Annotated in this window: 40 protein-coding genes and 1 pseudogene (1 of these 41 cut by a window edge); 15 read left to right on the top strand and 26 right to left on the bottom strand. The window is 72.2% G+C overall.

What is annotated here, in order from left to right:
* Window positions 1–193, top strand: the 3' portion of a protein-coding gene (locus ACF1CT_RS13335) for a carboxymuconolactone decarboxylase family protein (protein ID WP_391783918.1). 320 nt of this gene lie to the left of the window's left edge; the window shows 193 of its 513 coding nt (coding positions 321–513); its start codon lies off the left edge, out of view; its stop codon occupies window positions 191–193.
* 73 nt (window positions 194–266) lie between these two features.
* Window positions 267–1,007 carry an isocitrate lyase/phosphoenolpyruvate mutase family protein gene (locus tag ACF1CT_RS13330; protein WP_391783917.1) on the top strand — a complete coding sequence of 247 codons (741 nt, stop codon included), beginning with the start codon at window positions 267–269 and terminating at the stop codon, window positions 1,005–1,007.
* Window positions 1,008–1,357: 350 nt separating this feature from the next.
* Here ACF1CT_RS13330 and ACF1CT_RS13325 read toward each other — a convergent pair whose 3' ends face one another.
* The 3 genes from ACF1CT_RS13325 to ACF1CT_RS13315 form a co-directional block, all read right to left on the bottom strand.
* Window positions 1,358–2,347, bottom strand: coding sequence for a malate dehydrogenase (locus tag ACF1CT_RS13325; RefSeq protein ID WP_391783916.1), 990 nt, complete (start codon window positions 2,345–2,347; stop codon window positions 1,358–1,360).
* A 535-nt stretch (window positions 2,348–2,882) separates the two neighbouring features.
* Window positions 2,883–3,662 carry a DUF3017 domain-containing protein gene (locus tag ACF1CT_RS13320; RefSeq protein WP_391783974.1) on the bottom strand — a complete coding sequence of 260 codons (780 nt, stop codon included), beginning with the start codon at window positions 3,660–3,662 and terminating at the stop codon, window positions 2,883–2,885.
* A 188-nt stretch (window positions 3,663–3,850) separates the two neighbouring features.
* Window positions 3,851–4,711: a bifunctional methylenetetrahydrofolate dehydrogenase/methenyltetrahydrofolate cyclohydrolase gene (locus ACF1CT_RS13315; protein ID WP_391783915.1), complete on the bottom strand. Its 861-nt coding sequence runs from the start codon at window positions 4,709–4,711 to the stop codon at window positions 3,851–3,853.
* A gap of 228 nt (window positions 4,712–4,939) precedes the next feature.
* On the opposite strand from ACF1CT_RS13315, the gene ACF1CT_RS13310 reads away from it, so the two are divergent.
* Window positions 4,940–5,530: a hypothetical protein gene (locus ACF1CT_RS13310; protein WP_391783914.1), complete on the top strand. Its 591-nt coding sequence runs from the start codon at window positions 4,940–4,942 to the stop codon at window positions 5,528–5,530.
* Window positions 5,531–5,754: 224 nt separating this feature from the next.
* Here ACF1CT_RS13310 and purH read toward each other — a convergent pair whose 3' ends face one another.
* A complete protein-coding gene (gene purH, locus ACF1CT_RS13305; protein WP_391783913.1) occupies window positions 5,755–7,308 on the bottom strand; it encodes a bifunctional phosphoribosylaminoimidazolecarboxamide formyltransferase/IMP cyclohydrolase in 1,554 nt (517 codons plus the stop codon).
* A complete protein-coding gene (purN, locus tag ACF1CT_RS13300) occupies window positions 7,295–7,951 on the bottom strand; it encodes a phosphoribosylglycinamide formyltransferase (protein ID WP_391783912.1) in 657 nt (218 codons plus the stop codon). Before purN ends, purH begins: the two co-directional genes overlap by 14 nt.
* A 519-nt stretch (window positions 7,952–8,470) precedes the next feature.
* Between purN and ACF1CT_RS13295 the strand changes: the two genes are divergently transcribed.
* A complete protein-coding gene (locus tag ACF1CT_RS13295; protein WP_391783911.1) occupies window positions 8,471–9,571 on the top strand; it encodes a hypothetical protein in 1,101 nt (366 codons plus the stop codon).
* 173 nt (window positions 9,572–9,744) lie between these two features.
* On the opposite strand, the gene ACF1CT_RS13290 is transcribed toward ACF1CT_RS13295, so the two are convergent.
* Window positions 9,745–11,394: a DUF6350 family protein gene (locus ACF1CT_RS13290; protein WP_391783910.1), complete on the bottom strand. Its 1,650-nt coding sequence runs from the start codon at window positions 11,392–11,394 to the stop codon at window positions 9,745–9,747.
* Between the two features lie 116 nt (window positions 11,395–11,510).
* Here ACF1CT_RS13290 and ACF1CT_RS13285 point away from each other — a divergent pair, with 116 nt between their 5' ends.
* On the top strand, window positions 11,511–12,362 hold the full coding sequence (locus ACF1CT_RS13285) for a hypothetical protein (RefSeq protein WP_391783909.1): 852 nt from the start codon (window positions 11,511–11,513) through the stop codon (window positions 12,360–12,362).
* Between the two features lie 222 nt (window positions 12,363–12,584).
* Here the strand turns inward: ACF1CT_RS13285 and sucD are convergent, their stop codons facing one another.
* The 5 genes from sucD to ACF1CT_RS13260 form a co-directional block, all read right to left on the bottom strand.
* The gene (gene sucD, locus ACF1CT_RS13280; protein WP_391783908.1) at window positions 12,585–13,469 is read right to left on the bottom strand and encodes a succinate--CoA ligase subunit alpha; all 885 of its coding nucleotides are present in this window, start codon (window positions 13,467–13,469) and stop codon (window positions 12,585–12,587) included.
* Between the two features lie 21 nt (window positions 13,470–13,490).
* Complete coding sequence (gene sucC / locus ACF1CT_RS13275; protein ID WP_391783907.1) at window positions 13,491–14,672, bottom strand: ADP-forming succinate--CoA ligase subunit beta; 1,182 nt, start codon at window positions 14,670–14,672, stop codon at window positions 13,491–13,493.
* 327 nt (window positions 14,673–14,999) lie between these two features.
* Window positions 15,000–16,331 (bottom strand): VWA domain-containing protein, encoded by a 1,332-nt coding sequence (locus ACF1CT_RS13270; RefSeq protein ID WP_391783906.1) that lies wholly within the window; start codon window positions 16,329–16,331, stop codon window positions 15,000–15,002.
* Entirely contained in the window at window positions 16,328–18,862 is a 2,535-nt protein-coding gene (locus ACF1CT_RS13265) for a DUF5682 family protein (RefSeq protein ID WP_391783905.1), read from the bottom strand. Before ACF1CT_RS13265 ends, ACF1CT_RS13270 begins: the two co-directional genes overlap by 4 nt.
* Window positions 18,859–19,968 carry an AAA family ATPase gene (locus tag ACF1CT_RS13260; protein ID WP_391783904.1) on the bottom strand — a complete coding sequence of 370 codons (1,110 nt, stop codon included), beginning with the start codon at window positions 19,966–19,968 and terminating at the stop codon, window positions 18,859–18,861. Before ACF1CT_RS13260 ends, ACF1CT_RS13265 begins: the two co-directional genes overlap by 4 nt.
* A gap of 326 nt (window positions 19,969–20,294) precedes the next feature.
* Here ACF1CT_RS13260 and ACF1CT_RS13255 point away from each other — a divergent pair, with 326 nt between their 5' ends.
* Window positions 20,295–21,677: an SWIM zinc finger family protein gene (locus tag ACF1CT_RS13255; RefSeq protein WP_391783903.1), complete on the top strand. Its 1,383-nt coding sequence runs from the start codon at window positions 20,295–20,297 to the stop codon at window positions 21,675–21,677.
* Between the two features lie 29 nt (window positions 21,678–21,706).
* Complete coding sequence (locus tag ACF1CT_RS13250) at window positions 21,707–23,347, top strand: DUF5691 domain-containing protein (protein WP_391783902.1); 1,641 nt, start codon at window positions 21,707–21,709, stop codon at window positions 23,345–23,347.
* A gap of 357 nt (window positions 23,348–23,704) precedes the next feature.
* Here the strand turns inward: ACF1CT_RS13250 and ACF1CT_RS13245 are convergent, their stop codons facing one another.
* Window positions 23,705–24,118, bottom strand: a complete 414-nt coding sequence (locus ACF1CT_RS13245) for a cobalamin B12-binding domain-containing protein (RefSeq protein ID WP_391783901.1) — start codon at window positions 24,116–24,118, stop codon at window positions 23,705–23,707.
* Window positions 24,119–24,560: 442 nt separating this feature from the next.
* Between ACF1CT_RS13245 and ACF1CT_RS13240 the strand changes: the two genes are divergently transcribed.
* The gene (locus ACF1CT_RS13240) at window positions 24,561–25,601 is read left to right on the top strand and encodes an esterase/lipase family protein (protein ID WP_391783900.1); all 1,041 of its coding nucleotides are present in this window, start codon (window positions 24,561–24,563) and stop codon (window positions 25,599–25,601) included.
* A gap of 253 nt (window positions 25,602–25,854) precedes the next feature.
* Window positions 25,855–27,462 (top strand): peptidoglycan DD-metalloendopeptidase family protein, encoded by a 1,608-nt coding sequence (locus ACF1CT_RS13235; RefSeq protein WP_391783899.1) that lies wholly within the window; start codon window positions 25,855–25,857, stop codon window positions 27,460–27,462.
* 129 nt (window positions 27,463–27,591) lie between these two features.
* Here the strand turns inward: ACF1CT_RS13235 and pcrA are convergent, their stop codons facing one another.
* On the bottom strand, window positions 27,592–30,033 hold the full coding sequence (pcrA, locus tag ACF1CT_RS13230; protein WP_391783898.1) for a DNA helicase PcrA: 2,442 nt from the start codon (window positions 30,031–30,033) through the stop codon (window positions 27,592–27,594).
* A gap of 511 nt (window positions 30,034–30,544) precedes the next feature.
* On the opposite strand from pcrA, the gene ACF1CT_RS13225 reads away from it, so the two are divergent.
* Window positions 30,545–31,720 carry an NlpC/P60 family protein gene (locus tag ACF1CT_RS13225; RefSeq protein WP_391783897.1) on the top strand — a complete coding sequence of 392 codons (1,176 nt, stop codon included), beginning with the start codon at window positions 30,545–30,547 and terminating at the stop codon, window positions 31,718–31,720.
* A gap of 274 nt (window positions 31,721–31,994) precedes the next feature.
* Here the strand turns inward: ACF1CT_RS13225 and ACF1CT_RS13220 are convergent, their stop codons facing one another.
* The gene (locus tag ACF1CT_RS13220) at window positions 31,995–32,348 is read right to left on the bottom strand and encodes a hypothetical protein (RefSeq protein WP_391783896.1); all 354 of its coding nucleotides are present in this window, start codon (window positions 32,346–32,348) and stop codon (window positions 31,995–31,997) included.
* Window positions 32,349–32,702: 354 nt separating this feature from the next.
* Here ACF1CT_RS13220 and ACF1CT_RS13215 point away from each other — a divergent pair, with 354 nt between their 5' ends.
* Window positions 32,703–33,749, top strand: a complete 1,047-nt coding sequence (locus ACF1CT_RS13215) for an NlpC/P60 family protein (protein ID WP_391783895.1) — start codon at window positions 32,703–32,705, stop codon at window positions 33,747–33,749.
* 113 nt (window positions 33,750–33,862) lie between these two features.
* Window positions 33,863–34,636, top strand: a complete 774-nt coding sequence (locus ACF1CT_RS13210; protein ID WP_391783894.1) for a GNAT family N-acetyltransferase — start codon at window positions 33,863–33,865, stop codon at window positions 34,634–34,636.
* 174 nt (window positions 34,637–34,810) lie between these two features.
* On the opposite strand, the gene ACF1CT_RS13205 is transcribed toward ACF1CT_RS13210, so the two are convergent.
* Window positions 34,811–35,509 carry a LuxR C-terminal-related transcriptional regulator gene (locus tag ACF1CT_RS13205; protein ID WP_391783893.1) on the bottom strand — a complete coding sequence of 233 codons (699 nt, stop codon included), beginning with the start codon at window positions 35,507–35,509 and terminating at the stop codon, window positions 34,811–34,813.
* Complete coding sequence (locus tag ACF1CT_RS13200; RefSeq protein WP_391783892.1) at window positions 35,493–36,791, bottom strand: PspC domain-containing protein; 1,299 nt, start codon at window positions 36,789–36,791, stop codon at window positions 35,493–35,495. Before ACF1CT_RS13200 ends, ACF1CT_RS13205 begins: the two co-directional genes overlap by 17 nt.
* 186 nt (window positions 36,792–36,977) lie before the next feature.
* Here ACF1CT_RS13200 and ACF1CT_RS13195 point away from each other — a divergent pair, with 186 nt between their 5' ends.
* A complete protein-coding gene (locus tag ACF1CT_RS13195) occupies window positions 36,978–38,312 on the top strand; it encodes a PspC domain-containing protein (protein ID WP_391783891.1) in 1,335 nt (444 codons plus the stop codon).
* A 156-nt stretch (window positions 38,313–38,468) separates the two neighbouring features.
* Here ACF1CT_RS13195 and ACF1CT_RS13190 read toward each other — a convergent pair whose 3' ends face one another.
* The 5 genes and pseudogenes from ACF1CT_RS13190 to guaA form a co-directional block, all read right to left on the bottom strand.
* On the bottom strand, window positions 38,469–38,981 hold the full coding sequence (locus ACF1CT_RS13190) for a DoxX family membrane protein (RefSeq protein WP_391783890.1): 513 nt from the start codon (window positions 38,979–38,981) through the stop codon (window positions 38,469–38,471).
* A gap of 245 nt (window positions 38,982–39,226) precedes the next feature.
* Entirely contained in the window at window positions 39,227–40,495 is a 1,269-nt protein-coding gene (locus ACF1CT_RS13185) for a hypothetical protein (RefSeq protein WP_391783973.1), read from the bottom strand.
* 343 nt (window positions 40,496–40,838) lie between these two features.
* Complete coding sequence (locus ACF1CT_RS13180; RefSeq protein WP_391783889.1) at window positions 40,839–41,639, bottom strand: class II aldolase/adducin family protein; 801 nt, start codon at window positions 41,637–41,639, stop codon at window positions 40,839–40,841.
* A 122-nt stretch (window positions 41,640–41,761) separates the two neighbouring features.
* Window positions 41,762–42,370: pseudogene (locus ACF1CT_RS13175) on the bottom strand (Uma2 family endonuclease).
* 129 nt (window positions 42,371–42,499) lie between these two features.
* Complete coding sequence (gene guaA / locus ACF1CT_RS13170; protein WP_391783888.1) at window positions 42,500–44,095, bottom strand: glutamine-hydrolyzing GMP synthase; 1,596 nt, start codon at window positions 44,093–44,095, stop codon at window positions 42,500–42,502.
* Between the two features lie 397 nt (window positions 44,096–44,492).
* On the opposite strand from guaA, the gene ACF1CT_RS13165 reads away from it, so the two are divergent.
* Window positions 44,493–44,852 carry a chorismate mutase gene (locus tag ACF1CT_RS13165; protein ID WP_391783887.1) on the top strand — a complete coding sequence of 120 codons (360 nt, stop codon included), beginning with the start codon at window positions 44,493–44,495 and terminating at the stop codon, window positions 44,850–44,852.
* 685 nt (window positions 44,853–45,537) lie between these two features.
* Here ACF1CT_RS13165 and ACF1CT_RS13160 read toward each other — a convergent pair.
* The 5 genes from ACF1CT_RS13160 to ACF1CT_RS13140 form a co-directional block, all read right to left on the bottom strand.
* Complete coding sequence (locus ACF1CT_RS13160) at window positions 45,538–47,367, bottom strand: GMC oxidoreductase (RefSeq protein WP_391783886.1); 1,830 nt, start codon at window positions 47,365–47,367, stop codon at window positions 45,538–45,540.
* Window positions 47,368–47,454: 87 nt separating this feature from the next.
* A complete protein-coding gene (locus ACF1CT_RS13155; protein ID WP_391783885.1) occupies window positions 47,455–49,083 on the bottom strand; it encodes a succinic semialdehyde dehydrogenase in 1,629 nt (542 codons plus the stop codon).
* A 238-nt stretch (window positions 49,084–49,321) separates the two neighbouring features.
* Window positions 49,322–51,064, bottom strand: a complete 1,743-nt coding sequence (locus tag ACF1CT_RS13150) for a protein kinase (protein ID WP_391783884.1) — start codon at window positions 51,062–51,064, stop codon at window positions 49,322–49,324.
* Window positions 51,065–51,194: 130 nt separating this feature from the next.
* Complete coding sequence (locus ACF1CT_RS13145) at window positions 51,195–54,245, bottom strand: protein kinase (protein WP_391783883.1); 3,051 nt, start codon at window positions 54,243–54,245, stop codon at window positions 51,195–51,197.
* Between the two features lie 191 nt (window positions 54,246–54,436).
* The gene (locus ACF1CT_RS13140) at window positions 54,437–56,449 is read right to left on the bottom strand and encodes a serine/threonine-protein kinase (RefSeq protein WP_391783882.1); all 2,013 of its coding nucleotides are present in this window, start codon (window positions 56,447–56,449) and stop codon (window positions 54,437–54,439) included.
* A 121-nt stretch (window positions 56,450–56,570) separates the two neighbouring features.
* On the opposite strand from ACF1CT_RS13140, the gene ACF1CT_RS13135 reads away from it, so the two are divergent.
* Window positions 56,571–57,659, top strand: a complete 1,089-nt coding sequence (locus ACF1CT_RS13135; RefSeq protein WP_391783881.1) for a serine hydrolase domain-containing protein — start codon at window positions 56,571–56,573, stop codon at window positions 57,657–57,659.
* Window positions 57,660–57,671: the final 12 nt, after the last annotated feature.

Genomic DNA, 57,671 nt, shown 5'->3' with positions numbered 1-57,671 from the left:
GACCGAGGCGATGACGGTGCTGACCGACGGACCCGTGTCGGACGAGGTGTGGGAGAACGCCGCCAAGCACTTCGACGAGACCGAGCTCGTCCACCTCGTCGCCGCGATCACGACGATCAACTCCTGGAACCGGTTCGCCGTGACCACCCACATGGTCCCGGGGCACTACACGCCGGGCTCCCTCAAGCACTGACCGGCCGACGCCGCACGTCCACACCGCACGTCCACACCGCACGTCCACGCCGGATCACCACGGGAGTTCCACGATGACCGCATCCGTTCTCCGGTCCCTGCACCTCGGCCGCGCGCCCGGCGAGCCGCTCGTTCTCCCGGGACCGTGGGACGCGGCGAGCGCCCGCGTCTTCGTCGAGGCGGGTTTCCCCGCGCTCGCCACACCGAGTGCCGGGATCGCGGCCTCGCTGGGCTACGAGGACGGCGCGACGCCCGCCGACGAGATGTTCGCGGCCGTGGCAAGGATCGTGCGGGCCGTCCCGGCCGAGGTGCCCGTCTCGGCGGATGTCGAGGCCGGGTACGGCCTGCCGGTCTCGGAACTGGTGGAACGCCTCCTGGAGGCCGGCGCCGTCGGCTGCAACCTGGAGGACTCGACCGACGGCGTCCTCGTCGACGCCCAGCGGCAGGCGGACCGGCTGGCAGAGGTACGGGCGGTCGCCGGGGACCGGCTCTTCGTCAACGCCCGCGTCGACACATACGTCCACGGCGCCCCCGGGGAGGCGGAGACGGACCGGGAGGCGGAGACGGTGCGCCGTGCCCTGCTGTACGTGGCGGCGGGCGCGGACTGCGTCTATCCGATCATGACCCCTCCCGAGGCCCTGCCCCGCCTGGCAGCCGCCGTTCCGGGCCCGCTCAACGCCCTGGCCCGGCCCGACGGGCCGTCGTCGCACCGGCTGGGGGAACTGGGCGCCACCCGGATCACGTTCGGCCCCGGGCTGCAGCGCCGGGCCATGGCGGCCGTACGCGGCCTCGCCGACGAGATCCGGAAGGGCTGACGGGTCCGCCCGGTCCGCAGGAACAGGGGACTTGCGGACCGGACGGACCTGGCAGACCCGGCAGACCCGGAAGTCCGGCGGCATCATCTGCGGCCGGACCGGACGGCGCGCGGGTGGGTGGGTACGGCACCGCCCCGGCAGCGATGGTGCGTGCTGCCGGGGCGGTGCCGTTACGGCGTGTGCGCGAGGCCCGCGAGGCCCGTGGACGTGTACAGGCGTGGACGTGTACAGCCGACCCGTACAGGTGTCCCCGCGCCGGCGGACACATACGGTCGGACACATACGGTCGGACACATACGGACGACACGCACGGTCGGACCGTACGGGCGGGAACGGGCCCGGCCCGGTCCTCAGATCAGGCCGAGCTCACGAACCGCGTCGCGCTCCTCGGAGAGCTCCTTCACCGAGGCGTCGATGCGCGAGCGGGAGAACTCGTTGATGTCCAGGCCCTGGACGATCTCGTACGTGCCGTTCTTCGTGGTGACCGGGAAGGACGAGATGAGACCCTCAGGCACACCGTAGGAGCCGTCCGACGGAATACCCATGGAGGTCCAGTCGCCCTCGGCGGTGCCGTTGACCCAGGTGTGGACGTGGTCGATGGCGGCGTTGGCGGCGGAGGCGGCGGAGGACGCGCCACGGGCCTCGATGATCGCGGCGCCGCGCTTGGCGACGGTCGGGATGAAGGTGTCGGCCAGCCACGCCTCGTCGTTGACGGCCTCGGCGGCGTTCTTGCCGGCGATCTCCGCGTGGAAGATGTCCGGGTACTGGGTCGCCGAGTGGTTGCCCCAGATCGTCAGCCTCTTGATGTCGGAGACGGCGGCACCGGTCTTGGCGGCAAGCTGCGAGATCGCACGGTTGTGGTCGAGGCGGGTCATCGCGGTGAAGCGCTCGGCCGGTACGTCCGGGGCGGCGGCCTGCGCGATGAGCGCGTTGGTGTTGGCCGGGTTGCCGACGACGAGGACCTTGATGTCGTCCGCGGCGTTGTCGTTGATGGCCTTGCCCTGCGGCTTGAAGATGCCGCCGTTGGCGGAGAGCAGGTCGCCGCGCTCCATGCCCTTCGTACGCGGGCGGGCGCCCACCAGCAGGGCGACGTTGGCGCCGTCGAACGCCTTGTTGGCGTCGTCGGTGATCTCGATGCCGCGCAGCAGCGGGAAGGCGCAGTCGTCGAGCTCCATCGCGGTACCCTCGGCGGCCTTCAGGCCCTGCGGGATCTCCAGGAGACGCAGGTTGACCGGCACGTCCGGGCCGAGCAGGTGGCCGGAGGCGATGCGGAAGAGCAGCGCGTAGCCGATCTGGCCGGCTGCGCCGGTCACGGTGACATTCACGGGAGTGCGGGTCATGGCGATCTCCGTTAGACAGCTGGCGGTGGGGGTTCCTGGCCCCTGGTGCTGGACATCCCTAAATCTTGATGTGAAGAGATATCCGGCGTTCAGGCTATCCGACCCGGAACCCCCAGGGGCCTCGGCCCCCTGTGGCACCGCACACAAGCCGTCACACTCTGCTCACCCGGCCGTATCCGCTCACTCGGAGGGGGTACCCGACCGGGACCGCGGGCACGGCTCGCGCCCGCGCGCACCCTCGTGCGCGGGCGCGTTCCAGCGATGCTGCTCAGCCACGTTGCTCAGCGATCACACCGTGGCGGAATGGTCACTTCCGTGCCACAGGCCACAGGGTTCTCTTGAACGGCTCCCCACCGTCCATGAGGCTGAGATCAGATCGGAAGCAGGCCACTCAAGTCGCCACGATCCGGAACAACCGAGTTCCGGTGGCCCCTTCCGGCTACCGGTGTCCGTCCCGCTCGGGGGAGGGGACGGACACCACCCCGGGCGACACCACCCCGGGCGGCGCCCTCCGGGCCACGTCCTCCGGGCGGCCTCAGCGGATCGTGAAGTGGACCGCGTCCTCCAAGAACGGAATGTCCAGCCACGGCTTGGGTTGCGCGACCAGCGCGAGCATCACGATGAGGAAGCCGAGCAGCCCGTACGTCACCAGGTCGGTGAAGCGGGACCGGACTGCGAGCATGCCGACCGACGGGACCACGAGTCGCAGCACCGCACCGCCGAGGAGCGCCGCACCGATCAGGACCGTGCCGACCCGGAACGCCTCGGCGAACGGATCGGTGGCCACGATCAGCAGCCCGATCCCGGCCACGCAGAGCACCGTGAGCAACGGCCACTGCCGGGCCGGGGCCGGCGCGTCCCCGGGTGCCGCCCTACCGCCGCCCTCGGGACGCGCGGTGTCCCGGGTGAACAGCGGGAACCGCCGCGACGGACGTGCCACGCCGTGCTCGTCGGCCTCCGGGGCCCCGGCCGACGAAGCATCACCCTCCTGGCCACGGGCCTCCGCGTCACCGGCCCCGGAGCCACCAGTTCCGGAAGCTCCGGCCCCGGAGTCACGGATCTCCGCGTCACCGGCCTCGGAATCACGGGCCCCGGAATCACGGGCCTCGGAACCATCAGTTCCGGAACCACCGGACTCCCGGCAGGTGCTCGCTCCGGCGGCAGGCCCGTCGTTCCCCGCCGCGTCATGCCCTGCCGCTTCGCGCTCGTCGACCTCTTCGCTCCCGGTCGCTTCGCGCTCGTCAGCCTCTTCTTTACCGGCCTCTTCTTCGTTCCCGGCCTCTTCGTGCTCGTCGACCGTGTCGTTCCCGGTCACCGCGGCGGAGCCCGGGCCGGATGCGTCCGCGTCCCGCTTCACGGCCGTGACCGGCTGCTTCCCGGTCGCGTCCGGCTGACTGCCCTCCGCGGCGGACGACACCGGAGACGTCCGGTCCGCCTCGGCGGCCGGATCGGCCGGGCTCCTACCAGCACCCATGGGGTTCCCTCCGGATCGGGTCGGCCGGCTCAGGCGGCGGCTGCGGCGCGCTCGGCCGCCTCGACCACGTTGACGAGCAGCTGGGCACGGGTCATCGGGCCGACACCGCCCGGGTTCGGGGAGATCCAGGCGGCGACCTCGGCCACGCCCGGGTGGACGTCCCCGACGATCTTGCCGTTCTCGTCCCGGCTGACGCCGACGTCGAGCACGGCCGCGCCCGGCTTCACGTCCTCGGGCTTGATGATGTGCGGCACTCCGGCGGCCGCGACGATGATGTCGGCGTGCTTGAGGTGCGCGGAAAGGTCACGCGTACCGGTGTGGCACTGCGTCACGGTGGCGTTCTCCGTCCTGCGGGTCAGCAGCAGCGGCATCGGACGGCCGATGGTGACACCGCGGCCCACGACCACGACATGCGCCCCGTTGATCTCCACACCGTGGTGGCGGAGCAGTTGGACGACGCCCTGCGGAGTGCACGGCAGCGGACCGGCCTCGTTGAGCACGAGCCTGCCGAGGTTCGTCGGGTGGAGGCCGTCGGCGTCCTTGGCCGGATCCATCAGCTCCAGGACCCGGTTGGTGTCGATCCCCTTGGGCAGCGGCAACTGCACGATGTATCCCGTGCACTCCGGGTTGGCGTTGAGCTCCCGTACGACGTCCTCGATCTCCTCCTGGGTGGCGGTGTCGGGGAGTTCGCGCTGGATGGAGCCGATGCCGACCTGCGCGCAGTCGCGGTGCTTGCCGTTCACGTACCAACGGCTGCCCGGGTCGTCCCCGACGAGCAGGGTTCCCAGGCCAGGGTTGATGCCCCGTTCCTTGAGGGCCGCCACGCGGACGGTGAGATCGGACTTGATCGCGGCTGCGGTGGCCTTGCCATCGAGAATCTGGGCAGTCATGTCCCCATACTCGCGGATGACCCCGCCCGCATACCAATTGCCGGTGACCGGGGGCGGTCGAGATGTCTCACTTGAGCAACATCCACCCACCATGACTGGACAAACTTATATTCTCCTTATAACGATGAGCAGGCAGTGCCGCAGTAGTACCGGGGGGCGGACCGCTGACCTTTTCTTTCCTCCGTGCGGCCACTTCGTCCCCGCATGCACGTTGGAGGAACACCCCAGATGAGTTTCGGCGACCCGAACAACCCGTACGGCAAGCAGCCCGGCCAGCAGCCGCAGGGCGGTCAGCCCGGCTACGGCTACCCGCAGCAGGGTGTACCGCCGCAGGGCCAGCCCGGTTACGGCTACCCGCAGGCACCCATGGGCTACGGCTACCCCGGCGGCCCCATGGAGATGCCGGGCGGCGTCAAGGCAGCCCGCATCATGCTCTACATCCTCGGCGGCTTCCAGGTCCTCGGCGCCCTCCTCGTTCTCATAGCGGGCGCCTGGTTCGTCAAGGAGTTCTCGGACAGCTCGACGTCCAGCAACTCCGACGGCGCGGCGAGCATCGGCATGGGCATCATGGTCGTCGTCGCGATCTTCGTCCTCGCCTTCGCCCTCTGGGGGATCCTCACCGCCGCGAAGTTCAGCACCGGTGGCAACGGCATCCGCATCTCCGCCATCGTGTACGGCTCGGTGATCACGCTGTTCAGCGTGATCAGCCTGCTGAGCGCGAACATCTTCTCGCTCGTCAGCATCGCGCTGGGCATCATGGTCATCGTCTTCTGCGCCCGGCAGGACGGCGCCGCCTGGTTCCAGCGCCCGCGCCAGTAGAGACCGTTCGGGCTGCCGCGCCCATCGGCGCCACGCCCACTCACGGACGAACAACACGTAAGGCCGTGGACCCGCGAGACACGGGTCCACGGCCTTACGGCTTTCCGGGGCCGGACCGGGGCCGACCGTCGGCACATCGACACATCGGCACATCGGTCTGTCGGCGCGTCGACGCACCAACACATCAGTCCGTCAGTGCGTCAGTCCGTCAGTCCGTCAGTGCGTCAGTGGAAGAAGTGCCGCGTGCCGGTGAAGTACATCGTCACGCCCGCCTTCTTCGCCGCCTCGACGACCAGCTCGTCACGGACCGAACCACCGGGCTGCGCCACGGCCTTGATTCCGGCCGCGGTAAGGATCTCCAGCCCGTCCGGGAACGGGAAGAACGCGTCGGAGGCGGCATAGGCGCCCCGCGCCCGCTCCTCGCCCGCCCGCTCGACGGCGAGCTTCGCGGAGTCGACACGGTTGACCTGTCCCATGCCGACGCCGACCGAGGCGCCGCCCTTGGCGAGCAGGATCGCGTTGGACTTGACCGCGCGGCATGCCTTCCACGCGAAGGCGAGCTCCTTCAGCTCCTCCTCGGAGAGGGCCTCACCGGTGGCCAGCGTCCAGTTGGCCGGGTCGTCGCCCTCGGCCTGGAGACGGTCGGTGACCTGGAGCAGCGCACCGCCGTCGATCGGCTTGACCTCGACCGGGGCGGTCGGGGCGTCGGGGCAGCGCAGCACGCGGATGTTCTTCTTGCGGGCCAGGACCTCGACCGCACCGTCCTCGTACGCCGGGGCGACGATGACCTCGGTGAAAATCTCCGCGACCTGCTCGGCCATGGCGACGGTCACCGGACGGTTGACGGCGATGACCCCGCCGAAGGCCGACAGCGGGTCGCATGCGTGGGCCCTGCGGTGCGCCTCGGCGACGTCGTCGGCGATCGCGATGCCGCACGGGTTGGCGTGCTTGATGATCGCGACGCACGGCTCGGCGTGGTCGTACGCGGCCCGGCGCGCGGCGTCGGTGTCCGTGTAGTTGTTGTACGACATCTCCTTGCCGTGCAACTGCTCCGCCTCGGCAAGGCCGCCCGTTCCGGAGGTGTACAGCGCGGCGGGCTGGTGCGGGTTCTCGCCGTAGCGCAGGACGTTCTCGCGCTCGTACGTCGCGCCGAAGAAGTCCGGGAAGCCCGAGTCGTCGGCGGCGGCGTAGTCGTCCGCGAACCAGGAAGCGACGGCCACGTCGTAGGCGGCGGTGTGCTGGAACGCCTCGGCGGCCAGCCGCTTGCGGGCGGCCAGGTCGAAGCCGCCGGCCGTCACCGCGGCGAGGACGTCGGCGTACCGCTCGGGGCTGGTCACGACGGCCACGGACGGGTGATTCTTGGCCGCGGCGCGGACCATGGACGGGCCGCCGATGTCGATCTGCTCCACGCACTCGTCGGCGGACGCGCCGGAGGCGACGGTCTCCTTGAACGGGTAGAGGTTCACGACCACCAGGTCGAACGGCTCCACGCCCAGCTCGGCGAGCTGCTCGCGGTGGGCGTCAAGGCGCAGGTCGGCCAGGATGCCCGCGTGGACGCGCGGGTGCAGCGTCTTGACGCGGCCGTCGAGGCACTCGGGGAAGCCGGTGAGCTCCTCGACCTTGGTGACCGGCACCCCGGCGGCGGCGATCCGCCCGGCGGTTGAGCCGGTGGAGACGAGCTCGACACCCGCCTCGTGCAGACCGCGGGCGAGGTCTTCCAGCCCCGTCTTGTCGTAGACACTGACCAGGGCGCGACGGATGGGCTTATTCACCGACATGACCGAGATGAACCTTTCGTCCCTCAATGCGATAGCCGCCGCGGGCGAGCCGCCGCACGGCCTCGACGAGCAGCTTGCGCTCGACTTCCTTGATGCGTTCATGGAGGGCCGCTTCGCCCTCCGGCGTGTCCGCCTCGGTCACCTCGACCACGCCCTGCGCGATGATCGGACCGGTGTCGACCCCATCGTCGACGAAGTGGACGGTGCACCCGGTGACCTTCACGCCGTACGCGAGCGCGTCGCGCACCCCATGGGCACCGGGAAAACTGGGCAGCAGGGCGGGGTGGGTGTTGATGAAACGGCCGCCGAACCGGGCGAGGAACTCCTTGCCCACGATCTTCATGAAGCCCGCCGACACCACGAGGTCCGGGCGGTGCTCGGCCGTCGCGGCGGCCAGCGCCGCATCCCACCCCTCACGAGTGGCGTGGTCCTTGACCCGGCACACAAAGGTCGGCAGCCCGGCACCTTCCGCCCGCTCCAGGCCGACGATGCCGTCGCGGTCGGCGCCGACCGCGACGATCCGCGCACCGAAGCCCTCGGGATCGTCACCGATGGCGTCGAGCAGGGCTTGGAGGTTCGTGCCTGAGCCGGAAACCAGCACGACCAGACGGGCCGGGGCGGCGGAGGAGGGCGGGGAGGCCACGGTTGGGCCCTTTCTCGCGTGATGAAGCAGGCGACGCTGAATTTGTATGGTCGTACGAATGGAGCGAGTCCCCCGATACGGGGAACTCTACGAACGAGCCGACCGCCAGCAACGATACCGGCACCACGGCACGGCCCCTCGGGACGGGGCACGGCCCCTCGGGGACGAGGACGCGGGCCGGAGCGTGAGGGCCGGGCACCGCTGGTGCCGGTTCGGGCCTCATGCGTCGCCCCCGTACCGCCCTGTGACATCCCCCGTGCCGTCTCCGCGCCATCCCCGTGCCGCCCTGTGCCCTACCCCGGTTTCTGCTTCTGCTCCAGCTCGTGTTCCGGCCCGTGTCCCTCCCGTGTTCCGGCCCTTGATCCGGTCGCCGGGAACACGGGTGGGGCCGGGCGACGGGGCTTGGCCGCCCGGCGCAGCCGCTCCCCGCTTTCGGCCCCTCCTGGCCGGGGGGTAGCGTCAGGGGACAGGGAACCGTCCACAGGGCGGAAATGACGAGATGGGGAAGACGTTCACCACATGACGGACCGACGCCGCCGCACCGCCTTCCGCCGTCCGCTGCCGCCGCTGCATCCGTTGCCCGAGCCGGCTTCGCCGTTGCTGCGGGAGCACCGGCCCGCCATGGGCTCCTCGTCCTCCTCTTCCTCGGGCTCCTCCGACGCCCCGGGGCCCTCGGAACCCTCCGGAACCTCCGGGGCCTCGGATTCCGCCGGATCTTCCACGTCCGGTTCGTCGGGGGCTTCCGGTTCGCCGGGGACTTCCGGTTCGTCGGGGGCTTCCGGTTCGCCGGGGACTTCCGGTTCATCGGGGTCTTCCGGCCCCACGCATGACAATCCGTTCGCCGCACCACCCGAGAACCGACCCGACCGGCCGTGGCAGCCCCGCCACCCCTCGACCACCGGCAACGGCCGGGGGAATGGGGACCACGGCAACAAGGACGGTTCCCCCGAAGGCGGTTCCTCGGAGGACCGGCCGACCTGGGGCAGTCAGTGGAGCAGCCGACAGCCCGGCCGTCAGAACGGCGGCTTCGGGGGCCGTCCCGGCGGCCAGGGCGGCTCGAAGGGCCAGGGCGGCCCCGAGGGCAGCCCCGGTGGGCTGCGTTGGGACCCGACCGATCCGGCACAGCGCCGCGCGCGCTACTCGCTGCTCTGCGGCATGTGGGCGTTCTTCTTCGCGCTCTTCGACTTCCCGGAGATCGCTCTGCTGCTCGGCGCACTCGCCGTGTACTGGTCGGTCAGCGCGCTCCGGGCGAAGCCGAAGGACGCGTCAGCGCCGGGCGGTTCCGCCACCGCGGCCGGAGCACCCGGCCCCTCCGCGGCGACCGGCACGCCGACCGCGGGCCCCCTTCAGGGCTCCGGTTCCGGTCACGTCCCGGTTCCCGGATCCGCCCCCGCGCCCGCGCCCGCCCCGAGTTACGGCAGGCAGCAGACCACGGCCGCGGTGAGCGGTCTGGTGACGGCGTTGCTCGCGCTCACGATCGTCGCGACGACATTCACGGTGCAACTGGTCTACCGCGACTACTACACCTGCGTGAACGACGCGCTGACGAAGTCGGGCCAACTCGCCTGCAACGACCTGCTGCCGAAGCCGCTGGAACCCTTCTTCGGCGTCAAGGACTGAGTCGCCCCACCGAGTGGGGGACCTGATTCACGAACCGAGGACCTGCTCACGATCCGAGGACCTGTCCACTGGCCGAGGACCGGATCACGGTTCGAACAGTCTGAAGGCATCCGAACGGTCGGGAAGCATCCGAACGGCCGGACCGCATCGACCGGCCGACGCGGTCCGCGCCTTCAGGACTTCTCCGACGGCCCGGTGTCACTCGTACGCCGGGCCGTCCGTTCGTGCCAGGGGTCGGTTGGCAGGAAATCGTACGGTTCGGAGTCGTCCTCCTCGTCCGCGTCCTCCCCGAGAAGGAGTGCGCGTCCCCTGGGCGCCGACGGCCCTCCCGGCTTCCGTGCGGCGCGCGTCCTCGCGGACGCCGGGGACGGGGCGGCCGGCGCCGTGACGGGGCCCAGCAGTGGCTGATCGGCCGTGGCCGTGGCCGCTGCCTCCGGGTCCGCGCCCTCGACCGTCCGCACCGAAACCCGTAGCCGCCAGAAGCGCAGCAGCAGCGCACCGGGAACACCGAGCACCGCCGTCCACACCCCGGCCGCCGCCCCCGTCAGCCACCACACCGGGCCGAACTCCGCGAGCGCGTGAGTGCCGAGCGGCCCGCCCGCGGCAGCGGCCAGTACCGCCGTGCCGAGCCCGCACCCCAGAGCCCCGAGCCCGGCCGTCAGCGCGGTCTCCCCCGCACTCCAGGTCCGCTCCCGCCCGGCACCGGCGGGGGCCGCCCGCCATACCGTGAACCAGGCCACCGTCAGCCCCGCCGCTACCGGCACCGCCGCGGCCGCCCAGTTCAACGCCGTGCCCGTACCGTGGTCGGGCACGGCGGCGAGCAGGGGAAAGACCGGCCGCGCCGGATGCCCTGTGAACGCGAGCGGGGTGACCACGGACGTCGTACCGAGCGCGAAACCCGGGCCGAGTCCGTACGCGGCACCCCACACCGCCGCGTTCGGCACCAGGACCAACGCGAGCAGCAACACCGGAATCCGGCCCGTCCAGTCGCCGGAGAGCTCCACGAACGAGTGCTGGGCCGACTGCGCGTGCCACACCAGCGACACCGCGACGAGGAACGCGCCGCCGCCCAGCAGGGCCACCACCCCGGCGACGGCCGACCTGCACGCCGTAGCCGCGCGTTCCCGGAACCGGGAACGTGCCAACGCCTCGTGCACCCGCACCGGTGCCCAGGACGGCGGCGGCCCGACCGGACGCCCGCAGGCCGTCCACGCCCCGGCCGCCGCGGCACCCGCCACCACCGCCGAGGGGAGGGCCAGCATCGGCACCCGCACGGATGGCGAACCGCTCAGCGCGTACAGCGCGACGACCACCCCGACCAGCAGATAGCCGCCCGTGACCAGGGTGAACGCGGCCACCGCCGAGGGTGCCGCGCGCTCTTCCTCGGCCTCCAGGGCGTCCCGGGCCGCCCGGTGCACCAGCCACACCGGCATCACGGCGAGCAGCAGTGGGACGAGGCCGATGGGGGCCGGGGCCCCGGAGAGGGTGTCGGTCCTGATCAGCTCGGCGCCGTGGGCCAGCAACCAGATCCCGGCCGCCGTGTGGAGAGCTCCCGCGAGGCCGTCGTCGGGCGTGGAGGAACTGATCCACAGCACCATGACGACCACGATGAGCGCGCCGAGTCCCAGACCGGCCGCGAGCACCCCACGCAGCAGGGTGAGGACCAGGACGGCGAGGCGTCCGTGCGTCGCGGAGCCGTCCGCCGCCCGCCCGCCGTTCCGCCTCCCCGTCTTCCCCTCGTCTCGCCCGGCGGCCGGGGCCGCCGCCTGTTCTGCCGCCTGTCCCGCCGACAACGATGGGCTGTCTCCGGTCACTTGAGTCACGCCCTCATGCTGCCAACGACACGCGCTTATTCCGTGTAACGGGCGAACGGCCGCTGTGTCGCTCAATATACGTTTATGTACTTTTCTGCTCGGCGCGGGTCCACGGGGGTTCATCCATGACGCAGAACCCGACCGCGCGGGCCGCGACGGCGGACGAGGCCTTCGACGCCCTCTACGCATACTGCGCACAGGCGCTCTTCCGTCAGACCTTCCTGCTCACCGGGCGTCAATGCCTCTCCCGGGAATCCGTCGAGCGGGCCTTCGCACTGGCCTGGGAACGCTGGCCCGAGGTCGCGGTCGACGGCGATCCGGTCGGCTGGGTACGGGCAGCCGCGTACGAGTACGCGCTGTCGCCGTGGCATCGGCTGCGCCGCGCGCACCGCGGCTTCGACCCGCCGCCCGCAGAACCCGATGAGCGGGCGCTGCTCGACGCGCTGCTCGCGCTGCCTCCGTCGTACCGCCGCACGCTGCTGCTCCACGACGGCGTCGGCCTGGACCTGCCGGGGACCGCGGCGGAGACGGAGGCCACCACCCCGGCAGCGGCGGCCAGGCTGGCGAACGCGCGGGCGGCGGTCGCCGAGCGGCTGTCCGGACCGGCGGAACCCCGGTCCCCCGCCGAGCGGTCCGCCCTGCTGAGCCGACGGATCGAAGCCCTCGTGCGGGAACGGCCCGAGCCGACCACGGCGCTCCCCGCTCCCGACGCGGTCCGCGGTGGCAGTGAACGCAGGGCACAGCAGTTGACCAGGGCCGTCTTCTGCTTCCTGGCGCTGCTGATCGGCCTGACACTGCTCACCCTGGCGACCGCTGCGACCCGGGACGCTCCCTCGGGGTCGCCCGCCCACCAGGTCGAGGGGGTGCCGCCGCGCAGCGGCCCGCAGGAACTGACCCCGCAGAACCTGAAGCTGCAGAAGAAACTGCGCGACGCACTCGTGCGGGGGCCGGCCCGGCTGGTCCCCCGGGCCGGCTGAACCGGTCTCCCGGCTCGGCAGAACCAGCCCTTCGGCTCGGCTGGACCAGCGCCTCGGGCCGAAACGGCTCTCGCGGGGCGGGCGGCGGAACGGAAACGGCGCGGGCCCGTACCCCTGATCGGGTACGGGCCCGCGCCGTCTGTGCGGTACTGCGGTACTACGGTACTGCGAGCTACGGTGCTGCGAACCGCGGCACCGACTCGCCGCTCCTGGGAGCGGCGATCAGGCGCTGAGGATCTCGCGCGCCAGCTTGGCGGTCTCGGTCGGCGTCTTGCCGACCTTGACGCCGGCGGCCTCAAGGGCCTCCTTCTTCGCCTGCGCGGTGCCGGAGGAGCCGGAGACGATGGCGCCGGCGTGGCCCATGGTCTTGCCCTCGGGGGCGGTGAAGCCCGCGACGTAGCCGACGACCGGCTTGGTGACGTTGGCCTTGATGAAGTCGGCCGCACGCTCCTCGGCGTCGCCGCCGATCTCGCCGATCATCACGATCAGGTCGGTCTCGGGGTCGGCCTCGAACGCCGCGAGGGCGTCGATGTGCGTCGTACCGATGACCGGGTCCCCACCGATGCCGACGGCGGAGGAGAAGCCGATGTCACGGAGCTCGTACATCATCTGGTAGGTCAGGGTGCCGGACTTGGACACCAGACCGATGCGGCCGGGCTTGGTGATGTCGCCCGGGATGATGCCTGCGTTGGACTGACCAGGGGTGATCAGGCCGGGGCAGTTCGGGCCGATGATCCGGGTCTTGTTGCCCTTCGAGCCCGCGTACGCCCAGAAGGCGGCGGAGTCGTGGACGGCGATGCCCTCGGTGATCACGACGGCGAGGGGGATCTCGGCGTCGATCGCCTCGACGACGGCGGCCTTGGCGAAGGCCGGCGGCACGAAGAGAACCGACACGTTGGCGCCGGTCTTCTCCATCGCCTCGGCGACGGTCCCGAACACGGGTACCTCGGTGCCGTCGAAGTCGACGGACGTGCCGGCCTTGCGCGGGTTCACGCCGCCGACGATGTTGGTGCCGTCACCGAGCATGAGCTTGGTGTGCTTCATGCCGGTGGCACCGGTCATCCCCTGGACGATGACCTTGCTGTCCTTGGTGAGGAAGATAGCCATGGTGTTGGAGTCCCTCGTCCCTTACTTCGCAGCCGCGGCGAGCTCGGCGGCCTTGTCGGCCGCGCCGTCCATGGTGTCCACGCGCTGCACGAGCGGGTGGTTGGCGTCGGAGAGGATCTTGCGACCCAGCTCCGCGTTGTTGCCGTCGAGGCGCACGACCAGCGGCTTGTTGACGTCCTCGCCCTTGGACTTGAGCAGTTCGAGCGCCTGGACGATGCCGTTGGCGACCTCGTCACAGGCGGTGATGCCACCGAAGACGTTGACGAAGACGGACTTGACGTCCGGGTCGCCGAGGATGATCTCCAGGCCGTTCGCCATGACCTCGGCGGAGGCGCCGCCACCGATGTCGAGGAAGTTGGCGGGCTTCACGTTGCCGTGGTTCTCACCGGCGTACGCGACGACGTCCAGGGTCGACATGACCAGACCGGCACCGTTGCCGATGATGCCGACCTCGCCCTCAAGCTTGACGTAGTTGAGGTTCTTGGCCTTGGCGGCGGCCTCCAGCGGGTTGGCCGCGGCCTTGTCCTCCAGCGCCTCGTGCTCGGGCTGACGGAAGTCGGCGTTCTCGTCGAGAGACACCTTGCCGTCGAGCGCCAGGATGTCACCGGAGGCGACCTTGGCGAGCGGGTTGACCTCGACGAGGAGCGCGTCCTCGGCGACGAAGGTCTTCCACAGCGTCACCAGGACCTCGGCGACCTTCTCGGCGACCTCGGCCGGGAACTTCGCCTGGGCGACGATCTCGCGGGCCTTCTCGATGGTGACACCGGAGTTGGAGTCGACCGGGACCTTCGCGAGGGCCTCGGGGGTCTTCTCCGCGACCTCCTCGATGTCCATGCCGCCCTGCACCGAGGCCATCGCCAGGAAGGTGCGGTTGGTGCGGTCGAGGAGGTACGAGACGTAGTACTCGTCGACGATCTCCGGCGCGGTCTCGGCGATCATCACCTTGTGGACCGTGTGGCCCTTGATGTCCATGCCGAGGATGTCGGTCGCACGGGCGACCGCCTCGTCGGGGGTGGCGGCAAGCTTGACGCCGCCGGCCTTTCCGCGCCCGCCGACCTTCACCTGCGCCTTGACGACCGACTTGCCGCCCAGCCGCTCGGTCGCCTCGCGGGCCGCCTCAGGCGTGTCGATGACTTCACCGGCCAGCACCGGTACACCGTGCTTGGCGAAGAGGTCCCTCGCCTGGTACTCGAACAGGTCCACGCGCGTCCGTCCCTTAATCAAATGGTCTCGCGGTTCGATTTCTGCGTGGGCGTGCCGCGAGGGGCAATGGCGACTGCTCTGTCACGAGGAAGGCGCACAGGGTGACCCCTTGTACGCGGCATGTCCATCTCGCAGGTTATCCCCGCGCCCGGCATGACCCTAAATCGCAGATCACACCTGAGCGGTGATTACGGTCACAGACCCTGCGGACGGCCGGGACACGGCGGACGCGCGACCGGACACGGCAGACGGAGCAGGAGCAGGCGGGCACGGGGGCGCGCCCGCCGTGGGGACCCGTGGCGATGGACGCCCTCGTCCACGGGGCCGTCATCGGGCGGCCTCCTTGTCGGGCACGGGTATCGGTCTCTTCTCGATCGCCGCCGCCATCACCTCCGGGAAGAAGTCCGGGGTGCATGCGAATGCCGGTGCTCCCAGCGCGCCGAGGGCCGCCGCATTGTCGCGGTCGTAGGCGGGGGCGCCCTCGTCGGACAGTGCGAGCAGCGCCACGAACTGCACGCCGGACGCTTTCATGGCGGCGACGCGTCCGAGCATCTCGTCGCGTATCCCGCCCTCGTAGAGGTCGCTGATGAGCACGACCACGGTGTCGGCGGGCCGGGTGATCCTCGACTGGCAGTGGGCGAGCGCGCGGTTGATGTCCGTACCGCCGCCGAGTTGGGTGCCGAAGAGCACGTCGACCGGGTCGTCGAGCTGGTCGGTGAGGTCGACGACGGCCGTGTCGAACACGACGAGCCTGGTCCGCAGGGTGCGCATGGAGGCGAGCACGGCGCCGAAGACAGAGGCGTGGACCACGGAGGCGGCCATCGATCCCGACTGGTCGATGCAGAGGATGACGTCCTTCTTCACGGACCGCGCCGCCCGCCCGTAGCCGATGAGCCGCTCGGGGACGACGGTGCCGTGCTCGGGGAGGTAGTTCCCGAGGTTGGCCCGGATGGTGCGGTCCCAGTCGATGTCGTGGTGGCGGGGGCGCTCGATCCGTGCCGAGCGGTCCAGCGCGCCGGTGAGCGTCGCCCGGGTGCGGGTGGCCAGACGCTTCTCCAGATCATCGACGACCTTGCGCACGACGGCTCTTGCGGTCTCCTTCGTCGTCTCGGGCATGGCCTTGCTGAGCGAGAGGAGCGTTCCGACCAGGTGGACATCCGCTTCGACGGCCTCCAGCATCTCCGGTTCGAGGAGCAGTGCGGAGAGGCCGAGCCGGTCGATGGCGTCACGCTGCATGATCCGCACGACGGAGCTGGGGAAGTACGTGCGGATGTCGCCGAGCCAGCGGGCCACGGAGGGGGCGGAGGCACCGAGTCCGGCCGAACGGCTGCTCCCTCCCCGGCCGCCCGGTCCGGCTCCGCCGCCGTACAGCGCGGTCAGCGCGCCGTCCATGGCGGCGTCGCGCCCGGTGAGGGTCCGGCCGGTGCCCTCCTCGCCGTCCCCGCCCAGGACCATCCGCCACCGGCGCAGCCGCTCGTGGTCCGCCGTCCCGGACGGCGCTCCGGACCGCGCCTCGCCGTTCGCCGTCCCGGACTGCGGTCCCGACCGCGCCTCGCCGTTCGCCGCGTCGCTCGCCATGCCGTGCCGTGCGGCGTCGGCCGCGCCGGCCCGCGGAGAGCGGACGGGGCGGGGTGCGGTGCCTGCCGTGTTCCTGGTCATCCCGTCGCCCCCAGTGGTTCCCCCGTCGCCTCGACGGCGTCGGGTTTCTCGACTGCCTCTTTCTCGACCGCTTCTTTCTCGACGGCCTCCTTCTCGACCACCCCTTTCCTGATGGCTTCCTTCGCGACTTTCCCGGCGGTGTCGGCGTTCTCGTCGCCTCCGGGTGCCGAACCGAGCAGGAGCCGCAGTACCGGCATCACCGCGTCGGCCCGTGCCGTGTCGAGCCCGGGGCCGAAGCCGGGGACCGCCGCCCCGACGCCGGTGATGTCGGCCGCCGCCCCGCCCGCGGCCGGGCCCCGCCGTACGAGCTCGCCGAGTGTGCGCCGCACGCCCGCGTCATACGCCGAGAACGTGCGGCGCAGCAGGGGCATGACGTCGGCGAAGGTGTCGGCCGGAACGGAGGTGAGCCAGGCGTCGACAAGGCCGAGCAGCCGTTCGTCGTGGACGAGGAGCAATCCGCCGCCCGCCCCGCCGACGAACCCCTCGATCCAGGCCGCGGCGTCCGCGGCGGGTGTGCCGGGCGAGAGGGCCAGGCCCATCAGCCGGGCCGCTCCGTCCTCCGAGATCCGTCCCTCGTCGAGCAGCAGCCGGGCCGCGCGGCCCCTGATGACACCCGCGACGGTGTCCCGGGCGGCGAGCCGGTGCAGTACGGCGGTCCAGCGCTCGCGCAGGCCGCTCCCGTCACCGTCCCCGTCGGCGGCTCCGCGGAGCAGCCCGATCGCGGCGTGGACCCCGTCCACCCTTCGGCGCATCTCGTCGGCGCCGTCGGCGTCGAGTCCGGTGCACGCGGGCGTCAGGCCGACGCACACCCGCTCCACGAGCCCGGCGGCGACCTCGCCGAGTGCCGCCGTGTCCGTGGCCCGCACGTCGCCGTAGCGCAGGGTGCGGGCCAGCGCGGGCAGGGCGTCCGCGAGGTGGCCGACATCGGCGTCGAGCGCGGCCCGGTCGGCGAGGGCCCGCATCACCCCGGGCAGCGCGTCCGGCAGTTCCGCGAGCAGACAGTGCTCGGCCAGGGCCGTGATCTCGGCGAGGGCGGTCGCCGAGGCCGCCTGCGACTCCGCCTTGGCAGTCGCCGCGGAGAGCACGGTGGTCCCCCAGGTCCCGGCCTCGGCGACGCGTACGTACAGCTCGGGCTCCCAGCACAGCCGCCAGCTCTCGCGGAAGGTGCCGGTGCTCGTCCTGCCGACGGTGGGTTCGCCCCAGCCGACGGCGAGGACCCGCAGTCGGTGGAGCAGGCGGCTGCGCGCGGCGTCGGTGTCCTTGCGCAGGTCGAGATCGAGCTCCCGCTCCGCTGCCTCGGGTTTGAGCCGGAGGGTGCGCTGCTGCCGGGCGAGGTCGCGTTGCAGCGGGACGGCGGGGACGGTGTCGGGTACGTCGCCGAGTGTCTCGCCGACGACCAGCCGGTCCCGTACGAGGGCGAGTGGGACGTCGGAGCCGTCGCACATCACGGCCCGGACCGCGTCCGTCGTCTCGCTCAGCCCGGCGAACGGGCGACCGCGCATCGCCGCGAGCGCCCCGGCGAGCCGGACGGCCTCGATGACATGGGCGGACGATACGAACCGGTCCTCGTCGCGGAGAAGTCCGGCGACCTTGGTCATCCATCGCTCGATCGGACGGTCCACCGCGTCGAAGAGGTGTGCGTACCAGCCGGGCGAGTCGATGCCGGCCCCGTATCCGCTGCGCCGGGCGAGCCGACGATGCGACCAGGGCACCCAGGTCAGTTCGGTCCGGACCTTGGGCAGCCCCTTGAGGAGCGCCCGGTCGGCGGCGAGCGTGGTCCTCCTGGCGAGCGCGGGAACGTGCCAGGCGCCGCAGACGACCGCGATGTCGTCGCCGAACTCCTTCCCGGCCTTGCGCAGTTGCAGGCGCATGTACGCCTCGCGAACGATGTCGTGGGGGTGTTCGCCGTCGCCGTACACCTCGCGCAGGGCCGTCATCGCCTCGGCGAGTGCGGCGAAGGGCGTCCGCGGGCCGTCACCCTCACCGTCACCGTCCTGGGCACGGTGCTCGACGACGTCCTCCCACCAGCGCTCGGGGTCGTCGTAGCCCGCCGTCTCGGCAAGGACCGCCACGGGGTCGACCGGGGTGCGCGCGGACGCGGCGTCCGTGCCCCGCCCCTCCGCCTCTCTCCCGTCCGGCCGCATGCCCCCGCCGGCCTCCGGTGCCGTCCCCCGTCGCTCGTCCGCGCGCGCCATGGCCAGGGAGTTCGCCGCGGGCAGGTCGATGAAGCGGGCCGGTACGTCGTGCGCCAGCGCCCAGCGGATCGCGACCCATTCGGGGGAGAACGCAGCCAGGGGCCAGAACGCCGCCCGGCCCGGGGCGTCCACCGCATGGGCGAGCAGCGCGACCGGCGGTCGCATGCGTTCGTCGGCGGCCAGCGGAAGCAGAGCGTCCCCCTCCGGCGGCCCCTCGATGAGCACGGCCGACGGGCGGGCGGCGTCCAGGGCGGCGCGGACGGCACGGGCCGAGCCGGGCCCGTGGTGGCGCACCCCCAGGAGGAGCGGCCCGTCGGGACCGGTGGTCCCGGTCATGCGGACACCTCGCGGCAGGCGCGGTAGAAGTCCTTCCACCCGTCCCGTTCCCGTACCGCGGTCTCCAGGTACTCCTGCCACACCACCCGGTCGGCCGCCGGGTCGCGGACGACCGCGCCGAGGATGCCCGCCGCGATGTCATCGGGACGCAGCACCCCGTCGCCGAAGTGCGCGGCCAGCGCCAGGCCGTTGGTGACGACGGAGATCGCCTCGGCCGTGGACAGCGTCCCGGAGGGGGACTTGAGCCTGGTGCGGCCGTCGGTGGTGACTCCGTCGCGCAGTTCGCGGAAGACGGTGACGACGCGCCGGATCTCGGCCCGTGCGTCGGGCGCGACGGGCAGATCGAGGGAGCGCCCGATCTGGTCGACCCGACGGGACACGATGTCGACCTCCGCCTCGGGTGTGGCCGGCAGCGGCAGCACGACCGTGTTGAACCGGCGGCGCAGGGCGCTGGACAGTTCGTTGACGCCGCGGTCGCGGTCGTTGGCCGTGGCGACGACGTTGAAGCCGTGGACCGCCTGGACCTCCTGGCCCAGTTCGGGGACGGGGAGGGTCTTCTCCGACAGGATCGTGATCAGCGAGTCCTGCACGTCGGCGGGGATGCGGGTGAGCTCCTCGACGCGCGCGGTCATGCCGTCGGACATGGCGCGCATCAGTGGGCTCGGCACCAGCGCCTCCCGGCTGGGGCCGTGTGCGAGCAACCGGGCGTAGTTCCATCCGTAACGGACGGCCTCCTCCGGGGTGCCCGCCGTGCCCTGGACGAGCAGCGTCGAGTCGCCGCTGACGGCCGCCGCGAGGTGTTCGGACACCCATGTCTTGGCGGTACCGGGAACGCCGAGGAGCAGCAGGGCCCGATCGGTGGCGAGGGTGGTCACGGCGACCTCGACGAGACGGCGCGGTCCGACGTACTTGGGTGTGATCACCGTGCCGTCCGGCAGGGTGCCGCCGAGCAGGTAGGTGGCGACGGCCCACGGGGACAGCCGCCAACGAGCGGGCCTCGGACGGTCGTCGGCCGCCGCGAGGGCCTTCAGTTCGTGTGCGAAGGCGTCCTCGGCGTGCGGCCGCAGGGCCTGTGTTGCGACGGCGGTGGTTTCGGGCACGGACATGGATCCCCCTCCAGATCGAACGACCTGATGTGGTTTCCACCGTGCACCACGCCACTGACAATCGGTCCCGACCGCGGGCGGGAGCCGGTCCCGTGCGGTGGCGAGGGGATCGGCCGATCACGGAGGAGACCGCGGCACTGCCGCCTGCCTCGAGGATCCCCCTCCCTCTCGGCTTCCCGGTGGTCCCGCTCTTGATCACGTGATCGACCGGGCGGCCTCGGCCCCGTTCCCGGAATCACGAGGGGGAAGGCGCGGCCAAGTCGTGCGCACGGGGGCGAAGCAGCAGGTCGGACGGATTGTCAGTGGGGCGCTCTACCGTCGTTCCCATGCTGCTATCTCACGGGGGAGAATCCTCGTCCACGGCCGCCCCGGCGGCCCGTTGGACGACGGAGCAGGTATGGGAAAAGGCTCCTGACGAAGCGTCGCGCGAGGCGGGAAACACACTCGCCGCGTCGGGTTCGTGGTCGGGGGGCGGGAAGACAAAGGTCGGCGGAACGGAGGGCGGGGGAACGAGGGACGGGGGAACGGGGGACGGGGGAACGGAAACGCGGCGGGAGGGGAGCGGGGCGGGCGGCGTCCGCGCCTCGGGCCCGGCCGATCCGGAGGCCGCCCGACGGCGTGCCGGGCGACGGGCCGAGCGGATCACCGGGGGAGCTCAGGAACTGGAGCAGCGGCTGGCGGACCTGTTGCGCGGCGGTTTGGCGACGGCCGATCAGCCGGGCTACGGGATGTGGGAGGAGACGGCGGCCCGCATGGTCGATGCCCAGGCTCCCGGGCTGGCCGGCCGAGTGAGGGATTTGGCGGCCCTACCCGCGTCCGGGCCGGGCTGGCCGGTGCGGCTGCTGGAGGAGTGCGCGCTGCTGCACCTGCTGGACAGCGCGTGGCTGGGGATCGACGGCCTCCCGGAGCCGCTGGCGGCGACGGTCCGGACCCGCGTGGGACTGACGGCCCCGGCCGGGGGGCCACCGGTCCGCGACCAGTGGCAGGTCCTCGCCCAGTACGACACCCCGGACGGCCGAATCGTCACACGTCGCATCTGGCTGTACGGGCAGGGTTCGGGCCGCACCGCGCTGGTGCTCTCCTTCGGGGCGGCCGGACATTCACCCGGGCAGACGCTGCCGGTGGGCTCCAGGATCGACGCGGAGATCACCCCGTATCCCGGTGCCGGCCAGTTGCGGGCCGAGCTCGGACAGTTGTTCGGCGCCCCGTCGTCGGCCGGAACGCCGCCGCCGGGCGGCACGACGACGGAGGCCGTCCGCGCCTATGGCGACGCCCTGCGGCACGATCCGTGGCTGGACTCCTGGCCGGTGACACTGCGCGACGTCATACCGGTGCCGTCCGGGAACGGCTGGCAACTGGTCGACGCCGTGGGCGACACCGCTCTGCCGCTGGCTCCGTCCGCGACGGCCCGGCCCGGGCTGTGGAGGCTTCTCGCACTCTCCGGCGGCTTCCCGGTGACCGTCTTCGGTACCTGCGGACACCGCGGCTTCGATCCGCTGGCGGCCTGGGCCACCGAAACCGACGTGGCGGCGGGCGCGACGGCGAAACCGGCGGCCGGCGCGAACCGGGACCAGGACGCCGACGCCGACCGTGCCGACGACCGCGGCATCGGGAACGGCCGTGCCCGGCAGGACCGGCCCGAACGCGAGTCGGGTGAAAGCGGCCCGGGCCGGGCCGTCCCGGCGGCCGAGACCGTGCCACTGATCTGACATCCGATACGAAGCCTCGGAGGGACCTCATGCCTCACAGCACCGCACCGCCGCCCTGGGAGGAACTCGTCACGACCGCGCTTCTCGGTACCGACCGCCGCCCGACGGAACAGGGCGGCGGACCCGCCGAGTTGCTGGATGCCGCGGCGCTTCTGACCGTGCGGCGGAGAGCGGGTCTGCGGCCCGCCCCTGCCGCCGCCCTCCCGGAGCCTGCACCCTTCGACCCCCGGCCACCGCTGCCCCCGGCCGCGCGGCGCAGACTTGCCCAGTTGCTCGCGGACCGGTCGGCATCGGGTGGTTCGGGTGGCCGACGCGGCACCGCCCCCGATCTCACGGAGCTGATCCCGCAGTGGCTGGCCACCGCCAATCGGTGCGGCTTCCGTGCCCCTGCCACCCTGCTCCCGCAGCTGCTGGACGCGGCAAGGTCCCGTACCGATCTGCGCCCGCAGGCGCTCGCCTTCGCCGGGCCGCGCGGCCTGTGGCTGGCCGGGCTCAACCCCGAGTGGACGTTCGCGTTACGCGGTTCGTCCGGCGGCTCGACGCTGCCCGACATCACGGATTCCGACGCGGTCGCCCGGTTGTGGGAAGAGGGACTGTTCGCCGAACGCATCGCCCTGCTCGGGGCGGTACGGGCGCACGATCCGGCCGTGGCACCGGCGCTGCTGGCCACCACCTGGGCCACCGAACGGGCCGAGGACCGGCTGATGTTCCTCGATTCCCTGCGCACCGGACTGTCCCCGGGGGACGAGCCGTTCCTGGAGCGGTCACTCGCCGACCGCAGCCGCAATGTCCGTTCGGTCGCAGCCGAGTTGCTGTCCGCGCTGCCCCGGTCGGCGTTCGCCGGGCGAATGGCGGCCCGTGCGATGTCCTGTGTGAGCCCGGACATCACTTGCGACGAAGCCAGCATCGCCGTGGAGGCGCCGCACGAATGCGATGCCGCGATGGAACGCGACGGCGTCGTGGCGGCGGCACCGTCCGGGCGGGGTGAACGGTCCTGGTGGTTGGGGCAGTTGGTGGAGGCGACTCCGTTGTCCACCTGGCCGGCCCGGTTCGGCGGGCGCTCCGCGCGGGAGATCGTCGCCCTGCCGGTGGCCGACGGCTGGGCCGAGGAACTCCACGCGGCCTGGTGCCGGGCCGCAGTGCGGCAACGGGATCCGGAATGGGCCCGCGCCCTGCTCGGCGCCCCGTCCGTCCCTCCTTCGCACGGCCCCGGCACGGCGTCCCTCGCCGAGAGATCGAAACTCCTCACCGTGCTCCCGGCAGTCGAACGAAGCACCTGGGTGGCCGGCTTCATCGCCGCACACGGTTTGTCCGAGGCGTTCCAGTTGCTCGGGGTCTGCCCGACCCCCTGGGCGGAGCCGCTCGGCCGATCGGTCGTCGACGCCCTGGACATCGCCCGGGACGCGGGCAGCTACCCCTGGAGTTTCAGCGGCGTGATGGGGCTCGCCGAGCGCTGCCTGAATCCGGCCGCGGCGAACCGCCTGGACGTTCTCACCACTCCTCAGGACGAACCGGAGGATGCCTCACCGGGCGCGAACGGCTACTGGTCGGAGGCGTTCCAACGCCTGGTCTCCACGCTTCGGTTGCGCGCGGCGATGGAGTCGGAACTGGCGGTCGGGCCCGGCCTCCGCCCGGCCCCGGCCGACGGGGACGGTGGGAACAACTACTGATACCGCAGGGCCACGTACGAACCGGCCCGCCCGGCGATCCCCCGACCACTCGTTCACCTCAGCCACTCGGTCACCCGGGCACCGAGTCACCGAGTCACCGAGTCACCGAGTCACCGAGTCACCGAGTCACCTGATCGAAATGACGCAGTCGGCCCACCGAATGCTGCGGCCGACCGGTCCCGCAAGGCCCACCGGGGCCCGCCAGTCCCACCGGGTCCACCGGGTCCACCGGGTCCACCGGGTCCACCGGGTCCACCGGACCGAGCAAGCACACCGGCCGGGCCGAGCGGGGCGGCTGGGCCGAACGGGACGATCGGGACGGTCAGGACAGTCGGGTCCGGTGCTTCGCGGCGTCGGTCAGGCTTCCGCGGGGTGGCGGACGTTCGCGTTGACCCAGTCGACGATGGAGGTCGTCGTCGCACCCGGGGTGAAGATCTCCGCGACGCCCTGGTCCTTCAGCGGCGCGATGTCCGCCTCCGGGATGATGCCGCCACCGAAGACCTTGATGTCCTCCGCCTCGCGATCCTTCAGCAGTTCGATCACCTTGGCGAAGAGCGTGTTGTGCGCACCGGAGAGGATGGAGAGGCCGATCGCGTCGGCATCCTCCTGGATCGCGGTGTCCACGATCTGTTCGGGCGTCTGGTGGAGCCCCGTGTAGATGACCTCCATACCGGCGTCCCGCAGTGCCCTCGCGATCACCTTGGCCCCGCGGTCATGGCCGTCCAGGCCCGGCTTGGCCACCACCACACGGATCGGACCGGTCACACCCATCACTGCCTCCACATGCGTCTCCCGTGCCTGAAGGGCCGGGGATGTGAACGAACGTTATCTACAGCATCCCGCAACCCGTCGTTTCACGGTGGACGGGGAGGGGGAAATCACACGTGGGACATGTTCACCGGCAGCCGGGTCCGCACGACGCGGCACGCCCGTCGCACGGACCCGGCTGCCGGAGGAGCCGCTACGAGGTCGCCGTACCACCGCGCCGCCAGCCGCGCGGCACGGTGGTACGGCCCACCGGCCGCACGACCCGAGGCTCACCCCCGTGCCGATCCCCGGCCGACGGACAGCCCGATCCCGGGCCGGCCCCCGGGCCGCCGAACGGCCCGACGGACGTTCCGAACCCCCGGGTCGGTCCCCGGGTCGGTCCCCGGGCCGGTGAACGGGCCGGCTGGCGGGTTGCGAAACGGGCCGTCGAACCAGGAGGTCGGCCATGAAACTGCTGCCGCCCCTTCCCCCACTGCCGCCGTGGACGCGTCCGCATCCCGCCCCGCCGTCGTCCGCGCTGCTCAAGGCCACCGCCCTGGAACTGGCGGTCCTCGCCGGGCATGTCCTCCTGTACCCCACCGGTATCACCGGGGAGCGACGGCCCGCGTCAGAACCGGCCGCCCCGGCGCCGACCGTCGAAACCTCGTTCCCCGGACCGACCACGGCCCCGCCCGCCGGAAGCCTGCCCTCCGGCCCAGCCCCGCCCACGCCCACGCCCCCGCCCACGCCCTCGCCCTCGCCCGCGGCCCCGGCCCTGACCACGTCCTCGATCCCAGCCACGGCCCCGTCGGTCTCCCCCGTCGCGGGTGACGGCTACGACGCCGAGCGACTGCCCGTCGTCCTCCTGCACGGCTTCATCGACAACCGCTCGGTCTTCGTCCTGCTGCGCCGCTCCCTGGCCCGGCACGGCTGGCGCCATCTGGAGTTCCTGAACTACTCGCCGCTCACTCGCGACATCCGCACGGCGGCCGAGCTGCTCGGTCGCCACGTCGAGGAGATCTGCGCCCGTACCGGGCACCAGGAGGTCGACATCGTCGGGCACAGTCTCGGCGGCCTGATCGCCCGCTACTACATACAGCGACTGGGCGGCGACCAGCGGGTGCGCACCCTGGTCACCCTCGGCACACCGCACGGCGGCACCGCCGTCGCCCCACCGGCGAGCGCTCACCCGATCGTGCGCCAGATACGCACGGGCTCCGCACCGATCGAGGAGCTGCGCGGACCGGCACCGGGCTGCCGCACCCGCTTCGTGAGTTTCTGGAGCGATCTCGACCGGGTGATCGTTCCGGCGGAGGCCGCCTGTATCGACCATCCGGACCTCGACGCCCTGAACGTCCGTGTCAGCGGCATCGGCCACCTCGCGCTGCCCGTGCACCCCACGGTCACCGCGGCCGTCCGGCGGGCGCTGGAATCCTGCGGCTCGACGGTCGAGGCCCCGGGCACGGCAGCGGGCGGGGGCGCCGCGGGGACGGCTTCGACGGCCTGATCCCCCATGGGCCCGATGCCGTCACGCCCCGCCCTCGGGACATCATAAATAGAACTAATTTCGAACATAGAGCCAAGGCTGTGTGGACAGCCCGTCGAAAGGCGGCCGATTGCCCGTTTCCTGAGCCGTCCACGCCCGCCGAAGATTGTCCACGTCGCATACCGCCGGGTACAGTCGCGGCCACTGCTCCCCCTGGGAACCGTGCACCGGCCCCCAGGTCACAGGTCCTGCTGCCGAGGCGAGAGAGAAGTTGGTGAACGACCAGCACCCCCACGCCGGGTATGCCGGGTACGGCAGTCAAGCAACCGGCAGCTTCGCCACCGATCCGCTCTTCGGTTCCCTCCCCGGCGGCCACGGCAACCCCGGCGGCCACGACAGCCACAGCGGCCACGACGGCAGGCTCGGTGGCGGATACGACAACGGCCCCGGCGGCGGGTACGACAGCGGTCTTGTCGCCGGTCAGCCCGATCAGGCCGGATACAGCGGCCACTACGACTCCTCCCAGTGGGACACCGGCGCGCACCCGACCGCCTCGTACGACGCCGTCCACGACCCGTACGCCGCGGCGCAGCCGCCGTATACCGCGGGTCCGACGTACGACACGACGGCCACCTGGACGCCCGTCACCGAGTACGACACGTTCGCGGCCCCGGCCCCGGCCATGGGCCACGGTTTCGCCGACGTGCCCGCGCAGCCCGGTGCACCCGGAGCCACGGGTCAGTGGGACACGTCGGGCCAGTGGGACACCAACGGCTGGTACGAGACCGGCCAGTGGGCGACGACGCACACGGCCGCGTACAGCACCGGTTCCTACGACACCGGCGCGTACGACGCGACCGCGTGGAACACCGGCGCCGCGCCCGAGCCGGAGCACGAGCAGCACAGCACGCAACTGCTGCCCGAGGTGCCGGCGACCGCGGAGCATCCGGCGGCGGACGACGCCGGGTCGCCCCACGAAGTCCCGGCCCACGCCTCCTCCGGTGCGGTTCCCGGCGCGAGCGCCCCCACCGGCACGGACGACGGCGAGGCCGTGGATCCGGCCGCCGAGACGGTCGGCATCATGGTCGGCCCCCGCCGTTCGCCCGACCGGCCGACGACCCGCGGCGGTACCGGCGGCCGGAGTCGGAGGCGCTCCCCCACGAAGCGTTCCGCGCTGCTCACCGTCGCTGTTCCCTCCGCCTGTGTGATGAGTGTGGCCGGGATCGCCGCGGCCTCCGTCAGCGGTCTGGGAGGCGAGAGCAAGAAGGACGACAACACCACCACGATGGCGGCCGCCGACCCCGGCTCCGTCAAGCCGGTCGCCGCCAACAACAAGCTGGACACCCAGCTCGCCAACCTCAGCGCCGACGCGGAGAACTTCCTCGACCGCGCCAGCCGTACCCAGGAGCGCATCGACCTGAGGGAGCGGCAGGCAGCCGAGAAGAAGAAGCGCGAGGACGAGGCGGCCCGCAAGGAGGCGCTGCGTCCCAAGTTCGTCGTGCCGGTCGCGCAGCACGGTCTCAGCGCGTACTTCGGCCAGGCGGGCGTCAACTGGATGTCCGTCCACACGGGCATCGACTTCCCCGTCTCGTACGGCACCCCCGTGATGGCCGCGACCGACGGCACCGTGCGCACCCAGTGGAACAACGCCTACGGGAACATGGCCATCGTCACCATGGCCGACGGGACCGAGACCTGGTACTGCCACCTCAGCAGCACCAAGATCCGCTCGGGCCCGGTCAAGGCCGGCGACGTCATCGCGTACTCCGGGAGCTCCGGGAACTCGACCGGCCCGCACATGCACTTCGAGGTCCGGCCGGGTGGCGGCGCGGCCATCAACCCGCTGCCCTGGCTCCGCGGCCACGGCGTCAACCCGACCTGACCCACTGTCCCGCAGGGCGTCGCCCCGGCCCCGACGCACTCGTTCCGGAAGACGTCGCCCCGGCCCGACACACTGTGTCCCGGAAGGGCCCACCGGCTCACGAAGCCCGGCAGGCCCTTCCGGTCGTGGTCAGAGCTTTTCGACGGGGGCGTACCGCAGCAGCAGCTTCTTCGGGCGTTCGTCCCCGAAGTCGACCGTCGCCTTCGCCTGGTCACCGACGCCCTCGACCGCCGTCACCGTGCCGAGCCCGAACTGGTCGTGCGTGACCCGGTCCCCGACGGCCAACGTGATCGTCGGCTTGTCCGAGGTCCGCCGGGTAGCGAAGCCCGACGGGCCGGAGCGCGCACGCGACGCGGACAGCGACGAGGTGATCCCCGACGTCGGCCCGGCCGGGGCCGCCATCGGCCCCTTCCGCTTCCACTCCAGGTGCTGGTCCGGGATCTCCTCCAGGAACCGCGACGGCGGGTTGTACGAGGGCTGCCCCCACGCGCTGCGCATCGCCGCCCGGGTCAGGTAGAGCCGCTCACGGGCCCGGGTGATGCCGACGTACGCGAGCCGCCGCTCCTCCTCCAGCTCCTTGGTCTGGCCCAGCGCCCGCATGTGCGGGAAGACGCCGTCCTCCATGCCGGTGAGGAAGACCACGGGGAATTCGAGGCCCTTCGCGGTGTGCAGGGTCATCAGCGTGATGACGCCGGAGCCGTCCTCGTCCTCGTCGGGGATCTGGTCGGAGTCGGCGACGAGCGCGACCCGCTCCAGGAACTCGGCGAGCGTGCCCGCGCCCTCTTCTCCGGCCTCGCCCCGCTCCTGCTCGAATTCGAGGGCGACGGCGGCGAGTTCCTGAAGGTTCTCGATGCGTGTCTCGTCCTGCGGGTCGGTGGACGCCTGGAGCTCGGCGAGGTAGCCCGTACGCTCCAGGACCGCCTCCAGGACGACCGCCGGGCCCGCGCCGGACTCGACGATCGTGCGCAGCTCCTCCATCAGCGTGTTGAACCGCTTGACGGCGTTGGCGGAACGGGCCGCCATGCCGTACGCCTCGTCGACCCGGCGCAGCGCCTGCGGGAAGGTGATCTTCTCGCGCAGGGACAGGGCGTCGATCATCGCCTCGGCGCGCTCGCCGATGCCGCGCTTGGGCACGTTGAGGATGCGGCGCAGCGGGACGGTGTCCTCGGGGTTGGCGAGGACCCGGAGGTAGGCGAGGACGTCCCGGACCTCCTTGCGCTCGTAGAAGCGCACACCGCCGACGACCTTGTAGGGCAGGCCGACGCGGATGAAGATCTCCTCGAACACACGGGACTGGGCGTTCGTGCGGTAGAAGATCGCGACGTCGCCTGCCTTGGCGTCGCCCGCGTCGGTGAGCCGGTCGATCTCGTCGGCGACGAACTGTGCCTCGTCGTGCTCGGTGTCGGCGACGTAGCCGGTGATCCCGGCGCCCGTGCCCGCGTTCGTCCAGAGGTTCTTGGGGCGGCGGCTCTCGTTGCGTTCGATGACCGCGTTGGCGGCGGACAGGATGGTCTGCGTGGAGCGGTAGTTCTGCTCCAGCAGGATCGTCGTCGCGTTCGGGTAGTCCTCCTCGAACTGGAGGATGTTGCGGATCGTCGCGCCGCGGAAGGCGTAGATCGACTGGTCCGCGTCACCGACGACGCAGAGCTCGGCGGGGGCGTCGCCCTCACCGGCCGGGCCGACCAGTTCGCGCACGAGGGTGTACTGGGCGTGGTTGGTGTCCTGGTACTCGTCGACAAGGACGTGCCGGAAGCGGCGGCGGTAGTGCTCGGCGACATCGGGGAACGCCTGGAGCAGGTGGACCGTCGTCATGATGATGTCGTCGAAGTCCAGTGCGTTGGCCTCGCGCAGCCGTGCCTGGTACATCGCGTACGCCTGGGCGAGGGTCTTCTCGAAACCGTCCGCGGCTTGGCCTGCGAAGGTCTCCTCGTCGATCAGCTCGTTCTTCAGGCTGGAGACCTTGGCCGTGAAGGACTTCGGCGGAAAACGCTTCGGGTCGAGGTCGAGATCGCGGCAGACCAGGGCCATCAGCCGCTTGGAGTCGGCTGCGTCGTAGATCGAGAACGACGATGTGAAGCCGAGCTTCTTCGACTCGCGGCGCAGGATGCGTACGCAGGCGCTGTGGAACGTCATGACCCACATGGCGTGGGCGCGGGGGCCGACGAGCTGTTCGACGCGCTCCTTCATCTCGCCCGCGGCCTTGTTGGTGAAGGTGATCGCCAGGATCTGACCCGGGTGCACCCCGCGCTGGGCGAGCAGGTGCGCGATCCGGTGGGTCAGCACCCGGGTCTTGCCGGAGCCCGCACCGGCGACGATGAGCAGCGGTGTGTCCGCGTGGACCACTGCGGCGCGCTGTTCCTCGTTCAGCCCGTCGAGGAGCGCCGCGGGGTCGATGACCGGGCGGTGCGCGCCGTCGCGGTAGTACGCGTCCCGGGGCGGCGGCCCGTCGAACACGCCCGCGAAGAGGTCCTCCGGCACCACCTCGGGTGCGGGGTCCTCGGGGGGCGGCGGGGGCTCCTCCTCCGAGTTCTGGAGGCCGGCCAGGAAGCTGTCGTCAAAGAGGCTGCTCATCGCTTGCCGAGTCTAGGCTGCCGCGCCGACACGCGACGGCCGCATGACGAACCGCACACCGGTCCGCGCGCACGGCCCGGCCGCCCGCGGTACCGCACACCGGTCCGCGCACGACCTGACCTCCCGCGGACCCGCATACCGGTCGCAGGCGCGGCCCCGACCGCCCGCTCCGGCCGCACCACCCCCGCGCCGCCACCCCGCTTCGGCCCTCCGCCGCCCGGGTCAGGAAGATGTATCGGGCATATCGAACATCAACCTTCACAGCAGCACCTCGCGTTGGCTAGCGTGCTCGACCGGGCGGCCCGTCCCCCCTTGAGGCGAACCACGCCGAGCGGGTGCCCGCGCCGAATCCGGCCCCTTTCCCCGGGCCCGGAGCCGGGACCCGCAGACAACACCGGGGTGAACCGGTCCCCTCCCCCACAGGGACCGCGGGACGGCCTTGCGTTCCGCACACCCCTCCGGTCGCCGGAGAACGGCGACGACCGACCCGGCAGGCGGTCCACGGAAGGAGATGCCGACCTTGGCATCACACCGCAAACCGCGTCCCCGGACGCTTGCCACCGCACCGGCCGTGGGGCTCACGACGGCGGCGCTGGCGTCCGTGACCCTGCTCTCCGCGCAGAGCGCCACGGCGGTCCCCGGCCCGAAGCCCGGGATCGAGGACGTCCGGGAGAAGGTCGATGACCTCTACCGGCAGGCGGGCACGGCCACCCAGCGGTACAACCGGGCGAAGGAGGCATCCGACGCCCAGCGCGCGAAGGTCGACGCCCTGCTGAAGGACGCGGCGAAACGCGCCGACCGGCTCAACGAGGCCCGCACGACCCTCGGCGCCTACGCCGCCGCGCAGTACCGCACCGGGGCCGTCGCACCGAGCGCCACCTTCTTCCTGGCCGACGACCCGCAGGCGTACTTCGACCAGCGCCACCTGATGGAACGGCTGACCAGTCGGCAACAGCGCGCGATGACGGAGGTCCGCGCACAACAGGCGAGTGCGTCGAAGAAGCGCGCGGAGGCGGTGCGGAGCCTGGAGACGCTGACCGATACGCAGCACACGCTGCGCGAGAGCAAGGACGACGTCCGGAAGAAGCTGGGCGAGGCGCGCGCGATGCTGTCGCGGCTGACCGCCGAGGAGAAGGTGCGGCTCGCGGCGCTGGAGCGGAAGAAGGAGCAGGAGGCCGAGCGCAGGGCGAAGGAGCTGGCGCGGCGGCAGGCCGAGGCGGAGGCGAAACGCACGGAGCAGGGTTCCGGCAGCGGGACGGAGACGGGTAAGGGAACCGGGAACGGCACGGGAACCGGGACCGGCACGGGAACCGGGACCGGCACGGGCAGCAGCGCCACCACCGAGGCGGAGAAGGCTCTCGCCTTCGCCAGGGCCCAGATCGGCAAGCCGTACGTCTGGGGGGCGACCGGCCCGGCCTCCTACGACTGCTCCGGGCTCACCCAGGCCGCGTGGAGGGCGGCGGGCGTCGACCTCCCGCGCACCACCTGGGACCAGGTGAAGACGGGCACCCGGGTCGCCACGGAGGACCTGCGTCCGGGCGATCTGGTGTTCTTCTACGACGACATCAGCCACGTCGGCATCTACAAGGGCGACGGGATGATGATCCACGCCCCCAAGCCGGGGGCGAACGTGCGCGAGGAATCGATCTACTACATGCCGATCTACGGCAGCGTGCGCCCGGCGTGATCCGGTCCTGATCCGGGCACGAAAGGCCCCGGCCCGGGAACGAAAGGCGCCGGCCCGGGACCTGAAGGTCCTGCCCCGGGGCGGAAGGTCCTGACCCGGGGCGGGAAAGTCCCGGACGGGGCCGGAAGGCCCCGGGCCGGGGAACGGGCGGCCCCGGACCGGCCCGTCGAGCGCCCCGGCCGGGTCCTGCCCGGCACGCGCCCCGGGGCGGTCGGCACGTTCCACGCCCCGCCCCGCCCCGGGCGTCGCGCGCCCCGGGGCGGCCGGGCCGGGTTCAGACCCAGAGCGTGGCGATGAAGATGTTGGCGAGCGTCAGCCCGCCCACCGCCGCGAAGGCCCCCTTGTCGACCTTCTCCTCGTCGCGCTTGATGTAGACGAGCCCGAGGATGACGACAAGGATCAGCAGCTTGACCCCGATCTTGATGTTGTTCACATGTCCGCCGTCGGCCTCCCTGAGACCGACCAGGGCGACACCGGTGACCAGCATCGTCAGCGCGCCGTGCAGCATCGCCGGGACGAACCGGGCCGTGCCCGCGCCCATCGCCTTCATCTGGGTCAGGAAACCGCCCAGCAGCGAGGCGATCCCGATGATGTGCAGGGCGACGAAGACATGAATGAGTACGTCCATGGCCGCAGCCTAACCCTGCCCATATCACCACTCGGCAGGCAGGTGCGACTTCCCGGCTCGTCACGCACACCTGCACCAATTGCCTGACTCTGTTGCAGTTTTTCCGGTCGATTGACGACAACGGCGCGTCAGAATCGGACAATAAGCGTCATTACGACTCTTTCCCATGTCCTGGGATTAGCGTCCCTGACCAGGTGACCGAACGCGCCGCCGTTCCGCTTCCGGGCGGCGCACCGGTCACCCCGCCGAGAACTCCGGCGGCGGACCGCTCCCCCGTTGGCGGTCCGCCGCCGGCCTCGGACGGGCCCGCCGGTAGTCCCCGACGGGCAGTCGCCAGGAAGGACCCACACCCCCGTGGCAGCGCATCGGAAACCCAGGCAGCGCCCGTACACCGGCACTGCCGCCCGCACCGCGGCCGCCCTCGCCATCACCGGGGCCGCGACCGCTGCCGCCCTCCCGGGCTCCGCGCACGCCGACCCCCAGCGGACCCCGGCCCAGGTCAAGGCCCAGGTGGACCGGCTCTACCACGACGCCGAGGTCGCCACCGAGCAGTACAACGGCGCGAAGGAGCGGGCGGCGGCCGCCGCCGATGCCGTCGACAACCTGCGCGACGAGGCCGCCCGCCGGACCGAGCGCCTCAACGCCGCACGCGAAGCCCTGGGCACGTTCGCCGCCGCGCAGTACCGCAGCGGCGGGCTGAACCCGACCGTGCAACTGGCGTTCTCCTCCGACCCCGACCAGTACCTGGAGCGCGCGTCGCTCGTGGACCGGATCGGCGACCGCCGGGCCGTCGAGGTCGACGCGGTCGAGCGGCAGGTCGCCCGGATCGCCCAGTTGCGGGCGGAGTCCAGGAAGAAGCTGGCGGCCCTGGCCGCTCGCCAGGCCGAACTGAAGAAGCACAAGGCGGCGATCACCGCCAAGCTTGCCGAGGCCCGACGGCTCCTGGCCACCCTGACCCCGGCCGAGCGCACCGCCTACGAGGACGCGGGCACGGCCCCCTCCGACGCCCGTGCCGACCGCGGCATGGCCCGCGGGTCCGTGCAGGCGCCGAACGTCCGCGCCGCCGAGGCCGTCGCGTTCGCGTTCGGGGCGCTCGGCAAGCCGTACGTCTGGGGCGCGACCGGCCCGTCCTCGTACGACTGCTCCGGGCTCACCCAGGCCGCGTGGCGTTCCGCCGGCGTCTCGCTTCCCCGTACCACGTACACCCAGATCAACGCCGGCCACCGTGTCTCGCGCTCCGAACTCGCACCGGGGGACCTGGTGTTCTTCTTCTCGGGCATCAGCCATGTGGGGCTGTACATCGGGAACGGGCAGATGATCCACGCCCCGCGGCCGGGGGCGCCGGTCCGGATCGCGCCGATCGACCAGATGCCCTTCGCCGGGGCGACCCGGGTGGCGTAGGCTCCGGTCCGATCATGCTCCGGGCCGCCCCGCGATCGGGTCGGCCGGGTAACGGATCCGCCCGACGCCGGATTCGCCCGCCGTCGGATCAACCGGCCTGAGGACACCCGTATATGACCATGGACCTCGACATCCAGACCCATGCCCGTATGCTCGCCCTGCGCTCGCCTGACCACCTCCGGGTCGGACCCTTCACTGTGCGGCACAACCCGAACTGGTCGCTCAAGTACGCCAATTACGCGATACCCGACCGGGACGCCGAACCGACGGCGGCCGACCTCGAAGCCCTGGTCGAGGCGTTTCGCGCGCACGAGCGGCTGCCGCGGCTGGAGTTCCTGCCCGGTTGGGCGCCCGCCGTCGAACCCGCCCTGCTCGCCGCCGGTTTCGCCGTGGAGAACCGCGCCCCGGTCATGGCCTGCGGACCCGGCGATCTGCTGCCGCCGAAGCCGGTGGGCGGGCTGTCCGTCGCGGAACCCGCCACCGACGCGGAGTTCGACGCCGCCGCGCTGGTCCAGCACCACGGATACGGCGGGACCGGGGAACCCGAGGGCGGCGAGGCCGCCTGGCTGCGCGAGGCGGCCTCGGGCGGCGGGGTCGCCGCCCTCGCGGAGCTCGACGGCGTACCGGCGGGCGCGGGCGGCTGCTCGGTCCCGGTCGAAGGCATCAGCGAACTCGTCGGACTCGCCGTCGCCGCCGCCTTCCGCCGCCGCGGCATCGGTGCCGCGCTCTCCGCCCACCTGACCGCGACCGCCTTCGCGCGCGGTTGCCGGGTGGTGTGGCTGGAGCCCGGCGACGCGGACGTGGAACGGATCTACGCGGGCATCGGCTACCGCCGGGTCGGCGAGAAGGTGAACATCTCGCTCCCCGACGACGAGGCGAACGGATAGCCCCGCGCGGCCGGAGATGCGGCCCGGACCCACGGTACGGCGCGGACCGACGACACGGTCCGGAACGACCGTGCGGCCCGGACCGACGGTGCGGCCCGGGCGATTGCGTTCGGACCAGCCGTCGCGGTGCGGACGACCGGGCCCGGCCAGCCGTCTCGGCGCGGACGACCGGGTTCAGACCAGCCGTCGGGCCGTCGCCCAGCGGGTCAGTTCGTGCCGGTTCGACAGCTGGAGCTTGCGGAGCACCGCCGAGACGTGCGACTCGACCGTCTTCACCGAGATGAACAACTGCTTGGCGATCTCCTTGTACGCGTAGCCGCGGGCGATCAGCCGCAGCACCTCGCGCTCGCGCTGGGTCAGCCGGTCCAGGTCCTCGTCGACCGGCGGCGCGTCCGTGGAGGCGAAGGCGTCGAGGACGAAGCCCGCCAGCCGGGGCGAGAACACCGCGTCGCCGTCCTGGACCCGGAAGACCGAGTCGACAAGGTCGGTGCCGGTGATGGTCTTGGTGACGTAGCCACGGGCACCGCCTCGGATGACGCCGATGACGTCCTCGGCGGCGTCCGACACGGACAGTGCAAGGAACCGCACCGGGTTCTCCACGGCCCCCATCAGCGGGGCGCAGCGGCGCAGCACCTCGACACCGCCGCCGCCCGGGAGGTGGACGTCGAGGAGGACGACCTCGGGGCGGGTCGCCGTGATGACGGTGACCGCCTGGTCCACGTCGGCGGCCTCGCCGATCACCTCGACACCGGTCTCCTCGGTGCGGCCGATCTCGGCCTGGACACCGGTGCGGAACATCCGGTGGTCGTCGACGAGCACGACCCGTACCCGGCGCTCCGGGCCCCCGGCCGCTGCCTCAGTGGTCTTGGTCATCGCTCGCCCTCTCCATCTCCAGTTCGACTTCCGTGCCCCCGCCGGGCACCGAACGCAGCCGCGCCGTGCCGCCGTTGCGCTGCATCCTGCCGATGATCGATTCTCGTACGCCCATTCTGTCCCCCGGTACGGAATCCAGGTCGAACCCCGGCCCCCGGTCACGGACCGAGACGAAGACCGTACGGCCCTCGACCTCGGCGTACACCTGTACGGCACCGCCCTCGCCACCGTACTTGGCGGCGTTGACCATCGCCTCGCGCGCGGCCTGCATCTGTGCGCTCAGCTTCTCGTCCAGCGGGCAGTCGCCGACGACGACGACCTCCAGCGGCACGCCGTGCTTGTCCTCGACCTCGGCGGCGGCCCGCTTGACCGCCTCGGCGAGGTTCTCGGGTTCGTCGTCCTCGTCCTTGCCGGTGCCCTCGGGGTTGTAGAGCCAGTTGCGCAGTTCGCGTTCCTGGGCGCGGGCCAGGCGGCGGACCTCGCCCGCGTCCTCCGCGTTGCGCTGGATCAGGGTGAGGGTGTGCAGCACCGAGTCGTGGACGTGGGCGGCGACCTCGGCGCGCTCCTGGGCCCTGATGCGCATGGTGCGTTCCTCGGAGAGGTCCTGGGTCATGCGCACGAGGTAGGGGCCGGCGAGCAGCGCGATGCCGGTGAGGACGGCAATCGCGGCGGTCAGGACGTTGCCGAGCTGGGCGGCGGAGCCGCGTACCACCATGAAGACGGCGAGGCCCAGTCCGACCAGGGCGACCCCGGCCAGGGCCCGCGCCAGATGCAGGACCCGTCGACGGTTGCCGACCTCCATCCAGCGGGCGCGCCGGGCGTTGTCGGCCTGCCGCCACACCAGGACGGAACCGGCGCCGATCAGCAGCGCGGGCCAGATGTAGCGGTCGGCCTTGCTGCCCATGTCGACGTTGCCGACGAAGATCATCGCGCCGATGAACAGCGCGATGAGGGCGAAGACCTGGCCCCTGTCGGGTTTCCGGAGCCGTCGGCTGCCGTCCGGGGCGGTCTCGAACAGGGAGCGTGACGCCTCCACGCCGCCGACACCGAGCGGGACGACGATCCAGAACACGGCGTAGAGCAGCGCGCCGAGACCGTCGGCGAAGAACAGGCCGACGAAGACGAACCGCACCCAGACGACGGGCAGACCGAGGTGGCCGGCGAGGCCGCGTGCGACGCCGCCGAGCAGCCGTCCGTCGGCGCTGCGGTACAGCTTGCGCGACGGCGGTTCCTCCGGCTCGGTCCGGGGGGAGCTCGGGGCCCGTGGGGTGGCGGCTTGCATGCCCCGATGGTCACATGCCCGGACGGGCGACGGCATCAGGGTCCTTCCCGGACTCCACCCTGAGAGCCTGCCCCGGTGGCGACGGGGACGACGGGGTGGCCCCCAGGGGACCGCCGGGGCAATATCAGGGATCGGCCAGGGTGGGCGTGGGTCCCGGACGGGGGCCCGGCCCGTCACCATGGACCCATGACCGTTCCCCAGGACGCCTCCCCCGGTGTCGCGCCACCCCCCGAACCGAGGCCGCAGCTGCGGCGCACCCCGCGCCAGAAGGTCGTGGCCGGGGTGTGCGGCGGCCTCGGCCGGTACTGCGACGTCGATCCGGTGATCTTCCGGATCGTGCTCGGTGTGCTCTCCGTCACCGGTGGCGTCGGGCTGATCTTCTACGGTTTCGCCTGGCTGCTGGTCCCGCTGGACGGGGAGGAGGAGAACGAGGCGCGCAGGCTGCTGTCCGGCCGGGTCGAGGGGGCGTCGCTGATCGCGGTGCTGCTCGCGCTGATCGGGTGCGGGCTGTTGCTCTCCATGCTGAACAACGGCGGCACGCTGGCGTTCTCCGCGATGCTGTCGCTCGCGGTGGTCGGCTTCGCCGTCTGGACGCAGAACCGCAGGGCCGCGCCCCAGGATCCGCTGCACCCGGCCACCGCGCAGGCGGTGGCGGACGCGCCGCCCGAGGTGAAGGCGCCGCCGTCGCCGGGCAGCCCCTCGTGGTGGCGGGACCCGATCATCAAGGACGGCACGACGGGGCCGGTCGCGCACGGCTATCTGTGGGGTCCGGCGGACGCACCGTCCGCGGTCCGTCCGCCGCGCCCCCGCGGGGCGACCGCGCAGGCACCGTTCCGGACGCCCGGGCAGGAACCGGGCACCAGGGGCCCTGCCTCCATCGGGGGTCTGGTGTTCCTGCTTGCGCTGATCGCGGGCGGCCTGGGCACGGGCCTGACCTGGGACTCCCACCCGCTCGGCACGAGTCTCCAGTTCGGCCTGGCCGGTGCGCTCGCGGTGTTCGGGCTGGGGATGCTGGTCAGTTCGTTCCTCGGCCGGACCGGGTTCGGCACGGTGCTGCTGGCGATGATCACCGCGGTGCTGCTGGCGGGCGCGTCCGCGCTGCCGAAGGACATCACCACGCAGTGGGTGCGCGAGAGCTGGCGGCCCGCCTCGGCGGCGGCGGTCCGGCCGCAGTACGCGCTGGCGTCCGGGGACGCGCGGCTGGACCTCAGCGAGATCACCGTCCCCGCGGGCGACACCGTCGCGACGCGGGTGAAGGTCTCGGCGGGCCGTGTGCGCGTCGTGGTACCGAAGTCGGTGACGGTGAAGGTCGACGCGCGGGCGGGGCTCGGCGACATCTCGCTGCCGGTGAGCCGCCCCGGGGACGACTCCGCCGGTCGGCCGCGCGATGTGGACGTCGCCCCCTCGCAGAACGAGCACCGCACACTGCTCCCGGACCCGGGCGGCAAGCCGGCCGGCACGGTGGAGCTCACTCTCGAAGTCGGTCTCGGACAGGTGGAGGTCACCCGTGCTGCGTCATGAGATTCGTCCGGGCCGGGCGGTGGCGGGCGTGGTCATGCTCGCCCTGGCGGCGGGATACGCGGCTGACGCGGCGGGGGTCTGGGACGCCCCGTGGATCTTCTTCTTCCCGCTGCTCCTCGGCGGTCTCTGGCTCGCCACCACCGTGACCTGGGTGAGCTACATGATCCGTCGCCGTCGCGACGCGAGGAGCGCGTCCGCGGAGAAGGACGCGGCCCCGCCGAGCAGCAGCGGCAGCCAGGCCATGAGGTAGACGAGGTCGTTGCCGAGGTAGTAGGGCGTGGTCTGCCAGCTCATGGTCAGCCACAGACTCAGCGAGATCAGCGCCCCGCCGAGCGCGGCGAGCCGCCCCCACAGCCCGAGGAGGGTACCGAGGCCGACGAGCAGTTCACCGACGGCGATGGCGTATCCGAAGCCGACGGGGGCCTTCAGCGCCAGGTCGACGAGCGCGGGGATCGCGGACGAGTCGCGCACCGCGTGCATCGTCGCGCCGATGGAGCCGTCGCCGCTCGCGCGGAGGAAGGAACCGTCCGTCAGTTTGTCGAGCCCGGCGTAGACGAAGGTGACACCGAGGAAGATCCGCAGGGGCAGCAGGGCGTGCCGTCGCGCCAGCTCCCCGATCCCCAGCGGCTCGCCCAGACCTCGCCCGCCCATGCCGACGCGTACGTTCATGTCGCTTCGTACGCCCATGCCGCCGCGCACGTTCGTGCCGTAACCCCGCATTGTGGTTGCCCCATCTTCCGTAGACCCGTCACCAGACGATACGTAGACGGGCGGCGCGTCGCCCACCCGATGGGCCGTCCGGCCGGTGCGGAGGTGTCCGAAGGCCGCGGATCAGAGGTTTCCGGAAGCCGCGGACCGGGTCGCCGGGGACCGAGGATCGTGGAGCGCGGATCATGGATCGGGGACCGGCGGGGTCAGTCCGTGACCTCGATCTCCACCCGGTTCGTCTCCACCCCGGCGGCCGTCACGACCTGCACCTCCACCCGGCCCGGTTCCACCTCCACCGGTACCGGCACGGTGAGCACGCCGTCCGTCGGGTTGGCGAAGCCGCCGCTGACCGGGACGAGCGGCACATGCACATGGACCCGGCCGATCCTGACGACCAGACCGGCCAGCCGGTCGGGGGCCCCGGCGCCGGGCGGCACGAATCCGGCGCCGCGGATCTCGATATCGTCACCGGTGCGAATCGGCGCGTCCAGGTCCCCGGCCTCGCGGGCCCGGACCACGGACAGCACCACCGGACGCCCGCCCTCCACGTACTTCCCGGCGAAGTACGCCGCCGCCGAGACCATGACCAGCAGCGCCAGCCCCCAGGGCAGGTCGGGCAGCTGCTCGGGCCTGCGGGCCAGCCGGACCGCGGCGAACAGCACGGCGACGGTGCTCACCAGCACGTACTGCACATCGGTGAAGCTGCCCCGTCCGGAGTCGTCGGTGAGCAGGTCGGCGGCGCGCGGCCGGTCGGCCCGCAGCTTCTGAACCCGTCCGGACAGGGTCCGTACGGTCACCACCCGGCGCACGATCACGGCGACGGCGCACACCAGCGCCAGCACGGTCACCATCCCTGCGCCCCGGGCCAGGTCCAGCCCCTCGATCAGCGCGTCGCGTTCGGCGTGGTCGGAGGCCCCGGCCAGCTGAAGCGCCAGCACGAGCACGGAGAACACGGCGAGCAGCACCCAGGAGGCGGCGACCGCCCGGGAGGTGGAGAGCCGGTTGTCCTCCCCGATCACCGGGGCGAACAGACCACCGCGGGCCCGGTGGACGTGGGCGGCTCCGGTCAGCAGGGCCGCGGTGACGAGACCGGCGACGAGACCGGCCGTACGGGCGTTGGTCCAGCCCGCCCCGATGGCGGTGGCGGCCTCGGCGACGACCAGCACGGCCACGGCCGCCCACACCGTGACCAGGGTGCGCCGCCACACCCGGTACAGCCAGGCGTCACCGGCCTCCCGGCCGCGCTCCGCGACGTTCCGGGCCGACTGGGTCAGCTCGTCGGACACCCATTGGCGGGTCGCGGAGACGGACCTGGCGACACCGGCCGGCAGTCCTTGCCCCGCGGCGAGTTCGTCCCGTTTGGTCAGGAAGGCGGCCACCGCACGCCGGTGGCCCTCGCGCGCCCCGTGCGGGCAGCCGCCGCACGTACAGCCGCCACTGTGCGTGCCGCTCGCCCTCGCCTCGTCCAACGCCACGGAGAACGCCGCCCTTTCCTGCCCCGGTTCAGCCAACTCAGCTGTGATTGCAGCGAATTGTGCCGCACGCAGGGGCTTCGGGCCGCATCGGCCCGGCCCGAAGCGGCGCATCGGGCGCATACGTGATCGATCCGACCGCCGAAATAGACGACGAAGGGCGATATGAGCGATACGCACAGCATGCGCGTCCGACGTCGGGAACGCCCGCGTCCGACGCGACGGCAACACCCGTCATCCTCGGGCGGTCCGGTTGTAACTCCTTTCGACTTCGGACGGTCCGGCTGCTCCTGCCGTCCTCAGGCGGCCCGGCGGTCATGACACGTCCTCAGGTGGTCCGGACCGGTCATGACCTGCGGCCGATCCGGCGCCACAGCGGCTGATAGCTGATCCACGCCACAAGATCGCTGCCGAGCCGCTCCCGGGTGGCGACGGCGTCCCGGTGCTCGATCGGCACCGGCTTCCCGGCGGCCCGCGCGGCGAGTTGCACCTGGCAGGAACGCTCCAGCGAGATGAACCACCAGGCCGCCGCGTCCACCGAGTCGCCCACGGTCAGCAGTCCGTGGTTGCGCAGCACGATCGCCTTGCGTCCGCCGAGCGCCGTCGCGATCCGGCGGCACTCCTCCTCGTCGACCGCGACCCCGGTGTAGCCGTCGTACAACGCGTGGTCCTCGTAGAAGGCGCAGGACTCCTGCGTGATCGGTTCAATGAGCTCACCGAGCGCGGCCAGCGCCCGGCCGTGCACCGAGTGGGCGTGCGCGACGGCGACGACGTCCGGCCGGGCCCGGTGCACCTGTGCGTGGACGGCGAACGCGGCCTGGTTGACGTGGTGCCGCCCCTCGACGACCTGTCCGTCCCCGTTGACCAGGATCAGTTCGTCCGCCGCGATGCCGTCGAAGGGGGCGCCGAAGGGGTTGGCCCAGAAGCAGTCGGCGAACTCCGGGTCACGTGCGGTGAGATGACCGGAGACGCCGTCCTCGTAGCCGTACTCCCCGAACAGTCTGAGCGCCCCGGCGAGCCGCTCCTTGCGGTACGCGCGTTCCTCCGCCACCGATGCGTGGACGGGCGGCATCGCGAAGTGAAGCTGGTCCACGGGAACGGGCACGGGAACGGGAACGGGAACGGGAACGGATGCGGGCTCGGACATGGCGGCTCCTCGGGCTCCCGGAGAACAGGGAGGAACGTAGGGGGAGGAAGCTACCGCCGGTCGCCGCAAGTGGCCAGAGGTGGGGAGGGACCGGTCCGGTGAGGGACCGGCCCGGACGAGCGCTACCGGCCGCGGCTGTAGATCCGGGTGAGGTCCGCCTCGATCAGGAACGGAACGTCCAGCTTCAGCTCGTTGTGGTAGATGCCCGTCGGGGTGTACGCCTGCCGAGCGGGATCGAGTTCGTACACGTACACGATCGGCATGCCGTCGGCATCCGCTTCCACCCGCCAGAAGTGGACCACACCGGCCGCGGCGTACTTACGCGGTTTGACGTCACGGTCCCGGTCCAGGGAATCGGGTGACACCACCTCGATGACGAGGACGACGTCCTCGGGCGCGTACCAGGTCTGGTCGGCACCGGTGTCCGCCTCCGCCCGGTACACCAGCATGCCGGGCTCCGGGCGGTTCCTCCTGTCGATCCTGATGCTCATTTCCCGGTCGACGTCCAAATCGTCCGGGAGATGCGCGAGCAGGGCCTGCTCCAGCAACCACATCGTGCGGGTGTGGAACTTCCGCTGCGGACTCATGAAGACGAGACTTCCGTCGATCAGCTCGGTGTGGGGCGGGAGGCCCGGAATCCGGTCGAGGTCGTCCGCTGTCCACCCGCCCTCGGGCGGGACGGGCCACCGCTACCGCTGCTGCTCAAGCCTGGACTCGGGTGCGGCGCTCATGATTGCTCCCATGGGGCAGAGTCTCGTCTTCTCAGCCAGCGTACCCAGCACGAACGCCGATGCCGCCGCCCAGACGAATGAGCGACGGCATCGGCATTGATCCTGCTGGGAGTGATCCCGCTGAGGGGGTCACTCCCACTCGATGGTGCCCGGCGGCTTGCTCGTCACGTCGAGCACGACGCGGTTGACGTCGGCCACCTCGTTGGTGATGCGGGTCGAGATCTTGGCGAGGGTCTCGTACGGCAGGCGCGACCAGTCGGCGGTCATGGCGTCCTCGGAGGAGACCGGGCGCAGCACGATCGGGTGACCGTAGGTGCGGCCGTCGCCCTGGACACCGACCGAGCGGACATCGGCGAGCAGGACCACCGGGCACTGCCAGATGTCGCGGTCCAGGCCGGCCGCCGTGAGCTCCTCGCGGGCGATGGCGTCGGCCTCGCGGAGCAGGTCGAGCCGCTCCTCGGTGACCTCGCCGACGATCCGGATGCCGAGGCCGGGGCCGGGGAACGGCTGGCGCTGGACGATCTCGTCGGGCAGGCCGAGCTCCTGGCCGACCATCCGGACCTCGTCCTTGAACAGCTGGCGCAGCGGCTCGACGAGCTGGAACTCGATGTCGTCGGGGAGACCGCCGACGTTGTGGTGGGACTTGATGTTGGCGGTGCCGGTGCCGCCGCCGGACTCGACGACGTCCGGGTAGAGGGTGCCCTGGACGAGGAACGCGACGTCCTCGCCACCGGCGGCGCCCTCGGCGACGATCTCGGCCTGAGCCTGCTCGAAGACCCGGATGAACTCGCGGCCGATGATCTTCCGCTTCTGCTCGGGGTCGGAGACCCCGGCCAGTGCCTTCAGGAACCGCTCGGAGGCGTCGACGACCTTCAGCTGCACGCCGGTGGCGGCCACGAAGTCCTTCTCGACCTGCTCGGTCTCGCCCTTGCGCATCAGGCCGTGATCGACGTACACGCAGGTCAGCTGGGAGCCGATGGCCTTCTGGACCAGGGCGGCGGCGACCGCCGAGTCCACCCCGCCGGACAGGCCGCAGATGGCGCGCTTGGAACCGACCTGCTCGCGGATCAGGGCGACCTGCTCCTCGACCACGTTGGTCGTGGTCCAGGTCGGCTCGATGCCGGCGCCGCGGTAGAGGAAGTGCTCCAGGACCTGCTGGCCGTGCGTGGAGTGCAGGACCTCGGGGTGGTACTGGACGCCGTAGAGCTTCTTCTCGTCGTTCTCGAAGGCGGCGACCGGGACGACGTCCGTGGACGCGGTGACGGTGAAGCCCTCGGGAGCGGCGGAGCAGGCGTCGCCGTGCGACATCCAGACCGACTGCTCGGCGGGGGTGCCCTCGAAGAGCGTGGAGCCGGTCTTGGAGACGGTGAGCGGGGTGCGGCCGTACTCACGGGCGCCGTTGTCGTCGACGGTGCCGCCGAGCGCGGTCGCCATCAGCTGGAAGCCGTAGCACATGCCGAAGACCGGCACCCCGGCCTCGAACAGCGAACGGTCGAGGGAGGGCGCGCCCTCCGCGTACACCGACGACGGGCCGCCGGACAGGATGATCGCCCGCGGGTTCTTGGCCAGCATCTCGGCCACCGGCATGGTGGACGGGACGATCTCGCTGTAGACCCGGGCCTCACGGACGCGTCGGGCGATGAGCTGGGCGTACTGCGCGCCGAAGTCGACAACGAGGACCACGTCGGTGGTGCTGTCGGGGGCGGCGGGGGGTGCTGCTGGCACGGGGCGGCCTTCCGGCGGTGAAAAGGGGGTCGGTTTTGTCGATTCTACCGGGGTTGCGGAGTCGGCCGTCGTCCCGTCCGAGGGGGCGGGACGGTACGACGCGGATCGCACCGGGGCGGGCGGCGTCCTGCGAGCGGTGCCGGGGCGGGCAGGACCGGTGTCTCAGCATCCGGGCGCCGCGTGGGGCCGTTCCCGTCGGCGGGGCATACTGGGTGTCATGCGTCAGCACACGACCTTCGTCTTTACCTATGGCATCCGGCCCGCCGGCTGCCATGGTCGTGCTGCTTGATCGACTGACAAGCAACGTTCCAGGCGCCCCGGGCCGAAAGGCCCGGGGCGTTTCGGCGTTCCGGGACCGATCGCCTCCCGGGGCCCTCACCCACGAGGAGTCCGCACGATGAACAGCACCGTCCCCGCCCCCGTGACCGACGCGACCGCCCCCGCCGCCGTCACCACGGCGTCGGCCCGCACCACCGGGGCCACGGCCGAGAAGACCGGCGCCCATACCGAGGAGGCCGCCGCGCTGATCGCCGACGCGCGGTCCCGCATCGACGCGCTCGACGACCGGATCATCGGGCTCGTGCAGGAACGGATGGCCGTCTCGGCCGTCATCCAGGAGGCCCGGATCACGTCGGGCGGCCGCCGTATCAACCTCTCCCGCGAGATGGAGATCCTCGGCCAGTACCGGGACGCGCTCGGCAAGCCCGGCACGTCCCTCGCCATGACGCTGCTGGAACTGTGCCGCGGACGGGCCTGACGCCCCGGCGGCCGGGGTGTGCGGGCGTATCCCAGTTCGGGCCCGCTCTCACCCGTACGGCGCGTGACCGGGTCCGCGACGGCTTCGTTGGTCCCGGTGTCCGTGCCAGCCAGGGGCGGCTTTGGAAGGAAACCACGCGTGGCTCCGCCGGAGCGTGAGGCGTACGCAGGTACGCCGTGGGACCACGCCCCGGCGTGCGTGACCGGTCGGCAGGGGACAGCAGCCCGGTCACCCCATAACGGCCGGCTCCGGGGACGCCCGGAGCCGGCCGTGTCCGGTCGGAGGGGCGCGCGTACCGCGTGACCCCATGACCGCGTGACCCCATGACTCCGGCGGCGACACGGGAAGGGCCCGCCCCGATTCAGGCTCCGTCGGCCCCCACCGCCTCCGTGACGCGTTTCCACCGCACCGGCACCGGCGCCGTACGGCGGAGTGAGTGGTGTCACACAAGAGTTTTGTGATGCGTCGGACAACCATTGCCGCGCACCGGGGGTCAACCATGCGGAACGGCCGGATCACGCCCGGTGAGGGCGTGCTGTCCGTGCGTACCGCGAACGCGGAGGGGCTGCGCTTGGAGGGGGGTGCAGCCCCTTCCGCCGTGAGGGGACACGCCTGTGGCGGAACACGCGCGTGACGGGACTGCGTCACCGCACGGCGACGCCCGCACCCGCCTCGACCACCGCGGTCACGGCTTCTTCTTCGGCGGGACCGCCGGTATGCCGAGGAACGGCAGCTTCAGCGCGCCGAAGGCGTCCTCGGGCACCGCGGGCGACCGGGGTGCGACGGCGGCCAGTCGCTCGTACCCCTCGCCCTGTGCCGGTCGCCGGTCCTCCTCGCCCTTGTTCGGCCAGAAGGACATCGCGCGCTCCGCCTGCGCGGTGATGGTGAGCGACGGGTTGACGCCGAGGTTCGCGGAGACGGCGGAGCCGTCGACCACCGAGATGCCGGGGTGCCCGTAGAGGCGGTGGTACGGGTCGATGACCCCGTCCTGGGCGCTCGCCCCGATCGGGCAGCCGCCGAGGAAGTGCGCGGTGAGCGGGGTTCCCATCAGCTCGCCGACGTTCGAGCCGGGGAAGCCGTTGATCTCCTCGGCGAGCAGTGTGGCGCTGCGGGTGGCCTCCTCGATCTGAGTCGGGTTGGGTGCTCCGTGGCCCTGCCGGGCGGTGAGCAGGCCCTTGCCGATGCCGCCCGGCTTGCGGTACGTCGTCAGCGAGTTGTCCAGCGACTGCATGACGAGCCCGATGATGGTCCGTTCCGACCAGCGCCGGTTGGAGAGCGAACGCAGCGCGAGGGTGGGGTGCCTGGCGACGTTGCCGAGCCAGCCCAGCACCCGGCGGCCCCCGTAGGGCACCTGGAGGATGGACAGCGCGCCCATCGCGTTGGAGCCCTTGCCGTAGCGGACCGGTTCGATGTGGGTGTTCTCGTCGGGGTGGATCGACGAGGTGATCGCGACGCCCCGGGTGAAGTCGGCCCTGGCGGTGCCGTGCTTCCTGCGGTAGCGCCGGTCGGTGGTCTGGGAGCCCACCAGCGCTTCGGAGTTGGTGCGGGTCAGTGCGCCGAGCCGGTCCGGGATGCGGGGCAGCAGCCCGCGGTCCTTCATGGTGTGCAGCAGGCTCTGGGTCCCGTACGTGCCCGCCGCGACGACCACCTGGCGGGCACGCAGCCGGGTGGGCCCCGTCTTCCGACGGCGGTCGGTGGGAACGGTGACGACGCGGTAGCCGCCCTCCGGGTGGTCCGTGATCGCGACGACCGAGGTCATCGGGTGGATGACGGCGCCGGCCCGCTCGGCGAGGTGGAGGTAGTTCTCGTTGAGGGTGTTCTTCGCCCCGTGGCGGCAGCCGGTCATGCATTCGCCGCACTCGGTGCAGGCCCGGCGGGCGGGGCCCGCGCCGCCGAAGTACGGGTCGGAGACCGTGCCGCCCGGTTCGGCGCGCGCCGAGCCGTCGGCGTCCTCGCCGTCGCCGAAGAAGACGCCGACCGGGGCGAGGTGGAAGGTGTCGCCGACGCCCATGGCCTGTGCGGCGGCCTTGAGGTGGACGTCGGAGGGGGTCGTCGTGGGGTTGAGCCGGACCCCGAGCATCCGCTTGGCCTGGTCGTAGTACGGCCTCAGCTCGTCCTGCCAGTCGGTGATGGACGCCCACTGCCGGTCCTCGAAGAACGGCGCCGGGGGGACGTAGAGGGTGTTGGCGTAGTTGAGCGAGCCGCCGCCGACGCCCGCTCCCGCCAGCACCATCACGTTGCCGAGCAGGTGCACGCGCTGGATGCCGTAGAGCCCGAGGGCGGGGGCCCACAGGTAGTTCCTCAGGTCCCAGGAATTCTTGGGGAGGGAACCCGCCGTGAAGCGGCGGCCCGCCTCCAGCACTCCGACGCGGTATCCCTTCTCGGTGAGCCGGAGGGCCGACACCGCGCCGCCGAAGCCCGAGCCCACGACCAGGACGTCGTAGTCGTACGCGACGTCGTCGTCGGCCGGTTCCGGGGCGGCGGACGGTGTCCGGGCAGGGCTGTCCTGGGGCATGGCTCTCCTCGGTGCGGTACGAAAAAAGCTGGTGGACGCGGGCGGAAGGGGTGTACGCGGGCAGGCGCCGGCGGACGCGGGCGCCGGTCAGCGCAGCCGGAACGCCTTCATCGCCTTCAGGCTGCGGGTCATGAACGCCGCGTACTTCGCGTCGTCCATGCCGAAGGACGGGGCGAGCGGGATCAGCCGCTGCTGGGCGACGGTCTGGGCCTCGGTGTACTTGAGGATGCCCTCGGAGCCGTGCCGCCGGCCGAGGCCGGAGTCCTTCATGCCGCCCATCGGGGACTGCACGCTTCCGTAGGCGGGCGCGTAGCCCTCGTTGATGTTGACCGTGCCGGTCCGCAGCCGGGCGGCGACGCGGTGGCCCCGCCCGGAGTCCTTGGTCCAGACGCTCGAATTCAGGCCGTACGGGGTGGCGTTGGCCAGCGCGATCACCTCGTCCTCGTCCCGGAACCGGTAGACGGAGACGACCGGGCCGAAGGTCTCCTCGGAGCAGACGGCCATCGGCGCCTCGACGCCGTCGAGGATGGTCGGCTCGTAGAACAGCGGGCCGATGTCGGGCCGGGCGACACCGCCCGCGACGACCGTGGCCCCCTTCTCGACGGCCTCCGCGACGTGCCGGGTGACGGTCTCCAGTTGACGTTCGCCGACCAGCGAGCCCATGTCGGCGCCGTAGGCGAGGGAGCTGCCGAGCCGCATCGCCCTGGTGCGGGCGGCGAAGCGGGCCACGAAATCGTCGGCGACCGACTCGTGCACGTAGAGCCGCTCGATGGAGATGCAGAGCTGCCCGGCCGAGGAGAAGCAGGCGCGGACGGCGCCCGCGGCGGCCTTCTCCACGTCGGCGTCCTCCAGCACCAGCATGGCGTTCTTCCCGCCGAGCTCCAGGGAGACGCCGACGAGTCGGGCCGCCGCGCCTTGGGCGACCTCGCGGCCGGTGCGGGTCGAGCCGGTGAACGAGACGTAGTCGGCGTGCTTGACGACCTCGGGGCCGACGACCGGCCCGTCGCCGAGCACCACCTGGAAGACCTCGGCGGGCAGTCCGGCCTCGATCAGCAGGTCCCGGGCCCACAGCGCGGTCAGCGCGGTCTCCGTGTCGGGCTTCATCACGACCGCGTTGCCGGAGACGAACGCGGGCAGCGCGTCACCGACGGACAGCTCGAACGGGTAGTTCCACGGCGCGATCTGGCCGACGACGCCGCGCGGCTGGCGCAGTTCGGTGACCTTGGTGAGGGTCGGCACGACCCCGGTGTGCCGCTTCGGCCTCAGGTACGCGGTTGCCCGGCGCCCGTAGTGGCGGGCGGCGACGGCGACGGCCTGCACCTCCTCGTGGGCGTGCAGCCGGGCCTTGCCGGTCTCCAGCTGGATGAGGTCGAGGACCTCGGCCTGTCGGCTGAGCACCAGGTCGTGGAAGCGGAGCAGGACGGCCGCCCTGGCCCGGACGGGGGTCGCGGCCCAGGCGGGCTGGGCGGCACGGGCGCGCTCGAAGGCGGTCGCCACGTCCTCGGGGGTGGACTCGGGCAGGTCGGCCAGCTTCTCCCCGGTGAAGGGGGTGTGGTTGGCGGTGCGGCCGGAACCGGCCACGCCCCGGGTCAGCTGGGCGACCACCTCGGGAGTCACCACGTCGGCGGCGGTGCGCACGCCCGCCGGCGCGGGGGCCACGGGGTTGGTGCCGACCGGGGCTGCGGAGGTGGGCGCGGGGGCCTGCGAGTCCGTCATGAGGGCGAGAGTACGTCCAGCCGCCCGCTTTGGGTACCCGTGGGTAACGGGTTTTCACGCGACCCACAAACAAGCCAGTGATCACTGGCAACAAAGCCCCTGATCAGGGCCCATGCCGTCACCGGGCCCAAACGGAACGGTCAAGTCGGAAGCAGGTGTCCGTGGCCCGGGGTCCTGGCCGGAGCTCCCGGCCGGGGCCCCGGCACGGTCCCTCGGTCCGGGCCCCTGGCGGATCGGATCAGTCGGAGCCCTCGGGCGCTCGCCAGCCGCGCAGGATCGTGTCGAACTGCGTCCGGGTGGTGTCCCAGTCCTCCGCCGGGCCTGTCATGTACAACGCGTACTCCGGGCCGCCGGTCTCCCCGAAGTACATCTGGTCGATCGCGTGGCGCGGCCCCGGGTGGTCCTTGGTCTCCGTCCAGGTGAACTCCCAGAGCGAACCCGGCCGGTCCCGGTAGGTGTTGGAGTGCAGGGTCTTGCGCTGATACCCGGGGAGCCGCTCGGCGAGCTGTTTCTCCAGGTTGAGCATGTGCATGTACGAGTTCTCGAAGTCGGGCGCCGGGTCGACGCTGATCCGGATGTAGTGCACGCCGTTGTCCGGGGTGTAGTCGATCTGGTTTCCGTCCGCCCGGCGCTCCCAGCCGTCCGGCACGGTCAGGCTGAAGCCCTCGGGGTCGTCCACCCGGTGCCAGCCGTCGGGAATCTCCTTCGTCTCCTTCGTCCCCTCCGTCTCCCCCGCCCCCTCCGCCTTCTTCCGCGACGACGCGTCGGGGTTCACCGGATGCGTGGCGGGCGGAGCGACGGGCGTCTCGGACGCGTGGGTACCGGTACCACCCCGCCCGGCGGTGTCCTCGCCCGCGCGGTCCTTGTACCGCATCGCGGCGAGCCCCGCACCGCCGCCGATCACCGCGGCGGCGACGACGACCAGGACCGCCGTGCGCCACCGGCTCCCGCCGCGCCGGGTCACCGGGGCCGACACCGGCCCGGCGGCCGGGGCCGTCGTGGGCCCGGGCCCGGATGCGGACCCGGCGGCCGGGGCGGGCAGTCGGGCGGTGCCCGCAGCACCGGGGGCGGCGTCCGGGCCGACCGTACGCAGCACCTCGTCGGGAACACGCTGTGTCGGCACGAACGCCTGGGCCGCCTGGGGCGCACGGCCCTCCATGGCGTCCAGCAGCATCCGTTCCGTCTCGGCCGCCGAGGGTCGCTCCTCGGGCTCCTTGCGGAGCAGCGCGGTGATCACGGGGGCGAGCGCGCCCGCGCGCTCCGGCGGTGGCGGCTCCTCGGTGACGACGGCCTGCATGGTGGAGATCGGTGACGTGCGCCGGAACGGAGAGCGGCCCTCGACCGCGGTGTAGAGCGTGGCACCGAGGGACCACAGGTCGGAAGCCGGTCCGGGATCGCCGCCGCGCACCCGCTCGGGTGCCAGGTAGTCGATGGAGCCGACGAGTTCACCGGTCCTGGTGATGGTCGAGTCGCCCTCGATCGCCGCGATCCCGAAGTCGGTGAGCAGCACCTGGCCGTCGGCGGCGAGCAGCACGTTGCCGGGCTTCACATCCCGGTGCAGGACACCCGCGCCGTGCGCCGCGCGCAGGGCGCTCAGCACATGGAGACCGATGCGGGCGGCCTCGCGCGGCTCGATCTCGCCGATCTCCTTGGCCGCGTCGGCGAGCGACGGCCCGTCGACGTACTGCATGACGATCCAGGGCCGGTTGTCGTACTCGATCACGTCGTGGACGGTGACCACGCCCGGGTGGGTGATCCGGGCGGCCGCACGGGCTTCCTTCTGCGTGCGGGCGTGCAGCACGATCCGGTCGGCCTCGGCGGCGTACTGGCCGGCCGTCAGCTCCTTGACCGCCACCGTGCGGTGCAGCACCTCGTCGTGCGCGCGCCACACCTTGCCCATGCCGCCGCGACCGAGGACCTCGCCGAGCCGGTACCTTCCGGCCAGCACAAGTCCCGTGTCCGTACCCTGTGATCGATCCACGTATCCGCGCCCCGTTCCTTCGAAGGAAAGATTACGGAGGGGTGCTCGGCCACGGAACCTCGCATCCCCGTGGAGACCGCACTGTGATGCTTGTCGCTCCGCCACCGGACCACCGGCGCAAAGAAACGGTTCAGCGCGTCACGCGGTAGGAAGCGACGGCTTGTTGGTAGATGTCCGAAACCTCATCACGCCGGTTCTCGGGGCCGATGACCTGGATGACGTGGTAGCTGCCGTCGACGATCATGGCGAGGTTCCGTGCGTACACCTCGCGGCCCGCGTCGTCCTGCCAGGTGAACTGGCCCTCGGCCATGGCCTGTCGGCCGACGTCGATCCGGCGCAGTCCGGTCGAGCTCGACCAGCCGGAGTCATGGAACTGCTGCAACTCCCTCTCCTTGTCCGCCTGGTAGGCGAGCGGGTCGGCGCCGACGGCCTTGACGGTGTCCCGTCCGGGCACGATCAGTACGCTGAAGCCGTCGGCGCCGTAGCGGATCTGACGGTCCGCGTTGGCGGGGGTGCGCTGCCAGTCCTTGCGCACCGCGATCTCGAAGCCCTCCGGGTCCTTGCGCAGGGTGTATCCGGCGGCGACGGCCACGGCGGAGCGGGTGGTCTGCGGCTGCTGGGCCCCGGACGGCGGTACGGACGGCTGTTCGCCGGAGGTCCCGTCGGTGCCGGGCCGGGGCTCACCGGAAGCCGGCGCCCCTCGCCCGGAGGCGCCGGGGTCGCTGCCCGCCTCGGGCATGAACAGCACGGCGTACCCGATGGCCGCGACCAGGGCCAGCAGGATCAGTACCAGGAGCAGCCGTCCGAGCCTTCTGGGCGAGCGCCCCTCGTTCTGCGGGGAGCCGGGCGGCGGGGTGCGCAGCACCTTGGGGCCCTTGGGTTCGCGCGGCGCCCTGGGCGGCTTCGTCGGCCGTGGCGTCTTCTCCGGCCGGGGTGCCTTCTCCGGCCGGGGCGGCTTCTCCGGTCCGGGGCGGTCGTGCCGGGCGGGCTGCTCGCCCGTGCTGCGGTGCCGCCCGTGGGCCGCGCCACGGCCGAAGAGACCGCGGCGCCTGCGGACCAGTTCGCCCCGGCGGCGCACGATGGGGAGCCGGGTGGCGTCGTCGGCCGGCAGCGGCACGACGTCCAGCCCTGCCTCGGGCTCGGGCGCAGACCGCACGAGCGAGCGCAGCCAGCCGCTCAGCTCCTCGATGTCCGGCCGGTCGGTGGGGTCCTGGCGCAGCAGCGACTCGACGACGGGGCGCAGCGGCCCGCACTCCTCGGCGAAGGCGGGGGGCTCGCCGCACACCATCTGGACCAGCTCGGCGGCGTTCTCCTCGGGGTAGGGGGCGTGGCCCTGGACGGCGCGGTAGAGCAGCGCGCCGAGCGCCCAGAGGTCGGTGGCGGGGCCGATCGGCGGGGCCAGCCGCCAGTTCTCGTGTATGGGGCCGCCCTGTTCGGGTGCCCAGCGCTCGGTGACCGCGCCGACGAGGGCGATCCGGGTCTGCCGGGCACGCTCGGCGGCGAGCGGCGTGGCGGGGCCGCGGTACGGGGTGTCCGGGCCGCCGCTCGCGACGAGGTCGCCCCAGCCGCCCGACCGGCTGCCGGGCTCCGGCCGATGGGCCGGAAGTGCCGGAGCCTCGTCGTGGTGCCGGGAGTCCGCGCGCCGGAAGTCCCCACCGGAGCCGCCGGCGGGGACGGGGCGCCCGGTGTCCGGGCCGTCGTTCCAGGTCCCGGTGAGGTACACCCGCCGACCGGGGGCCGACGGGCCGGGGGGCACCCGGCCGTCGCCGTCGTCACCGTGGTCGTCGCGGTCATCCCGGCCGCCGTGATCGTCACCGCCGTGATCGTCACGGTCGCCGTGATCGTCACCGTGGCCGTCACGACCGCCGTGGTCGTCGCGGTCGTCGTGGTCGTCGCGGTCGTCGTGGTCGCCGTGGTCGTCGGCGTGGGTCCCGTCGTCATGCGGGGCAGGCGCGTATGGGGCCTTGGTGTACGGGGTGGTGACGGGCGGGGCGGTGTACGGGTCCTCGTCCGACGCGTCCATGTCGCCGCCGTCCCACCGGTCGGCCGGTCGCGGACGACTGCCGCCGAGCGCGAGCGAGCCGCCGTTCTCCGGGCCCCGGGGGCGATGGACGGGCAGCGGGGCGGTGTCGTCCGTTCCGGGGGCGGACGGCGGGAGGAACTGGTTCATCGGGGGCGGCACGGCCTCCAGCTCGCCCGCCGCGCCGGTCCGGGCGCCTCCGCTGGCGCCGTCGCCGAACACGGCGATCTCGCCGCCGTACACATCGTCCGCGTACGCGCCGTCGTCCGCGTGCGCGCCGTCGGCTTCGTACACGCCGTCGGCTTCGTACACGCCGTCGGCTTCGTACACGTCGTCGGTGTCGTAGACGTCGTCGTCGGCATACGCGTCGCCGTGGGCCCCGCCCTCCTCGACTGCCGCCTTCTCGATGGCCACCGGGCCACGTGGGGCCGGCACCTCCGGCGGGAGGAGCGGCGGGGGCGGGACGTACGGCCCGGTCGTGTCCGGTCCGCCCGTCGGGCCGACCGGCCCGTGCGCGGCCTCACCACTCTCCGGCGGGCCGCCGTAACCGAGTTCGTCCTCGTCGTCGGGCTGGGGCGTGGGCACGTAGCCGCAGAGCGCCTCCTCCGCCGCCCCGGCCGCCAGGCCGGTCAGCACGACACGGCCGTCGTCGCAGACCAGCACCGTGCGGACGGTGACGTTCCGATGGGTCCAGCCGTGGGCGTGCAGCACCCGCAGCGCGGCCAGCACGTCGGAGCCGATCTCGGCCGCCCTGAAGGGGTTGAGCGGGCGCTCCGCGAGCAGGGCCGCGAGCGGCCGGGCCGCGACGAACTCGCTCACGATCCAGAGCGATCCGGCCTCGGCGAACACGTCGAAGACCTGGTCGAGCCGGGGGTGGTCGGGCACCTGGGCCGCCGCCTGCGCCGCCTCGACGGCACGTCGTACCGCCGGGTCCGCGGGGCGCCGGACCGCTCTCCCCGTGACCTGCCGGACCGAGGGCACCGGGCCGTCGGCGTCGAGCACCTCGGCGTCCACCACCTCGGGCAGGGGCACCTGACGGACCAGCACCTCCTGGCCGCTGTAGGTGTCGAACGCCCGGGTCTCGACACGTTCGTACGCGTCGGACGGGGGCAACGGCAGGCGGTAGCGGTCGGCGAGCACCCGACCCGCGTAGTCGTCCACGACGCCTCCCCAGAGCGCGCTGTCCCCCCGGTCACGAGGACCGCTCGTCCACATCAATCACGGTCACTCGCGGTGCAATTGACCGACTTTCCGGCTCCGTACGGTCTTCAGGCTCTCACGATACGTGGCAAGTGGCAGCGGTGCGCGGGGGTCGGTCCATCCCGGGCTCCCGCACCCTGCGCGTCCGCAGGTCAGTCGATGGGTGCGAAGGTGGCGAACGCGGTCTCGCGCAGGGTCCGGCACTCGTCGCCGTCCCACTCGTCCACCGGGCAGCTGATCATGATCGCGTAGCCGTGCTTCGCGTCGGCCTTGAAGCCGCGGTTGAGGACACGCACCCGCTGCCCCTGCTGGGTGCGCTCGAACTGCCAGTCGGCGACCGTCGGGTAGCCGTTGTACTGGACCTTGTTCACGCCCAGGTGGCGGTATCCGTTGCTGGTGGCCGCGACGCCGCCCTTCGCGGCGTTCCACGCGGCGGCGGCGTCGCGGCCGGGCGAATCGGTGTAGTCGACCTGGACGCGCGGGAAGCCGCCGTCGGCGTTGTAGATGGCACCGGACTTCTTTCCGGAGTCGTGGTCGAACCGGAAGGTCCCGGGCATCGCCATCTCGAAGTGGTACTGCTTGTTCGTGACGGACGCGTAGCCGCCGGGCAGCTTGTCGCCCTTCGGACCGTCCGCCCCGGTGGCCGGGGCGTCGTCCTTCTCCTGCCCCTTGCCCTGGTCCCCGTCCCGGCCCTTGTCCTGGCCGCCGGTCGAGTCGCCCGCCCCGTCCCCGGCCTTCTCGCCGCCCTTGCCGCTGTCGGTCTCCGGCGAGCTTCCGGCCGTCGAGGCTCCGGCCGAGGCCGACGTGCCGTCCTTGCCGTCGCCGACCCGCGCGTCGTTCTTGTCCTCCCCGCCGAGGGAGAGCACGAGGACGGTGGCCACGACGGCGAGGACGATCACGGCCGCGATGATCGCCAGGGTCCGGCGCGGCACCACGTCCGTGATGGACGCGCGCGGCGGAGCGACCGGCGACGTGGCCGGACGCGCGGGCGGCACGGCGGTGGCTGCCGCGCGCCCGGCCGTCGTCGCCGGGGGCCGGACCGGCTTCGCGGTGGCGCCGGGGCCGACGGCCGGGGCGGTGGCCGACGGCGGCGGGGGCGGGACGGCAGCCGCCCCGGCGGCGGCACCCGCGGCGGCGGACGGGCCCGCCTTGGCGGTCCGTACGGAACGCAGCGCGCCACGCAACCGGTCCCGCGCGCCCTCGACGGGCTCACCGGACGCCGGGGCCGCCTTGGCCGCTCCGCCGTCGGTCTTCCCCGGCAGCGCCATGATCTGGGTGGCCTCGGCGGGCGGCACCACCGGGGCCGGCTTCTCGGGGGCGTGGATCACGTCGTTGAGCAGGGCGCGCGCGCCCGCGTCGTCGAGCCGCTGATCGGGGTCCTTGGCGAGCAGGCCGTAGATGACGTCCTTCAGCGGACCGGCGTTCTTCGGCGGGTCGAGCGGCTCGGTCATCACCGCGGTCAGGGTGGCAATAGCCGACCCCTTGTCGTACGGCGGGGAGCCCTCGACGCTGGCGTAGAGCAGTCCGCCGAGCGACCACAGGTCGGCGGGCGGTCCGGGTTTGTGCCCCCGGGCGCGTTCGGGCGAGATGTACGAGGGCGCGCCGACGAGCATGCCCGTCGAGGTGACCGAGGGGTCGCCCTCGACCTGGGCGATGCCGAAGTCGGTCAGCACGACCCGGCCGTCCTCGGCGATCAGCACGTTGGACGGCTTCACGTCGCGGTGCAGGATGCCTTCGCGGTGCGCCGAGCGGAGCACGTCGAGTATCGCGAGACCGACCTCGGCGGCGCGTCCCGGCGTCAGCACCCCGTCCTCGCGGATGGCCTCGGCGAGGGACTTGCCCTCGATGAGTTCCATCACGATCCACGGCCGGTCGTCCTCGTCGACCACGTCGAAGACGGTCACCGCGCCGTTGTTGCGGATTCTGGCGATCGCCTTGGCCTCGCGCAGCGTACGCGTGATGAGACGGCGCTTCTCGTCCTCGTCGATGGCCGAGGGGAACCGCAGTTCCTTGACCGCGACCGTGCGGCCCAGTGTCTCGTCGACGGCACGCCAGACCGTGCCCATACCGCCCCGGCCGAGCACCTCCCCGAGCCGGTACCGCCCCGCGAGAAGACGTCCGTCCGTGTCCCGTTGGGGCCCCTGTGCCTGCTCCGCCTCCGACATGCGTCCCCTCTGCGATCAACCCGCCCTGGCAGAGCGTTCATTGTCCCTCACCCCGGGACCGGCAGTGGTGCCGGGTCCGCGGGCCCGCCATGATGGTGGCCCGAGAAAGGGGTTCTCCGCCATGCCGACACTCCGGGCTCTGTTCGTCGCCCCGTTGCTGCTGGCACTGCTGGGCCTTGGCGCAACACCCCTGCCCGAAGAATCGTTCCCCACACCCGCGATGTCCCACCTCTCCCGGTTTGTCGCCGGGGGCGGTGCTCCCACCGCGGCACTGCTGGCCCGTCGTGCTTCCACCGCACCGTACGACACGTTCCGTTCGACGGGACCCGGTATCCGCAGGGCGGACCGGTTCCGGGCGGGCAGCGTCACCAAGACCTTCGTCGCCGCGGTCGTGCTCCAACTCGCCGGGGAGGGACGCCTGCGGCTCTCGGACCCCGTCGACCGACTGCTGCCCGGGCTGATCCGCGGCAACGGCAACGACGGCCGCCGCATCACGCTGCGCGCCCTGCTCGACCACACCAGCGGACTGAACGACTACACCGCCGACGCCTCCGCCCGCCCCCTCTCCGCCGCCGACGCGGTCCGGGTCGCGCTCTCCCACCGCCCGACGGGCGCCCCCGGCCACTACGCCTACGCGAACACCAACTACGTCGTGCTCGGGCTGGTCGTCCGGCGCGTCACCGGGCACGACTACGCCACCGAGATCCGCCGACGCATCATCAATCCCCTGCGTCTCACCGGCACCTCCCTGCCCGGTGCCCGGACCACCCTGCCCTCCCCGCACGGCAGGGGATTCACCCGCGATCCGGCCGACGGCACCCTGCGCGACGTCACCGCGCTGGACCCGCGCGGCGCGGGCGCGGCCGGCGAGCTGATCTCCACGCTCGACGACCTCGACCGCTTCTACACGGCCCTGCTCGGCGGGGAGATCCTCCGGCCCGCCGAGCTGGCGGCCATGCTGGACACGACCGCCACGCACGGCGTGTACGGACTGGGCGTCTACCCGCAACGGCTCTCCTGCGGCCTCACCGTCTGGGGCCACAACGGGCACATCACGGGCAGCCGCGTCCGCACCGCCGCCACCCGCGACGGCCGCCACGTCCTGACCTATCGCGTCGACACCGACGCCCTGGCCGACGCGGAGGCACTGGAAACGGCGCTGCTCGACGCGGAGTTCTGCGCCCGCGCGCCCACCGTCCGGGCCCCGTGAGCCGCGCGCCCA

Origin of the sequence: Streptomyces sp. NPDC014734 (assembly GCF_043083325.1) — a bacterium.
Taxonomy (GTDB): domain Bacteria; phylum Actinomycetota; class Actinomycetes; order Streptomycetales; family Streptomycetaceae; genus Streptomyces.
The sequence above is the reverse complement of the archived record's forward strand: the minus strand, read 5'-3'. Positions and strand labels throughout refer to the sequence as shown.

Excerpts from the sequence above, each read along its gene's own strand:
- ACF1CT_RS13330 (WP_391783917.1), top strand. The coding sequence starts at position 267 with ATGACCGCATCCGTTCTCCGGTCCCTGCACCTCGGCCGCGCGCCCGGC.
- ACF1CT_RS13325 (WP_391783916.1), bottom strand. The coding sequence starts at position 2,347 with ATGACCCGCACTCCCGTGAATGTCACCGTGACCGGCGCAGCCGGCCAG.
- ACF1CT_RS13315 (WP_391783915.1), bottom strand. The coding sequence starts at position 4,711 with ATGACTGCCCAGATTCTCGATGGCAAGGCCACCGCAGCCGCGATCAAG.
- ACF1CT_RS13310 (WP_391783914.1), top strand. The coding sequence starts at position 4,940 with ATGAGTTTCGGCGACCCGAACAACCCGTACGGCAAGCAGCCCGGCCAG.
- purH (WP_391783913.1), bottom strand. The coding sequence starts at position 7,308 with ATGTCGGTGAATAAGCCCATCCGTCGCGCCCTGGTCAGTGTCTACGAC.
- ACF1CT_RS13295 (WP_391783911.1), top strand. The coding sequence starts at position 8,471 with ATGACGGACCGACGCCGCCGCACCGCCTTCCGCCGTCCGCTGCCGCCG.
- ACF1CT_RS13285 (WP_391783909.1), top strand. The coding sequence starts at position 11,511 with ATGACGCAGAACCCGACCGCGCGGGCCGCGACGGCGGACGAGGCCTTC.
- sucD (WP_391783908.1), bottom strand. The coding sequence starts at position 13,469 with ATGGCTATCTTCCTCACCAAGGACAGCAAGGTCATCGTCCAGGGGATG.
- ACF1CT_RS13270 (WP_391783906.1), bottom strand. The coding sequence starts at position 16,331 with ATGACCAGGAACACGGCAGGCACCGCACCCCGCCCCGTCCGCTCTCCG.
- ACF1CT_RS13265 (WP_391783905.1), bottom strand. The coding sequence starts at position 18,862 with ATGACCGGGACCACCGGTCCCGACGGGCCGCTCCTCCTGGGGGTGCGC.
- ACF1CT_RS13260 (WP_391783904.1), bottom strand. The coding sequence starts at position 19,968 with ATGTCCGTGCCCGAAACCACCGCCGTCGCAACACAGGCCCTGCGGCCG.
- ACF1CT_RS13255 (WP_391783903.1), top strand. The coding sequence starts at position 20,295 with ATGCTGCTATCTCACGGGGGAGAATCCTCGTCCACGGCCGCCCCGGCG.
- ACF1CT_RS13250 (WP_391783902.1), top strand. The coding sequence starts at position 21,707 with ATGCCTCACAGCACCGCACCGCCGCCCTGGGAGGAACTCGTCACGACC.
- ACF1CT_RS13245 (WP_391783901.1), bottom strand. The coding sequence starts at position 24,118 with ATGGGTGTGACCGGTCCGATCCGTGTGGTGGTGGCCAAGCCGGGCCTG.
- ACF1CT_RS13240 (WP_391783900.1), top strand. The coding sequence starts at position 24,561 with ATGAAACTGCTGCCGCCCCTTCCCCCACTGCCGCCGTGGACGCGTCCG.
- pcrA (WP_391783898.1), bottom strand. The coding sequence starts at position 30,033 with ATGAGCAGCCTCTTTGACGACAGCTTCCTGGCCGGCCTCCAGAACTCG.
- ACF1CT_RS13225 (WP_391783897.1), top strand. The coding sequence starts at position 30,545 with ATGCCGACCTTGGCATCACACCGCAAACCGCGTCCCCGGACGCTTGCC.
- ACF1CT_RS13220 (WP_391783896.1), bottom strand. The coding sequence starts at position 32,348 with ATGGACGTACTCATTCATGTCTTCGTCGCCCTGCACATCATCGGGATC.
- ACF1CT_RS13210 (WP_391783894.1), top strand. The coding sequence starts at position 33,863 with ATGACCATGGACCTCGACATCCAGACCCATGCCCGTATGCTCGCCCTG.
- ACF1CT_RS13205 (WP_391783893.1), bottom strand. The coding sequence starts at position 35,509 with ATGACCAAGACCACTGAGGCAGCGGCCGGGGGCCCGGAGCGCCGGGTA.
- ACF1CT_RS13200 (WP_391783892.1), bottom strand. The coding sequence starts at position 36,791 with ATGCAAGCCGCCACCCCACGGGCCCCGAGCTCCCCCCGGACCGAGCCG.
- ACF1CT_RS13195 (WP_391783891.1), top strand. The coding sequence starts at position 36,978 with ATGACCGTTCCCCAGGACGCCTCCCCCGGTGTCGCGCCACCCCCCGAA.
- ACF1CT_RS13190 (WP_391783890.1), bottom strand. The coding sequence starts at position 38,981 with ATGAACGTACGCGTCGGCATGGGCGGGCGAGGTCTGGGCGAGCCGCTG.
- ACF1CT_RS13180 (WP_391783889.1), bottom strand. The coding sequence starts at position 41,639 with ATGTCCGAGCCCGCATCCGTTCCCGTTCCCGTTCCCGTTCCCGTGCCC.
- ACF1CT_RS13165 (WP_391783887.1), top strand. The coding sequence starts at position 44,493 with ATGAACAGCACCGTCCCCGCCCCCGTGACCGACGCGACCGCCCCCGCC.
- ACF1CT_RS13160 (WP_391783886.1), bottom strand. The coding sequence starts at position 47,367 with ATGCCCCAGGACAGCCCTGCCCGGACACCGTCCGCCGCCCCGGAACCG.
- ACF1CT_RS13155 (WP_391783885.1), bottom strand. The coding sequence starts at position 49,083 with ATGACGGACTCGCAGGCCCCCGCGCCCACCTCCGCAGCCCCGGTCGGC.
- ACF1CT_RS13140 (WP_391783882.1), bottom strand. The coding sequence starts at position 56,449 with ATGTCGGAGGCGGAGCAGGCACAGGGGCCCCAACGGGACACGGACGGA.
- ACF1CT_RS13135 (WP_391783881.1), top strand. The coding sequence starts at position 56,571 with ATGCCGACACTCCGGGCTCTGTTCGTCGCCCCGTTGCTGCTGGCACTG.